Genomic DNA, 56,021 nt, shown 5'->3' on the forward strand with positions numbered 1-56,021 from the left:
CGCGGGATCGCTACCAGGTACGACAAGACCACTGAGTCTTACGAAGCAGCCGTCACCCTCGCCTCACTCCTGATGTGGGCGTGACATTTGACGACGGAACCTAGCTCCGCTCGACGATGACCAGCGTGCCCCGGCTGCCGGGCCGTACGGCGTGCTCCACGCCCGGCCCGACGACGTACATCTCCCCGGCCCGCACGTCGACGTCGGCGCCGTCGGCCACCAGCCGCAGCGTGCCCTCCAGCACCAGCAGCGCCTCCGCCGTGTCATGGGACTCCGGCGGCAGGGGCCGTCCGTCCATCCGCAGCACCTTCACCCCGCTGCTCCCGACCCGCGCGAGCAGCCGGGAGCTCCAGCCGTCGGGCTGCTCCGCCGCCGTGTGCCGCACGTCGACCAGGTTCATGGCATGCCTCCTTGCGGGCCCTCCCCGCAGGGGAGGCGTCCGCGATCGTGATCAAGGGATGCCGTGACGTTACGACACGGAGGCGTTCCGCCGGTCGACCGTCCGGCAAAGGATGCCCTCGCGGCCGGGGCCGGCGCCGGCGGGGTCGGTCAGGGGTTCATCGGGGGATGATCCGCCGGACCAGGTCCGGGGTCCACTCGACGTACTCGATCTCGGTTCCGTCGGCGTGGCGGGCGTAGAGGAAGCGTCCTGTGGGGCCCGCTGTCACCGGGGTGGTGATCGTGGCGCCGGCGGATTCCAGGGTGGTCACCAGGTCGTCGAGGTCCGCCACGACCACGGTGGCGGAGGCGTGCGCGTACGTGGCGCGCTCGTCGGCGGAGCCGGCGATGACCAGGAAGTCGCCGATGGCGGCCAGTTCGACCGCGTGGAAGCGCAGTCGCAGGTCCGGCTCGGCGCCGGTGAGCCGGCGGAGCAGCGAGAGCGCCCCGTCCAGGTCGTCGCTCCACAGGCGGGCGTACGTCTTGAGGATGGTCATGGGCCGCTCCACTGTTCTGGTCACCTTCGGTCACCAAAACCGTAGGCGAGCGTGGTCCGACCGGGAAGAAGGCACTTCTCGGTGACCGGGTAACCCCCGGGAAACCGCGGGGCGCGCGACGCCACGCTCCGCAGGCGGTGCCGCTGCCCGGTCTCCTGAAGGGGCGTCACGGCTTCCGGGCGAGACCTCCGTGCGCGGCGATGACCACGGATGCCGGCGCACCGGGCCCAGGGCGCCACTCGGCCACCGAGACGACGCCGGGCTCGATCAGTTCGAGGCCGTCGAAGAACGAGGTGATCGCCTCGACGGTGCGCAGGTTGTACGGGACGGCACCGCTGCTGTTGCAGGACTCCTGGGCCTGCTCGAAGACCGGGTCGATGCCGTACGACCCGTCGTCGACGGACAGGTGACTGCCCGACGGCAGGGCGGACATCAGCCGGTCGACGAGGGAGCGGGCCTGATCCGGGTCGGCGACGTGGCCGAGGATGCTGCTGAGGATGAGCCCCACCGGCCGGGTGAGGTCCAGCGTCTCGGCCGCCCCCGCGAGGATGCGGTCCGGGTCGGTCGCATCGCCGTCGATGCAGGCGGTCGCGCCCTCGGGCGAGGAGTACAGCGGCGCGCGGGCGTGGGCCAGGACCATGGGGTCGTTGTCGACGTGGACGATCCGTGCCTCGGGGGCGAGCCGCTGGGCGACCTCGTGGGTGTTCTCGGCCGTCGGCAGGCCGGTGCCGATGTCCAGGAACTGCCGGATGCCTGCCTGCCCTTCTTCGAGCCACAGCATGGATCGGCCACCGCACAACCTGCGTCCGGACTCCCCTGCTCCGCCTACTGGTTCGCGTTCCGGTCCGGGGCCGGCGGGAGAGCGGGGACCTGCGCGGACACCGCCGGGTGCGGCTTCACACGTCTCGCTCGCGTGTGTCGGACGGATAGGGAAAACCCTCGATTGACCCGCTGTGAGGTGACATGACTCGGTCAATGCTGTCATTCTCCCTCCGCACGCTGATCCGCCCCACCCGTGTACGGATCACGCTCCCGCACAGCTCAGCTCGCCCGGGCAGCAGACCCCTCTGCCCGTCTGTCAACGGCCGCGACCCGCGGTCGCAGCAGGAGGAGTACGAGTGAGACCCCACAGACCCCTTCCCCACAAGCGCGCCACGGTCGGAGCCGCCCTGGTCTCCACCGCGGCCTTCCTCGCCGTCGGTCTTCAGGCGGTTCCGGCGACCGCCACCCCGGCCGCCGCCCACCCCGGCCCGGTGCGCACCGGCGGCCTGGAGGCGAAGCTCAGCCCGGCCCAGCACCAGGCGCTGATCAAGAGCGCCCAGCAGAAGACCGCCGCGACGGCCCGTACGCTCGGCCTCGGCGCGCAGGAGAAGCTGGTCGTCAGGGACGTCGTCAAGGACAACGACGGCACCCTGCACACCCGGTACGAGCGCACGTACGCCGGTCTGCCGGTCCTCGGCGGCGACCTCGTCGTGCACACCCCGCCGGCCTCGCTGGCCAAGGGGACCGTGAGCACCACCTTCAACACCAAGCGCAAGATACAGGTGCGCTCCACGACCGCGACCTACACCAAGGCCGCGGCGGAGAGCAAGGCCCTGAAGGCCGCGAAGGCCCTGGACGCCGCGAAGCCCACCACCGACAGCGCTCGCAAGGTGATCTGGGCCGGCAACGGCACCCCGACCCTCGCCTGGGAGACGGTGATCGGCGGTTTCCAGGACGACGGCACCCCCAGCCAGCTGCACGTCGTCACCGACGCCACCACCGGCAAGGAGCTGTACCGCTACCAGGCGGTCAAGACCGGCGTCGGCAACACGCAGTACAGCGGCCAGGTGACGCTGACGACGACCCAGTCGGGGTCGAACTACACGCTGAACGACGGCGCGCGCGGCGGTCACAAGACGTACAACCTGAACCACGGCACCTCGGGCACCGGCACGCTGTTCTCCCAGACCAACGACACCTGGGGCAACGGCACCACGTCCAACGCCGCCACCGCGGGCGCGGACGCCCACTACGGCGCCCAGGAGACCTGGGACTTCTACAAGAACACCTTCGGCCGCAGCGGCATCCGCAACGACGGTGTCGCCGCCTACTCCCGTGCGCACTACGGCAACGCGTACGTCAACGCGTTCTGGGACGACAGCTGCTTCTGCATGACCTACGGCGACGGCTCCGGCAACGCCGACCCGCTGACCTCGCTGGACGTGGCCGGCCACGAGATGAGCCACGGTGTCACCTCCAACACCGCGGGCCTGGAGTACTCCGGCGAGTCGGGCGGCCTGAACGAGGCCACCTCCGACATCTTCGGCACCGGCGTGGAGTTCTACGCCAACAACAGCTCCGACCCCGGTGACTACCTCATCGGCGAGAAGATCGACATCAACGGCGACGGCACCCCGCTGCGCTACATGGACAAGCCCAGCAAGGACGGCGGCTCCGCCGACAGCTGGTACTCCGGTGTCGGCAACCTCGACGTGCACTACTCCTCGGGCCCCGCGAACCACATGTTCTACCTGCTGTCCGAGGGCAGCGGCACCAAGGTCATCAACGGGGTGACCTACAACAGCACGACCTCCGACGGCGTCGCCGTCACCGGCATCGGCCGGGCCGCCGCGCTGCAGATCTGGTACAAGGCGCTGACGTCGTACATGACGTCCAGCACCAACTACGCCGGCGCCCGCACCGCCGCCCTCAACGCCGCCGCCGCGCTGTACGGCACCAACTCCGCGCAGTACGCCGGAGTCGGCAACGCCTTCGCCGGCATCAACGTCGGCGGCCACATCAACCCGCCGAGCAGCGGGGTGACCGTCACCAACCCGGGCAGCCAGTCCGCCACCGTCGGCACCGCGGTGAACCTGCAGATCCAGGCCAGCAGCACCAACAGCGGCGCGCTGACCTACAGCGCCTCCGGGCTGCCGGCCGGTCTGTCGATCAACAGCTCGACCGGTCTGATCTCGGGCACGCCCACCGCGGCGGGCTCGTCCAGCACCACCGTCACGGTGACCGACTCCACCGGTGCGACCGGCACCGCCACCTTCTCCTGGACCGTCAGCACCACCGGCGGCGGTTGCAGTTCCACTCAGCTGCTGGCCAACCCCGGCTTCGAGTCGGGCAGCACGGGGTGGACGGCGACCAGCGGTGTCATCACGACGGACAGCGGTGAGGCGAGCCACGGCGGCTCGTACAAGGCGTGGCTGGACGGCTACGGCTCCTCGCACACCGACACGCTGTCCCAGTCGGTGACCATCCCGGCCGGCTGCAAGGCGAGCCTGACCTTCTACCTGCACATCGACAGCGCCGAGACCACCACCAGCTCCCAGTACGACAAGCTGACGGTGACCGCCGGCAGCAAGACGCTGGCGACCTACTCGAACCTGAACAAGGCCTCCGGCTACAGCCAGAAGACCTTCGACCTGTCCTCGCTGGCGGGCTCGACGGTCACCCTGAAGTTCAACGGCGTGGAGGACTCCTCCCTGCAGACCAGCTTCGTCGTGGACGACACCGCCCTGACGACCAGCTGACCCCGCACCGGTGAACAGCGGTCCCGCACCCGGCCTCCGGGTGCGGGACCGCTGCCGTGTCAGCTGAGCGGATCCAGGGTCAGATACGCCTGCTGCGGGCCGCCGTCGTGCACCAGCGACTCCTGGTTGCCGACGTCGTCGAAGGCGAACGCGTACGCCTTCCCGTCGGCCATCTGCGCGTGCACCGCGCGCGCGTACTGGTTGGTCACCGCGTCCTGGTAGAAGTTCGCCGTCGTGGTGTCCGGCTGGTTGGGGTTGACCAGCAGCGTCGACCGGTTGAAACCGGCGCACAGGGTGCGCGAGATGGGTCCGCGGACCTGGTCGTTGGGCGCGTCCAGCAGCTTGTGGCAGCCGAAGACGCTGGACGCGTCCGGCTTCTGGAAGCTGGTGACGACCGCGCCGGAGGAGTTGGTGAAGTTCATGACGTTCCCCGAGACACGGCCGAAGTACTTGGTGTTCGGCTGGTCGCCGAACGGTGTCACGGTCAGGGTCGCCGTCGTGTACTTCTGCCAGACCCGGTTGACGTAGTCGTCCATCGCGTTGGCCGGCAGGGCGCCGGTCTCCACGCCGTACAGCGGGGAGAGCGCGCGCAGCACGGTGCCGTCGGACCGGGTCTGGACCAGGCCCGCCCAGCCGCCCGGCCGGGCGCGCAGCGCGGAGAAGAAGCCGTTCCAGCCGCCGGACTTCAGATGCCCGGTGGTGCTCACCCCGCCGTCGGCCCGCTGGACTCCGACCGCGTACGGCGCCGAGAACATGTCCACCTGGGTGCTGTTGAGCCATAGGCCGGAGTCGTTGAGTGTGTATTCCGACCAGTTGAAGAGGATGTTCCGGTTGGGGTCGGAGGGGTTCTGCACGGCCGGCTGCACCAGTCCGCCGGTGGTGAGCCGGAAGTCCAGCTTCTGGCCGTACGAGAAGTAGAGGCGGCCGGAGAACTTCGGGATGCGGATGGTCTTGGACTGCCCGGCGGCCGGTCCCGGTATCGACGCGTCCGGCGCGGGAGTGGGCGGATTCCCGCCCGCCGGCCAGGCGTGGAAGCCGCCGTTCGCGTCGGCCCAGCCCTGCCGTCCCGAGGAGAGCTGGGTGCCGAGGTCGTAGAGGTACACCGGTTCGGAGCGGCCGGAATTGTTGGTGATCTTCAGCGGGATGGTGTCGGGAACGGCGGCATCGGCGCTCTGGGGTGCGCCGAGCGTGAGCAGTCCGCCGAGCAGGGCCGCGGCGCCGGCCAGCGGCAGCGCCCGGCGTGTGAGCCTGTGAGGCACTCTCCACCTCCGTGTGGGGTCGGGGTCGTACGGAATTGGTCCGTACCTGCTTGAGAGCGCTCTCAGACTCATGCTCACGTCGGGTGCATGTCAATGACATGGACAGGATTGGACCCGGCGCCCACCGTCGGACGGGCGCCGGGACCGGTGTCAGAAGGTGCGCTCGAGCAGGCCGAGCAGCGCGGCCCAGTGCCGCTCGGCGGCCTCCCGGTCGTAGGCGGGGGTGTCCGCCTGGGTGTAGCCGTGGTGGGCGCCGGCGTAGACCTCGCAGGTGTGCCGTACCCCGGCGGCGGTCAGCGCCTCCTCCAGGCGTGCCGCCTGCTCCGGCGGCAGCGACGCGTCCTCGTCGGCGTGCCCGAAATACAGCTCCGCGGTGATCCGCGGGGCCTCCAGGTGCGGGCTGTCGGGGTCGTCGGTGGCGAGGCGTCCACCGTGGAAGCCCGCGCCCGCCGCGACCCGGTCCGGGTGGGCGCCCGCGGTCCACAGCACGAGCCGGGCGCCCATGCAGTAGCCGGTCAGCGCGACCGGGCCGTCGGCCGCCTGCGGGCTGTCGGCCAGCCAGCGCAGATAGGCGCCGGCGTCCCGCTTGACCAGGTCCGGCGTCAGTGAGGCCAGGACCGGGCCGAGCCGCTCCCAGATGCTCGGGTCGGCACCCGGGTCGATGAACTCGGGCAGGTCCACCACGGGCGACCGGCCGAGGCGGTAGAACACGTTCGGCACCAGCACGGTGTATCCGGCGGCGGCGAGCCGGTCCGCCATCGCGCGCAACTGCGGGCGCAGCCCGTAGGCGTCCTGGAAGAAGAGGACGGCCGGACGGGGCCGCCCGTCGGCCGGGCGGACGAAGTAGGCGTCGGCGACGCCGTCCTCGGTCGGGATGTCGACGGCGGTCGCGTGGACATCGGTCATGGCGAGAAGGCCCTCCCTCGGGGATGGGCGGCGGGCGGCGGATGCCTGCCCGGCGCCGGCTACGGCCATGCTGTCACGCGCCGTGCGCGCCGCCGCGCCCGGAACCCCGTGTGTTCACTCGAAGCGACTGGTGTCCCCGGCGCCCCGCCGGACGATCTCCGGCTCGCCGCCGGAGAAGTCGACCACGGTCGTCGGCTCGGTGCCGCACTCACCCGAGTCGACGACCGCGTCCACGACGTGGTCGAGCCGGTCCTTGATCTCCCAGCCCTGCGTCAGCGGCTCCTCCTCGTCCGGCAGCAGCAGCGTGCTGGACAGCAGCGGTTCGCCCAGCTCCGCCAGCAGTGCCTGGGTGACCACGTGGTCGGGGATGCGCACGCCCACGGTCTTCTTCTTCGGGTGCTGCAGCATGCGCGGCACCTCGCGGGTGGCGGGCAGGATGAACGTGTAACTGCCCGGCGTCGACGCCTTCACGGCCCGGAACACATCGTTGTCCACCCGGACGAACTGGCCGAGCTGGGCGAAGTCCCGGCACATCAGGGTGAAGTGGTGCCGGTCGTCCAGCCGGCGGATGGAACGGATCCGGTCGATGCCGTCCCGGCTGCCCAGCCGGCAGCCGAGCGCGTAACAGGAGTCGGTCGGGTATGCGATGAGTGACCCCGAGCGGACCGCGTCGGCGATCTGTGTGATGCTGCGCGGCTGCGGGTTGTCGGGGTGCACGTCGAAGTACTTCGCCATCCGCCGAGCTTATGCCGTCCCGGGACGCGCGGCGCGCTGCCGCCGTCTCGGTGCCCGTGACGTCGTGACTGACGGACAGGGGAGAACCGCATGCGCCGCCGGGATCCAGGTGACGGTCACGCCCGTGTACCCGGCCCCGGGCCCGATCGCCGGCGGCGGCCCCCGGTCCGCCACGCAGCGGATCGGCGGCGGCCCCGGCGCCTGCGCACCGGTCCGCGCCGAGCGTGGCCGCCTCGGCGTCACGCAGCGCGGACCGAGCGGAACCCCGCGGACCGAGCGGAACCCCGCGGACCGGGCGGAACCCCGCGGACCGAGCGGAACCCCGCGGACCGGCGCGGACCCTGCGGGCCGGCGCCGCGGTGCTCCGGGGGGAGAGAGGGGGGCCGGTCCGCGGCGTCGGAGGCCAGGCGGGGGAGCGGCAGCTCTCCCCGGAGCCCTGGCCGATTCGCACACTCCGCGGATCGACCGGAATTCGCCGGCGTATCTTCCCGGCTCCAGGGCATGCGACCTTTGAGCCGCCCGGGCCATCCCCCCCGTCCCGGGCATGGCGTCTCCGCCGGCGGCCACCCCCCGGGCCGCCGGCGGAGCTTTCTCCTGGCGGCGGCGGGCAGGCACCCGCCGGGAGACACGGCCGGCTCCTCACCTGACCGTCGGTTCGGCCGGCAGGTCGAACACGTGCCGGGGGGAGATGATCTCGGTGACGGCCCGGCCGAACAGGGTGCTCGGTTCTTCACCGCGGTAGCCGATGTCGGTGTTGAGGAGCACCACGAGGGTCGTCCGGGTCGCCGGGAGGTAGACGGTCAGCGACTCGTATCCGGGCAGGGAGCCGTTGTGGCCGATCCACCCCTGCACATCGAAGATGCCCAGCCCGTAGCCCGCGCCCCGGATCGGCGTCGCCGGGGTGACGAGGCGCTGCCTCTGCGTGGCGGCGCTGATCATCCGTCTGCCGTCGGGCAGTTCACCGGTGGCCACCGTCGGCGCCCACACGCGCAGGTCGTCCAGTGTGGAGATCATCGCGCCCGCCGCCCAGCCCCAGGACGGGTTCCAGCCGGCCGTCTCGGCGATCTCGCCGTTCGCCGTCTGGTCGGTGTAGCCCTGCGCGTGCGGCGCGGGGAACTCGGCGCCCTTCGGGAAGAGCGTGTCCTTCATGCCGGCCGGATCGAGGATGTGCCGCTCGATGTACTCCCCGAGCGGCCGGCCGCTCTCCTTCTCCACGACCAGGCCGAGAAGGATCAGGTTGGTGTTGCTGTAGGAGAACTTCTGGCCCGGCTGGAACAGCACGGGATGCGTGAAGGAGTAGTCCAGCAACTGCTCGGGGGTGAAGGGGCGTTGCGGATCGGAGGTGAGCGCCTTGAAGAAGTGGTCGTCCTCGGAGTAGTTGAACAGCCCGCTGCGCATGCCGGCCAGCTGACGGAGGGTGATCCTGTCGCCGTTCGGTACGCCGCCGACGTACCGGTCGATCGTGTCGTCCAGGCCGACCTTGCCCTGGTCCACCAGTTGCAGCAGCGCCGTGACGGTGAACGTCTTCGTCTCGCTGCCGATCCGCAGATACAGGTCCGGTGCCATCCTGCGGCCGCTCGCCTTGTCGGCGACGCCGAACGAGCGTACGTAGTCGGGCTGTCCCGGCGTCCAGACGCCGACGGTGACACCCGGCACGTGCGCCTCACGCATCACCCGCTGTACGGACGCGTCGAGTCGGCGGGCCACGTCGGGGGAGAGGGGGCGGACGTCCGGACCCGAGGCCGACGGGCTCGGGGTGCCGGTGGCGGGCGCGGAGGGTGCGGTGGACGGTGTCGCCCCGGCGGTGAGCGGTACGAGGAACGCGGTGGTCAGCAGGGCGGCCATCGCCCCCCGGCGCAGGCGTAGGGACGTGGGCGACATGGGCTGACTCCAAGCACGCGAGAGCCGACCGTGCGATGAGCGGGACGTCGGGGCCCGGACCTTCCCAGGATAGGAGCGCCCGGACCACGGTGCGCGCCGGGCGGGTGGGGCACGGTGCGCACCGGGCAGGTGGGGCATGGTGCGCGCTGTGCGGGCGGGGCAGGGTGTGCGCCGGGCGGGCGGGCGGGCCGGGTGGCGGGATGTTTGTCCGATGGCGGAAGGACTCGTTCGGGCGATGGGCTCACCCGACCCGGTGAGCGGCCGCGGCGGGACGTACCGGTGGCGGACTCCGGGCGTTGCCCCGGCATGGACCGCTTGGACTGGATGGACCGGAGGGACAGGATGGACCGGATGCGCCGCCTGCGCCGGGTGGACCGCACCCGGGAGCCGATCTACGCCGTGCTGGTCGCGGAGTGGCGGGCGCGGGGGCGGACCGTCCCCGCCGAGCCCGAGGCGTTGTGGGCCGCACTCTGCGGACCCGGTCCGAGCGCACGGCCCGATCCCGAGTACCGCTGACCGCCCCCGGCCCCGCTATCCGCCTCCACCCGGACCTCTGCGGCCCCGCTGCCTGCTGTCTGCCTCTACCTGGACCTCTGCGGTCCCGCTGCCCGCCTCCACCCGGACCTCCGCGAACCCGCCGCCCGCGCCCTCCGGAACCCGCTCTGTCCGCCTCCGGGCGGCGCGGTCCGGGCTGCCGCCGCCCTGCTGCCGGCGCTACTGCCCGCGCAGCGGCGCGAGGACCGCCAGCGTGCCGTTGGCCTGCTGCAGCGCGTCCTCCAGACCGCCGGGCGTATGGAGTGTGCCGGTGCCGTCGGGCGGGACGAGCCACTCCAGGAAGCGGGCCGACCGGTACGGCGGCGGCACGGCGACCCACGATCCCTTGGTCGCGTACCGCAGACCGGCCCCCACCCAGCCGCCGGACGGATCCGGCGGCAGGAAGAAACCGACCCGTCCCGCCGCCGTGTCCACCAGCGTCGGCCCCGGTACGGGAAGCTCCGGCCGCCACAGCAGATCAAGGGTGAGCAGTCCCAGCCGCTCGGGGACGCTCAGCACATCCCAGAAGCGGCCCCCCTCCAGCAGCGCGATGCCCTCGCCGTGGTCCCACTCCCATTTGCAGGCGCGCGGGTCGGCCGACGCCGCCGCCAGCCACTCCACGCCCCGCATCCACATCGTGTTCGTCATGCACTGCTCCGGGTGTCCTCGCCCGCCTGCCGAGCGCAGGGAACGACCATGACCGGGCACTTCGTGCGTCCGCACGCCAACCCGGCATATGCATCGTTGTAGATATTTCTATTCGGCGGAAGGGGTGGCGCGGCCTGGCGTTTGTGGCGGGACGTTCGAACTCCGGCTGCCGGTTCGTCAGCCGAGGGGAGGGGGATGCGTCACCCGTCCGGTGATCGTCGGGTGATCCCCCGGCGGGATGCGCCGGAATCGATCGTCCTCGCGATCGAATCGCGCGCACGGCATTGAGGGAGTCTCCTTTTCCGTCGTACTCTCGCGACGTTCCGTCGCCTTCTCCGTCGAGGTGTCCATGGACCGCACGCGTCTGCACGCCCTTCTGACCCGCGAGAGCGCCGAGGCCGAACGCCGCAACCCGCGGTCCCGGGCGGCCTACGCGGACGCCGGCCACCTCTTCGGCCGGGTACCGATGACCTGGATGAACAAGAACGCCGGCGGCTTCCCGCGCTATCTGGCCGGCGCCCGCGGCGCCCGGGTCACCGATGCGGACGGGCACGAGTACATCGACTTCTGCCTGGGCGACACCGGCGCGATGGCCGGTCACTCGCCCGCGCCCGTGACCGAGGCGGTCCGGCGGCGGTTCGCCGAGCTGGGCGGGGCCACCGCCATGCTGCCCACCGAGGACGCCGAGTGGGTCGGCGCCGAGCTGACCCGGCGGTTCGGCCTGGCGCGCTGGAGCTTCTCGCTCACCGCGACCGACGCCAACCGCTGGGCGATCAGGCTCGCCCGGGCCCTCACCGGGCGCCCGAAGATCCTGGTCAACAGCTACTGCTACCACGGCAGCGTGGACGAGTCGCTGATCGTCACCGGCCCGGACGGCACCGGTACCGCCCGCCCCGGCAATGTCGGTGCGCCCTGCGACGTCACGCTGACCAGCAGGGTCGCCGAGTTCAACGACCTGGCCGGCCTCGAGCGCGAACTGGCCGAGGGCGACGTCGCCGCCGTCCTCATGGAGCCCGCCCTCACCAACATCGGCATCGTGCTGCCCGAACCCGGCTACCTCGCCGGGGTCCGTGACCTCACGAGGCGGTACGGCGCCCTGCTCGTCAACGACGAGACCCACACCTTCTCCGCCGGCCCCGGGGGCTGCACGGCCGCCTGGGACCTGTCACCCGACCTCCTCACCATCGGCAAGGCGATCGGCGGCGGCATCCCGGCCGGGGCCTACGGGCTCTCCGCCGAACTCGCCGACCGGCTGCTGTCCCGCACCGACCTGGACCTCGTGGACATGGGCGGTGTCGGCGGCACCCTCGCGGGCAACGCGCTGTCGGTCGCGGCCACCCGGGCCACCCTCGAACATGTGCTCACGGCCGAGGCGTTCGCCCGGATGAGCGGCCTCGCCGCACGGTTCGAGGCCGGTGTCCGGGCCGGCGTCGAAGCGCACCGGCTGCCCTGGTCGGTCAGTCGCCTCGGCGCCCGCACCGAGTACCGCTTCACCGCACGGGCCCCGCGCACCGGTACCGAGTCCGCCGCGGCCGCCGACCCGGATCTGGAGGACTTCCTGCACCTCTACCTCGCCAACCGGGGCATCCTGCTCACCCCGTTCCACAACATGGCGCTGATGTGCCCGGACACCACTGAGCGGGACGTCGACACCCACACCGAGGTCTTCGCCGCCGCGCTCGCCGAGCTGGCCGCCTGAGGAGACCTGAGGAGAGGGGACGGGACGCGTGAAGGACATGGACGACATCGACCGGGCCATCCTGCGGGAACTGCAGACCGACGGCCGTATCGCCTACGCCGACCTCGGACCCAGGGTCGGCCTGTCCGCCTCGGCGGCCCGCCAGCGCCTGCAGCGGTTGCTGGACGCCAAGGCGGTCCAGGTGGTCGGCGTCACCGACCCGATGGCCATGGGCGGGCAGGCCATGGCCCTGCTCGGCATCGGCGTCGACGGCGACCCCCGAAGCGTCGCCGACACCCTCGCCGAGCGCCCCGAGGTCGTGTACTCCGTGCTCACCTCGGGCGGTTTCGACCTCTTCGCCGAGGTGGTCGCGCCGGGCCCGAAGGCGCTGCTCGACTTCGTCAACGACGTGGTGCGCCCGGTCGAGGGCGTCCGCGAGATCCGCTCCTTCCCGTATTTCGGCATCCACACCCACCGGTTCCTGTGGGAGGTGGGCTGACCCGGTGGGGCACGGGGCGACCACGGCCGTGGAGCCGGTCCGCACGGCGGCCGGCGGCGCGGGTGCGGTCAGCCGTCCGGCGGGTCGGGCGACAGCACCATCATGGTGGCGTCGTCGCGGACCCGGTAGCGCAGCTGCGCCAGATCCGCCCACACCGCGGCGGGCAGCTCGGCGGACGCGGTGCCGGCCAGGGTGCCCAGCCGCTCCGGCAGCGGATAGAACGCACCCCCGGCGTCCCGGGCCTCCCACACGCCGTCGGAGGCGAGGAACAGCCGGTCGGCCGGACCCAGCGCCACAGTGACCTCCTTCGGCGGATCCACGCCGACGAGACCGATGCCGAGCGGCGGTCCGGGCGGGACGGTCACCTCCCGGGCCTGCCCCTCGCACAGCAGGACGGGCGCCGGATGACCGCAGGCCAGCACCCGCACCGCCGCCGAGTCCGCGGCGAACTCCAGCAGCAGGGCCGTCGCGAACAGCTCCGCGTGCCGTACGTCCGCCGAGTCCACCGTCAGCCGCCGGTCGAGGCGGGCCGCCACCGACTCCAGGTCCGGCTGGTCCAGAGCGGCCTCCCGGAACGCCCCGAGCAGTGACACCACCGTGGCGACCGCCGTCAGCCCGTGCCCCCGCACGTCCCCCATCACCGCGCGCACCCCGTACGGGCCCTCCCGTACGTCGAAGAAGTCGCCGCCCACCAGCGTCCCGTTCTGCGCGGCCCGGTAGAAGGTGGCGCATCCGACCCGCCCGACCCGCTCGGGCAGCGGCGGCTGCACGGCCCGCTGGACCGCCTCCCCGATCGTCCGCTCGACGTGCAGCTGGGCGTCCCGATGGCTGCGCACATAGGACACGAACACGCTCAGCGTGGCCACGAACACGATGGTGAGCAGATCGGTGTCGCCCGGACTGTTCAGCTGGGTGCCCGGCACGTTCAGCACCGCGACCACGCCGAGGCCGAGCAGGCCGGTCATCAGCGGGCCGTACGACAGGACCGCGAGCGGCGGGATGGCGCCCAGCACGAAACCGAGATCACGCGCATGGGGCGTGACCAGCGTGGCCGAGCCGACGGCCGCGAGCAGGAGTACGGGCAGCACCCGTATCCACCACGGCGGTGGCGCTCCCCGCAGCCAGCCGCGATTCTCCCGGTCACCGCGCGACGACCAGCCGCGCACCGCTCTCACATCCCCAAGCTACGCCGACGCCCCCGTACCGCGCCCCGTGGAAAAACGATGGACGCCCCCGCGGCCGCGCCCTACGCTGTGATCATCACGCCCGGAACGGACGGAAGAAGGAGGCGAGTGTCATGCGGTTCACCATCATCCAGCGCTCCCCCCTCCCCGTGCCGCGGGCGTGTCACGTCTGAGATCCGACCGGGAGCGCGGCACACCATTCGCATCCCGGAGGAATCCTTGACCGACCTGGTCATCCGCACGCTCGACGAGAGCAGTGCTCACCTTTTCCGCACCATGCCCGACCCGCTCGCCCTGGCCGACCGGCACCGCCTGGTCCGCTACCGCTCCGACTGGCAGCGCATCGCGCTGCGCGACGGCCGCACCGTGGCGCGCGCCGCTTGGTGGGCCCGGCCCGAGGACCCCGAGCCGCTGCTGATCAACTGGCTCGACGTCGCCGAGGGCGAGGAGGAAGCGGGCGCGGAGCTGCTGCGCTCGGCGCCCTGGCAGACCCCCGAACTCGAACTCGACCTGCCGCCCGGCTGGCGGGAGGATCCGCTGCTGCGCGCCGCGGTCGACAGCCGTGCCGCCGTCGCGCGCATGGCCGGCTACACCCCCCTGGTGGAGCGCTTCATCTACCGCTGGACCCCGGACTGCGGCCTGCCCGAGCGGCCCGGCCGGCTCGTCTTCACCGCCGAACCGGACGACGCCGTGTTCTACGGCCTCCTGCGCCGCATCAACTCCGCCACCCTCGACGCCCATGCCCGCCGGGCCGTGGCGGAGGGCGGCGTGGATCACGCGGCCCAGGAGGACCTGGACGTCTTCCACTGGTTCCCGTCACCGAGGTCCTGGTGGCAGATCGCCCGCACGCCGGCGGGCGATCCGGTCGGCATCCACATCCCGGCACGCAACCCGTCCGGGCCGTGCGTCGGCTTCATCGGCGTGGTGCCGGAACACCGCGGCCACGGCTACGCCTACGACCTGCTCGTCGAGTGCACCCACTTCCTGGCCGGACAGGACGCCGAGTTCATCGGGGCCGCCACCGACCAGGACAACTTCCCGATGGCCGCGCACTTCGCCAGGGCCGGCTATCCCGTCACCCGGGAACGGGTCAACTACCGGCTGGACGGGACCGGGACCGCCTAGTCCGTACCGCTCGCCAGCCGGGCCTCCGCCGTCGCGAGGATCTCGGTGACGCGGAGGCCGAACGCGGCGTCGCAGGGGTGCGGGCGCCCGGTCCGGGCCGCCCGCACCAGCGCGCCGGCGGCCCGGCCGAGCGCGGGGACCGCCCCCTCGGAACTCCCCGGCAGCACCGACACGCCGGCCTCGCCCCGCAGCTCCACACCGGCCCCGGCCGCCGCCGGCGGAGCCGTCAGACTCAGCGTGAGCGTGCTCGACGCACCGGTGGCATGGTCGAGCACCAGATGGACGGTGTCCGCCGGACCGGGTGCCGCCGCCGCGACCCGCCGTACGTCGCCGAGCACCGGCAGCAGGACCGACAGGGCGTGCGGGCCGACGTCCCACAGCGCGCCCTTCTCCCGCCGCCAGGGCGAGGCCGCGAACGGGCTGTCGGTCGTGAACACCGCTCCCAGCCACTGCGCCCGTGCCGTGAACCAGCCCGGGACGGCGGCCTGTTCCTCGATCCAGGCGTCCGGCTCCTTCTGGAAGCGTGTGGTGAAGAACACCACCGACGCCACCCCGGCCCGCTCCACCGCTTCCGTGACGGCCCGGGCCTCGGCGACCGACACCGCCAGCGGCTTGTCCAGCAGCAGATGGCGCCCCGCGCGGGCCGCCCGCACCGCCAACTCGGCCTGCACGGACGGCGGCAGGGCCACCGCGACCGCGTCCACGTCGGCCAGCAGGGCGTCCACGTCGGCGTAGGCGGCGACGTCGTACTCCCGCGCCAGCTCCGTGGCCGCCTCCGGGCGGCGCCCCCACACCCCGGCGAACTCCAGGTCCGGGTGTCCGGCGAGGGCGGGGGCGTAAGCCGCCCGGGCCCACGGGCCCGTCCCCAGCAGTCCGATGCGCATGTCGCGTTCCTCTCTCCGGTCCGTTCCCCGCCTGTTCAGGATGGTGTGCTCCGGTCGCCCTGCGCACACCCGCTGCCCGGATCCCCGTGCCCGGCCAGCCACTGGGCGATGGCGGCGGCGATCGGCTGGCCGGTGTCCATCTCGACGAACCCGAACTGGCCGGACTGGTTGCACTCCAGGAACCACCAGATCCCGTCGCCGTCCTCCGCGAAGTCGAAGGCACCGTACGCCAGCTCGGCGCCCGCCATGTAGCGCAGCACACCCTCGGCGACGCGCGGCGGCACCTCGACGGGCAGCCAGGGAGAGACCGACGGGGCGAAGCGCACGTCCACGTCGTCCGGGTGGGCGTCCGGGGCGGTCGGCTTGCGAGCGGCCAGCAGCGTGCCGCCGACGACGGTGAGCCGGATGTCGGCGCGTTTGGGGATCCGCCGCTGCAGCAGGGTCGGGCCGAACGCGACCGCGGTGAAGTCGGCGTCCGGCGCGACCCGGCTGGTGGGCACCGCCCGGGGCGGCTCCTGCGGATGCGCCCCGGAGACCGGTTTGACCACCAGTTCCGGGAAGCGCTCCGCGAACTCCCGCGCCGCCTGCGGGAACGTGGTGATGAGGGTGGCCGGCACCGCGAGGCCGCTGCGCTGGGCCAGATGCAGCTGCCAGGGCTTGTGCCGGGCGCGACGGGCGGCGTCCGGATGGTTCATCCAGCGCGCGTCGGTACAGCGGAGCATGCCGTACAGCGCCTGCGAGGACTCCTCCGTCAGCCAGGCGGACGGCTGGGCGGCGCGGGCGGCCGGGTCTCCGGGTCTGCGCACCCAGACGGAGCGCAGCCCGTTCACGCTCACCAGGCGTCCGCCGACGGACAGATGTCCCCGGCTGACGCCCTGGACGTACTCGCCCGACAGCGCCACCCCGTTGGTCAGATCGGCGGGGTCGAGCCGGACGACGGGCACGCCGGCCTCGCCGAGCCGGAGGACCACCATGTCCGCCGTCACGTCTTCTTCACTTGTCAGGATGAGCACGGTCATCGTGGACAGTCCGCGGTTCAGTCGTCGAAGTGCGTCTTGGAGCCCGCGGTCGAGGTGGTCGTGCCCAGGGCTCTCAGGGTCGCGTGGTCGGTGGCGGCGATCGTTCCGTCCGGGAGGACGTTCAACTGCAGTCCGGAGTCGTACGCGTACGGAGCGGTGACGTCCAACTGCACTGCGGGCCGCGCGTAGTTGAGCGTGAACGGTTGCATGGTCTCTCCCTGATTCGGCTTTCACGTCCTTATACGAATCGAACGGGTGATTGGTTTCCTTACGCAGCGTAACCGCAGCTCGGAAGGGGTGTTGGAAAAGTCTCACTCGGTGAGCGCGGTCCGTGCCGCCGCCAGTGCCTGCTCGGCGTACCCGCGCCCGAACAGCACCACATGCACCAGCAGCGGGAAGAGCTGGTGCAGCGCCACCCGGTCGCGCCAGCCGTCGGCAAGGGGCGCCGCGTCCTGGTAGCCGACTAATACCCGGTCCAGGTGCGGACAGCCGAACAACCTGAGCATGGCCAGATCGGTCTCCCGGTGCCCGCCGTGCGCGGCCGGGTCGATGAGCCGGACCTCGCCGTCGGCGCCCCACAGCACGTTCCCGTTCCACAGGTCGCCGTGCAGCCGGGCGGGCGGCTCGGCGGGGCCCGCCAGTTCCGGCAGCCGCGCACAGACCCGCTCGAACACGGCCGCCTCGGCCGGGCCCAGCGTGCCGCCGTCGACCGCCGCCCGCACATAGGGCAGCACCCGGTGTTCGGCGTACCAGCGCGGCCAGTCGGCGCCCGGCACGTTCCGCATGGGCGCGAGGCCGATGTACGCGTCCTCCGGTCCGCCGGGCGGCGGCGCCCCGAAGTGGGGTGCGCCGGCCCTGTGCAATGCGGCCAAGGACTGGCCGAAACGCAGCGCTGCCGCGGGGTCGGGCGATCCGGTCGGCACGCGCTCGGTCACCATCCAGCGCTCGTCGCTCCCCAGTACCACCGGCACCCGCACCGCGTCCGCCGCGGCCAGCCAGCGCAGCCCCGCCACCTCCGCGCGCACCGCCCCCGGGCCGTCGGCGCGCTTGACCATCACCGGCGTTCCGCCGTCCAGCAGCACCTCGGTCGGTGAGCCGGACGATCGTGCGGCGCCGGCCGCCCGGCGCCCGGTGAGCCGGGACGCCACCTGTTCCGGAGTCTCTCCTCGGTTGACCACGGCCTCAGGGTACGGCCCCCAACCCCCCTCTTCCGCTGGGCATTTCAACGGTTGATACGACTGATTTCGGCCAAACCCAGGCAGTTACTACCCGTGGTGATCCCGTACGGCTAGCGTGATGGCGCCGCATCGCCACACCAGGGGCACCGGGCCCCGCAGGGACTAGCGCGCGGCGGAGGATTTCCCCCGTGACCACAGCATCCGTGCTGATGGCCGACGTCTTCGAAGTCCAGCCGTACACCTCCCACTGCGAGGTCATCCTCAGCGAGGGAGCGCACGCCGTGATCGGTGTCTCCCCGGGCAACAGCTACTTCTCGGCCCGGCGCCTGCACGACCTCGCCCGCTGGGGACTGGACCACTTCGACCGGGTCGACTTCGTCTACACCGACCTGTACGTCGCCGAGATGTACGAGGCCTCCGGCTACCCGCCGGACGAGGCCCGCCGCAAGGCCGTGAAGAACCTGCGTGGAGTGCGCGCCAAGGTGCGCGACGCGGTGTCGGCGGCCGATTCCGACGGCGGCCGGCTGGACTGGCATCCGATGTCGGAGTTCCGCACCAACCCCGCCTACCAGGAGATCCATCGCCAGCTGAAGGCGCGGCTGGTGTCCGACGGTGCGTTCCGGACTGTCTGCGAGACGCTGGTGAACCGTTTCCTCTCGGCGCGCGGCGAGACCCCGTCCGAGCGGCAGCGCGCCGTGTGCCTGGAGTACGTGTGCGCCGAGGCGCCGCTGTTCCTGGACACCCCGGCCATCCTCAAGGTGCCCTCCTCGCTCAACTGCTACCACCAGCTCCTGCCGATGGCCGAGCTGCTGTACTCCCGCGGCGCCGGCCTGCGCGCGTCCCGCAACCAGGGCCACGCCGTCGTCACCCCCGCCGCCCTGGAAGGAGCCGCGGTATGACCACCGCCCCGGACACCCGCGCCGACCACCCTCCCTTGCCCCGCTTCCCGTTCTCCTGGGACGGCACCCGGGTGCCCGCCGAGGTCGGGGAACTGCGCGCGACCGCCCCCGTGCGGCGGGTGCGGACCATCGCCGGCGACGAGGCCTGGCTGGTGTCGTCGTACGAGCTGTGCGCGCAGGTGCTCAAGGACGACCGGTTCTCCCTCAAGGACACCTCCGCGCCCGGCGCCCCCCGGCAGTACGCGCTCACGATCCCGCCGGAGGTCGTGAACAACATGGGCAACATCACCGGCGCCGGACTGCGCCGCGCGGTGATGAAGGCGCTGAACCCCAAAGCGCCGGGCCTGGCCGAGTGGCTGCGTGCCGAGGCCCACCGGCTGGTGGATCGGATCGTCGCCGACGGGCCGACGGCCGATCTGCGCGGGGCGTTCTGCGAGCCGTACTCGGCCGGGACGCACTGCCGCATCCTCGGCATCCCGCAGCGGGAGGCCCCGGGCTTCCTGCGCAGCCTGGACATCGCCTTCATGAACGCGCCGTGCCCCGTCACCGGCGCGCGGCTCAACTGGGACCGGGACATCGCCCGGATGGCCGCCCTGCTCGACGACCCCGCGACCCACGGCCTGCTGGGCGAACTCGCCGCCCTGCGCGACGACCCCGGCCACACCCACCTCACCGACGAGATGCTGGCCACCGTCGGCGTCACCCTGTTCGGCGCCGGCACCGTCTCCACCTCGGGCTTCCTCACCATGGCCCTCGTCTACCTGCTCACCCACCCCATCGCCCGTGACCTGCTGCGCGACCGCCCCGACCTGATCGGCCCGGGAGTCGAGGAACTGCTGCGGGTGAACCTCTCCATCGGCGACGCCCTGCCCCGCCTCGCCCTGGAGGACGTCCGGCTCGGCGACGCCGACATCCGCACGGGCGAACTCGTCCTCGTCCTGGTCGAGGGCGCCAACCTCGACCCGGAGAAGTTCCCCGACCCGCACCGCTTCGACGTCCACCGCGACAACACCGCCGACCACCTCTCCTTCGGCGGCGGCGCGCACTACTGCCCGGCGACCGCGCTCGGCCGGGTCCACGCCCGCACCGCCCTTGAGGTGCTGCTCGACCGCCTGCCGGACCTCGCGCTCGCCGTCCCGCCCGGCCAACTGGTCTGGCGCACCGGCTTCATGAAGCGGATACCCGAGCGGCTCCCGGTGACCTGGTAGCCCGCCGTATCCGTCGCCCCTGCGGGCGTCCCCGGCCCGGCACCCCGGGCGGGGGCGCCGGCGCCCGCCGGGCCCGCACCGGCCGGCCGGTCGTCACTCCCGGGTCACCCCTACGGGATTCCCCGGCGGCAGCAGTCCCGCCTTCTCGACGGACCCGGCCAGGGGCTCCAGCCATGCGGCCAGGCGTTCGCTCCGCTCCGCGCCCAGGCGGGCCCACGGTCCTTCGGCCGCCGCGTCGGTGCGCGCCTCGACCTCCGCGCGCAGTGCCGTCCCGGCCGGTGTGAGCGAGCTGTCCGCGGCGAGCAGGCCGTCCGCCCGCAGTCGGGCCTCGGCCGCCGCCCAGTCCGCCTCCGGCCACTTCCGGGTCTCCCGCAGGGACACGCCGTCGGACTCGCCCGACGCCGCCTTCAGCAGCATGGCCTCGACCGGCCCGAGCCCCAGGCTCACCAGCACCGCCACATGCGAGTCGCCCCGGTGCTCGCGCAGGGTCGTCAGGGCCTGCCACAGACGCGCGGCGGCCCCGTCCGGGCGATCCAGCGCCTGGTTGGCGGCGGCCAGCACCCGGCCCGTGGTGTCCGCGACCGCCGCGGCCTCCCAGGCGAGGTCGGCGGCCCGCGCGAAATCGGTGGAGCCGACGGTGTCCGCCCCGAACAGCCGGGTCATCGCCGTGTCCATCGCCTCCCGGCGGGCCGCGAGGACCTCCGCCGGAGTCGCGTACCCCCAGGCGTCGGGCAGCGCACGGTTCACCCGCGAGGGGTGGAAGACGTAGAAACAGCTCGTCACCACGGACGGCGGTGCCGCGCCGAGCGGGGCGGCGCGCAGCGCGAAATAGCCCATCCAGTAACCGCGCATGCCGAGCCCGTCCGCCGCCCGCCGGGCCTCCGGCGCGAAGTAGACGAGATCGTGCACCGGTTCGTACAGCCCCCACAGGGCTCGTGCCCTCGCGTCCGCCACCGCTTCCTCCCACCGCCTCGGCCTGCCTCCGTACCAGACTGGGTTATGACAGCGGTCATAACAAGAGGGCTGGGCATCACCCGGCGCGGACCCGGACGCGGCCGACCGCGTTGCCGAGCAGCTCCGTGAACCACACGGCCCGGCCGGGCCCGGAGGCCAGGCCGAGCGGGAGCTTCTCGCCGCCGTCGGGCACGGGGAAGGTGGTGACCGCGCCCGTCGCGGTGATCCGGCCGATCCGGCCGGTCTGGTCGGCGTACCAGACGAGGCCGTCGGGCCCGCGGGTGATGCCGCCCGGCAGGCCGTCCTGACCGGGCAGCGGGAACCGGGTGAGACGTCCGGTGTAGTCGATCCGGACGGCCGCGCCCAGACCGGACGCGGTGAGCCACATGCCGCCGGGACCCGCGACGATGCCGCCCGGGAAACTGGCCCCGCCGGGCAGCGGGAACTCGCTGACGCGCCCGCCGGTGGTGATCCGGCCGACCTTGCCGCCGCTCAGCTCGGTGAACCACAGGGCGCCGTCCCCGCCGGCCGCGATGGAGTGCGGGGAGGCGTCCGGGGTGGGCACCGGATACTCGGTGATGCCGCCGGAGGCGGTGATGCGGCCGATCCGGTTCCCGCTCGCCTCGGTGAACCACAGGGCCAGGTCCGGGCCGAGCGTGATCCCGGTCGGCCCGCCGCCGGCCCTCGGCAGCGGGAACTCGGTGAGGCGCCCGCCGGTGGTGATCCGGCCGATCCGGCCGGCGGCGGTCTCGGTGAACCACAGCGCCCGGTCCGGGCCCTGGACGATCTCGGCAGGACCGGTGTCCGGTCCCGAGGTGGGGAAGTCGGTGACCGTGCCGTCGGCGGCCATCCGCCCGATCCGTCCGGCGCCGTGCTCCGCGAACCACAGCGCGCCGTCCGGACCGCCGGTGATACCGGCCGGAGCGGCACCGGCCGTCGTGGTGACCGGATACTCCGTCACCGTCTCCGTCCCGGCGCGGGCCGGAACCGCGGTGACGGCGACGGCGACCAGCGCGCCGGCCCACGCGGCGGCGGCCCGCCGGGTCCTGGTGCGGCGGCGGGGGTTCACGGGCATGGGGCACCTCCATGGCGGCGCGGCGGCACCGTCGGACACGAGCGCCGGACGCCGGACGCGGGAACGGGGGCCGGGTCCGCGCCCCGGATGCCGTACGGCCCGATCACTCCCGCAGGCGTACGGCCGCCCCGGCGATTGACCCGGACGAGGGGTCGCGCGGCCGGAACGCTGGGGCAGACGGGTGGCATGGTGACACGGCTGGACGGCCCGGATGGTGGGAGCCGGGGGCCTCGCTGACGGTGGTTCATGTCGAGGCCGGGCCATCCAGCTGATGAGGTATCCGCTGCCCGGTCACGGCGGAAGGACATCACTATGCGCTCTGCCCGCATGCTCCTGGCGACGGCGGCAGCCACAGCCGCCCTCGCCTTCGCGACGCCCGGCGCCGCGTTCGCCGTCCCGGCCGAGCACGACAGCGGCCAGGACGACTCTTCCTACAGCAAGGAGAAGGACAGCGACTCCGGCAGTGACCGTGACAAGGGATCCGACAGCGGCCGTGACAAGGGCTCCGACGAGGAACAGGACAAGGACTACGGCAACGAGCGCGGCGGCGGCGGGGAACACGACGGGCCGCGCGGCGGAATGCACACGGGTGGCGGAGCGCTCGCCTCGGTGCGCAGCGGCGGCTGGGGCTCGGAGAACGACGACAGCCGGTTCGACCCCGAGAGCTACCGCGACAAGGGCGGGGACAGCGAGGACGAGGACGAGGGCGGCGGGGGCGGCGGGGGCGGCGGCGGGGGCGGCAAGGGAGACAAGGGAGGCAAGAGCGGCAAGGGCGACTGGGGTGACGAGGAGGGCGGCAAGCCGCGCGGTGGAATGCACACCGGCGGCGGCGGGCTCGCCACGCCCGGTGTCACCGCGGGCGGCCTCGCCGTGCTGGCCGTAGGCGCCACCGGTGCGTACGCGCTGCGCCGCAAGAAGGCCGCCGGCCCGGTGTCCTGACGGACCGGCAGGTCCCAGGGGCTGCGGACACCGCCGACGCGCCGCTCGTGTCGGCGGCCCGCGCCCCCTGCGCCCGCCCCCGGGCGCGGTGGCCCGTGCCCCTCGGCGCCGGCCCCGGCGCCGTCCCGTCCCTGCTCCGATCCCCGTGCTGCCGTGCCCGAGTGAGGTGGTGTCCGATGGCAGCAGATTCCCCCTCGACCCCTGCCTCGACCCCAGCGGCACCGGACGACCGCCGTTCCGGCCGCGGCGGCCGGATGATGCTCTGGGGCGCGGCGGCCGTGTTCCTCGCCGTCAGCCTGTTCGGCGGCCATCAGGGCCCGGATGACAAACCGGAGGCGCAGCGGGCCTCGGGCGCCGGCTCCGTCACCGGCCCGCGGCACGACGGCGACGCGATGTCCCGGGCCACACCGACCCGGCTGCGCATCCCGAAGATCTCCGTCGACGCCCCCTTCACCACCCTGACCATCGGTGCCTCGGGCCAGCTCCAGCCGCCGCCGGCGGGCGACACCAATCTCGTCGGCTGGTACGCCGCGGGCGTCTCGCCCGGGGAGGACGGCACCGCGATCATCGCCGGGCACGTCGACACGGTGACCTCGCCGGCCGTCTTCGCCGACCTCGGCGAACTGGAGCCCGGCGACCGGTTCGCCGTGGAGCGGTCCGACGGGAGCACCGCGGACTTCGTCGTGGACGACTCCGAGACCTTCGCGAAGGACGATTTCCCGAGCGATCTGGTGTACGCGGACGCCGACCGTCCCGAGGTCCGGCTCATCACCTGCGCCGGGGACTACGACCGCACGGTGCGGGACTACACGGACAACCTGGTCGTCTTCGCCCATCTGGAGTGAGCCGGCGGGGCGCGGTCAGGCGGCGCGGTGCGCGAAGGGGCCGTCGGCGGCGAACGCCAGGGCCGCGAACCGCTCGCCGATCCGGCGGTGGCCGGCGGCGTCCGGGTGCAGGGCGTCGGGCAGCGGCAGCTCGGCGAAGTCGGCCTCGCCGTACAGTTCCCGGCCGTCCAGGTAGTGCAGCGCCGGGTCCTCGGCCGAGCGTTCGCGCACGATCCGGGCCAGCTCCTCGCGGATGACCCGCAGGGTGAGCTTCCCGGCGGCCCGCTCGGCCGGATCCCCGGCGGCCCGGTACCCCACCCGGCCCTCGCCCAGCGCCGCCATGTCCATGGCGGTGGGGCCGGGCGTGTCCTCGTGCAGCGGGCACAGCACCGGCGAGACGACGAGCAGCGGGACGTCGGGATGGCCCTCGCGCACGGTGTCCAGGAAGCCGTGCACGGCGGGACCGAAGGCGCGCAGCCGCATCAGGTCGGCGTTCACCACGTTGATGCCGAGCTTGACGCTGATCAGGTCGGCGGGCGTGTCGCGCAGCGCGCGTGCGGTGAACGGGTCGAGCAGCGCGCTGCCGCCGAGGCCGAGGTTGATCAGCTCCGCTCCGCCGAGGGACGCGGCGAGCGCCGGCCAGGTGGTGGTGGGGCTGGCCGCGTCGGAGCCGTGGCTGATCGAACTGCCATGGTGCAGCCACACCCTGCGGCCCCGGTCCGGTACGGGCTCGACGGGGGCGTCGGCGCGCAGTGCGACGAGTTCGGTCGTCTCGTTGTGCGGCAGCCAGATCTCCACGTCCTTGACCCTGTCCGGCAGACCGGTGAAGCGCACGGTGCCCACCGGGCCGGGCCGGTGCTCGGCCGAGCCGGTGGCCAGATCGATGGTGAGGGTGCTGCCGTCGGCGAGGGCGGCGCTGCCGGCCGGGCGGCCGTCGACCAGCAGGTCGTACAGGCCGTCCGGGCGGGGCGGTAGGCCGGGGTAGACCCGCTTGGTCGGCAGGGTGTCCAGCTCGACGGTGGTCGCGCGGGTGCGCAGGACCAGCCGCACGCCGGAGGGCTGGGACTCCACCAGGGCCAGCTGCGGGTCGGCGCACTGGGCGCGGGCCCGGGCCGGGAGCCGGTGCGGCAGCAGGCCGTGCGCGGTGCGCTCCAGTTCGAGGGCGCCGCGGATCAGGTCGGGGGTGAGGGGGACGGTGTGCATCGTGTCTGCCTGTGTTTCCGGGGTCGTTCAGGGGCGGGCGGGCCAGTTGCGGAGCAGCGAGTCCAGGGCGTCCAGGATCCGCGTCCACGACTCCTGCGAGTCGGGCGCGCTGTGGCTGAAGCCGCCGGCCGTCTCCAGGCTGACGTAACCGTGGAAGACGCTGCCGAGGAGGCGGACCGCATGGGTCTGGTCGGGCTCGGTGAGGTCGTAGCCGCGCAGGATCGCCCGGGTGAGCTGGGAGATGCGGACGCCCGCGCTGCCGGCCGCCGTCTCGGTGTCCAGCGGGTGGCGGGCCGCCGTGTAGCGGCCGGGGTGGGCGCGGGCGTAGTCGCGGTAGACGTTCGCGAAGGCGCCGAGGGCGTCCTTCCCGGACCGCCCTGCCAGCGCCTCGGCGGCACGGTCGGCCAGCTCCTCCAGGGCGAGCAGCGCGATCCGTGTCTTCAGGTCCTGGGAGTTCTTCAGATGCGAGTACAGGCTCGCGACCTTGACGTCGAACCGCCGGGCCACGGCGGACGCCGTCACCTGCTCGAAGCCGACCTCGTCGGCCAGCTCCGCACCGGCCTGGACCAGGCGTTCGGTGGTCAGACCCGCACGCGTCATCGATCTCTCCCCTCTGCCGTAACCGATTATGAAGCTTCCTAATAGCTTTAGGCAAACAGGAAGGGTCATTCGGGTCGGCTCGGTCGCCGCCGGCGCGCGGATCACCAGGGAGCCCCGGAGCCGGGCCGCACACCCACCTTTTTGTGCGTACTTGGCAGCGCCCGGTCGGCGAGAGAGGCTGTTCTCCGAGGTCAGGGGCTGTCGGAGACAGGAGGGGAGGTGACAGCGACCGTGCGGCGGGACACCGTGGCGCGAGCCGTCCGGCGCTCGCGGAGACGCTCCAGACGGCGATGGCCCCAGTCGGTCAACGGGCCCAGCGCCCCGGCCAGATCGCGGCCGAAGGCGGTGAGCGAGTACTCCGTCTTCAGCGGCAGCACATCGTGCACCTCGCGGTGGACCAGACCGTCCTCCTCCATCTCGCGCAGCGCCTGAGTCAGCACCTTCTCGCTCAGCCCCGGCAGCCGGCGGCGCAGTTCGGCGGGCCGGTGCGTGCCCGACTCCAGCAGCCACAGCAGCGACGTCTTCCACTTGCCGTCGATCACGGCGATCGCGGCGGTCACTCCGCAGACGTCCGGGTCCTGGGCGCGGCTGCGCGTCATCGGCGGCCTCTCCGTTCTCACACCGGCCCTAGCGGCCGTTCTTCCTTCACCTGTACAGGAGTTCAAACATGTCCATGTCCGTGAATCTTCCTGCCGTCACCGTGCTCGGTCTCGGTCCGATGGGCCGCTCCCTCGCGGGCGCCTTCCTCCGGGCGGGCCTGCGGACCACGGTCTGGAACCGCACGCCCGGCAAGGACGGTGAGCTGACCGAGCGGGGGGCGGCCGGCGCCGAATCGGCCGAGGAAGCCGTCGCCGCCGGCGAGGTGGTCGTCGTCTGCGTGGTGAACTACGACGCCTGTGACGCGGTCCTGCGCCGCGACGAGGTCGCCCGCGCGCTGAAGGGCCGTACCGTCGTGAACCTGACCGCCGACACCCCGTCCCGCGCCCGGGACACCGCGCGGTGGGCGGCGGCCCACGGCATCGGGTACCTGGACGGCGCGATCATGACACCAGCCCCCAGTATCGGCACCCCGGAGGCGGTCTTCCTGCACAGCGGACCGCGTGACCTCTACGAGACGTACCGGCCCGTGCTGGACGTGCTCGGCGGCACGCACACCCACCTGAGCGAGGAGATCGGGCGCGCGGCCGCCTACGACATCGCCCTGCTCGACATCTTCTGGACCGCGATGGCGGGTTACGCGCACGCGGTGGCGATCGCCCGGGCGGAGGGTGTCACCGCGCGGGAACTGGCTCCCTTCGCCCAGGGCATCGGCGCGATTCTGCCGCCGCTGTTCGAGGAGTTCGCGCGGGACGCCGACAGCGGCACCTACTCCGGCGGGATCAACCCCGTCTCCTCGGCCGTCTCCACGATGGCCCACGTGGTCGAGGTCTCCGAGTCGCACGGCATCGACGCCGGCGTGATGCGCGCGGTGGAGGGCATGGCCCGCCGGGTCATCGGCCTCGGCCACGGCACGGACGGGATCATCCGGGTGGCGGAGATGCTGGGCCGCCACTGAACCCGATCCGGGCGGCTCGGCGACCGCTGCTCCAGGTGCGGGAGCCGCCCAGCTCGTCCGCACCGGCGCTGCGCCCGGCCTCTCCGTGCGGCGGAGTCAGCCGGAGCCGCGGTCAGCGGCCTGCGCGGCGGCCGAGGTGGCCGGCGTGACGCCGGCGCGTGGCGGCGTCGTGGTGAGGAGAGCGGTGAGGCGCTGCACGGCCACGGGTCTCCCCTCAGGTGTTCGGGTCGAGGACGGCGGCGGCCTGGGTGAGGGCGTGCGCGCGCAGCCGCTGCCAGTCGGTGATCTCGGCGCGGTGCCGGGCGCGCACCTGGGCCAGGCTGCGGTGGGCGTGGTCGGCCTCGGGCCGGAGGTTGTCGACGATCACGGACACCTGGAACCAGCGGCGCTGATCGCCGTAGAGCCGCTGCTGTGCCGCCGCAAGACACCCGTCGGTATGGGCCCGCACCACATATCCGGTCGGCAGGGCAAGGCTCAGCTCCGCCGGTCCCGTGCCGAAGAGCGCGGCGGAGACACGCTGTTGCTCGGCGTCGGAGGTCCGTTGCCCCGGGCGGGGCGGGGTGAGGCCCTGGCGGGTCAGGCAGGAGTCGGTCAGCCGCTGGGTGGCGGCCTTGATGACCTCGTCCGGGGCCAGGCGGTGCGGGGCGGTCCGGGCGCCGCACCCCGACACGGCGAGGGCCAGGAACAGGCCGCTGACGAGGAGCCGGGAAACGGGCGGGCTGGTGACGCGTGGGGGAGGCGGCATCGGCGGATCAGGCGTGCTCTCGGTCATAGGGGCAGCGCATACGGGTGGCTGAGCAACCCGTACGGACCAACCTCACCACCTGGCACCTGCCCGCTGTATCCGCCATCGGAGTGATGAGCGGGGGCGAGGGGCGGGCCTGCTCCCGGTACGGGCGCGCGTGCCGCTGTCCGTACGGGCCGGCGGACGGAGCGGCGGGTCCCGGCGGACCCGTCGGCCCCGTCGGCCCCGGCGGACCTGGCGGACCTGCGCCTTGTGCCCCGGAGGGCACAATGGAACGCTGCGGTCGGCCGGTCGTGGCCAGGACGGGCGCGGTGAGCGGACGGTGCGCGGGACAGGGCGCGACCTGCCGGGACGGAACGGGGAGTGGACGGATGGAGCTGGAGCTGCGGCATCTGCGGGTGCTGTGCGCGATCGCCGACGCGGGCAGCGTCGGCCGCGCCGCCACGCAGCTGGGCTACTCGCAGCCCGCCGTCAGCACCCAGCTCCGGCGCATCGAACGCCATCTGGGCGAGCCGCTCTTCGAGCGCGGCCCGAGCGGCGTCCGGCCGACCCGCTACGGCGCCGAGGTGGTCGAGCAGGCCCGGGACGTCCTCGCGCGGGCCGCGGCGATCGGTCACCGCCCGGCCGCGGCCCGCCCCGGCCGGACCCTGCGCGTGGCCGCGACCAACTCGCCCATGCTGTCCGGCACGGTGTCCCGCATCCGCGCCCGGCTGCCGGAGCTGACCCTCGCCGTCACCAGCGTCTACGCGTCCTCCCGGATCGTGGAGCTGCTGGAGGAGGGCGCGGTGGACGCCGCCATCGCCGCCGACTACCCGGGCATGGAACTGCGGCACTCGGCGGCCGTACGCCACCGCGGCATCGTCACCGAGCCCACCTTCGTCGCCCTGCCGTCCCGGCACCGGCTGCGCCGCAGCGCCCAGGTGCAGCTCGCCGACCTCGCCGAGGACGCCTGGTTCGTCACCCCGGACGACGGCGCCGGCTGGCCGGGGGTGTTCTACGACGCCTGCGCGGCGGCCGGGTTCACGCCGGTGACCGTGCACGAGTGGCTCGGCGACCAGACCCAGCTGCAGAGCATGATCGCCGACGGGGTCGGGGTGTCCCTCGTGCAGCCGACGCTGCGGCCGATCCCGCACGTGCTGGTCAAGCCGCTCGTCGGCACTCCGCTGTGGTGCCGCTATGTGCTGGCCTGGCGGCCGGACCGCGTCACCGACGACGTCGTCGAGACGCTGGCCCAGTCCGCCATGGCCGCGTACCGCGATCTCGTCGCCCAGGCCCCGCATCTGCGTACGTGGGCCTCGCGCACCTGGAGCGTCGCCGGAGCCTAGGAGTCCGTCGCGAAGCCCGTAACGGGCTGCCCGCGATGTTATGAGCGGCCAGTGCCATGTGCTATGTCACACGCCATTGTTGGGCGGGTGGCGCGCTGAGACAGTGCCTCACACGCCTCAACACCCCACAGAGGCGCACCCCTTCGTGGAGGAATCCCGATGCGCTATCGCTTCGCGCTGCCCGGACGCGCGCCGAGAGGCACGCTCGGCCGCATCGCCGGTGCAGCCGCCGTCTGCGTCACCCTCACCGGCCTGCTGTCCACCCCGGCCCTGGCGGCACCCCCGTCGCACCCCGGCACGGCCACCGCACCCCGAGCACACCTCCCCGTGCCCTCGCCCGAGGCCGCGCGGCCGGCCGTCACCGAGCACCCCGCGATCCGGCCCCAGCGGCTCGCCGCGGTCCAACTGCCCCCGCAGCAGCCGGCGTTCACCCGTCCGGCCGCCCGCCCGGCGCGAGCGGCCTCCTGCACCCCGGCCGACTTCGGCAGCCGTACCGGATCCACCCTCGTCTCCTACCTCAAGGCGGCGACCCCGGACTGCGTCAACACCCTCTTCTCGGTCACCGGCACGGACGCCCGCGCCATCTTCCGCGAGGCCCAGATGCTGACCGTCGCCAACGCCTACACCCGCGCCGCCGGGCAGTACCAGGGCGACAACCGCGGCAGCCAGCTCCAGCTGGTCCTCTTCCTGCGCGCCGGCTACTACGTGCAGTTCAACCACCCCGGGGACACGGGCGCGTACACCACCCGCCTCGCCACGGCGGTCACGAGCGGCCTGGACGCCTTCTTCGCCCGCTCCCACTCCCGGGACGTCACGGCGGCCAACGGCGACATCCTCGGCGAGACCGTGATCCTCACCGACAGCGCCGACCAGCAGGGCCGCTACCTCTACGTCTACCGCCGGCTGCTCAACGCCTACGACAGCTCCTACGACGCGGTGGACAGCATGATCAGGGCCGTCAACGACGTCTACACGCCGCTGTGGCGCGGCAACTGGAACCCGCGGTACGTGCAGGCGGTGGCCGCCGACCCGCGCGTCATCGACACCCTCTACGACTTCGCGCTGGCCAACACCGACCAGCTCGGCACCGACCTGGCCTTCCTGGACTCCAACGCCGGCATGAACGTCGCCCGTTACGTCGAGCACCCCGAACTGCGCGACACAGCCAAGCCGTTGGCGAAGGACCTGCTGGACCGGACCGCGATGACCGGCCCCACGGCCGGACTGTGGGTGGCCGTGGCCACACAGGCCGGCTACTACGACAGCGCCGGCTGCGCCTACTACGACGTCTGCGACCTGCCGGCCAAGCTCGACAGGGCCGTCCTGCCCGTCACCCACCCCTGCGACGCCGCCGTCACGATCCGCGCCCAGGCACTGACCGCCGCCGACCTCGACGCCGCCTGCGCCAGTGTGCTCCGCCAGGACGCCTACTTCCGCTCCGTCGTACGGGCCGGCGGCCCGATACCCGGGCAGTACGCCTCCACGCTCCGGCTCGTCGTCTTCGCCAGCCGCGCCGACTACCAGACGTACGCGGGGGCGATGTACGGGATCAGCACCGACAACGGCGGGATGACGCTGGGCGGCGATCCGTCGGACCCCACCAACCAGCCGATGTCGGTCATGTACCAGCGGGACGACGACAACGGCTTCCCGGCCCGCATCTGGAACCTCAACCACGAGTACACGCACTTCCTGGACGCCCGTGACGACATGAAGGGCGACTTCGGCCGGCAGATATCCGTGCCGGACGTGTGGTGGATCGAGGGCCTCGCCGAGTACGTCTCCTACAGCTACCGCGGCCTCGCCGACGAGCAGGCCGTCCAGGAGGCCGGCAGGCACACGTACCGGCTCAGCACCCTGTTCGAGAGCACCTACGACAACAGCGACGTGACCCGCACCTACCCGTGGGGCTACCTCGCCGTGCGCTACATGATCGAGCGGCACCCCGACGACGTCCAGCGCATGCTCGACCGCTTCCGCGTCGGTGACTACACCGGCGGATACGCCGTCTACCACGACGGCATCGGCACCCGCTACGACGCGGACTTCGACCAGTGGCTCACGGCGTGCGCCGCCGGCGCCTGCGCCCGGCCCGCCGCGGCCTGACCACGCGCGCAGCGGCAGAACGGCCGCCGACCGGAACACCGGTCGGCGGCCGTACGCGTACGCGGAGCCGCGGGGATCAGACCGCCGTCGCCGGGTACGTCGGGTACTCCACGCCCGACACGTGCTGGACGACCCGGACGACCTGGCAGGAGTAGCCGAACTCGTTGTCGTACCAGAGGTAGAGGATCGCGTTGTCGCCGTCGACCTTCAGGGCGCCGGCGTCCACGATCGAGGCGTGGCGCGAGCCGATGAAGTCGCTGGAGACCGCGTCGGGCGCCATGGTGAAGTCGATCTGGCGCTTGAGCGGCGAGGTCAGCGAGACCTCGCGCAGGTAGTCGTGGACCTCCTCGCGGGTGGCCTCGCGGGCCAGCTGGAGGTTGAGGATCGCGATCGACACGTCCGGCACCGGGACCCGGATCGAGCTGCCGCTGATCTTCGCCTTGAGCTCGGGCAGCGCCTTGGCGACGGCGGAGGCGGCGCCGGTCTCGGTGATGACCATGTTGAGCGGCGCGGAGCGGCCGCGGCGCTCGGACTTGTGGTAATTGTCCAGCAGGTTCTGGTCGTTGGTGAACGAGTGGACGGTCTCCACATGGCCGCGCAGCACACCGTACTCGTCGTCCATCGCCTTCAGCGGCGGGACGATCGCGTTGGTGGTGCAGGAGGCGCAGGACAGGATCTGCTCGTCCGGCTTGATGGTGTCGTGGTTGACGCCGTGCACGATGTTCGGGACGTCGCCCTTGCCCGGAGCGGTCAGCACGACCTTCTCGATACCGGGGCGCAGGTGCTTGGACAGGCCCTCGCGGTCGCGCCACTTGCCGGTGTTGTCGATCAGGATGGCGTCCCGGATGCCGTACTCCGTGTAGTCAAGGGACGTCGGGTCGTCGGCGTAGATCACCTTGATCGCGTTGCCGTTGGCGACGATCGTGCTGCTGTCCTCGTCCACGGTGATCGTGCCCTGGAACTGCCCGTGGATGGAGTCGCGGCGCAGCAGCGAGGCGCGCTTGACGATGTCCTGGGCGCCGCCGCCGCGCACGACGATGGCGCGCAGCCGCAGGCCGTTGCCGGAGCCGGCCTTCTCGATGAGCAGCCGGGCGACGAGGCGGCCGATGCGGCCGAAGCCGTAGAGGACGACGTCGCGGGGCTCGCGGCGCTCGATCTTGCCGGCGCCCGTGGCACCGGCGACCGCCTCGGCGGTGAACTCCGCCACGCTCAGCCCGCGCTCGTCGGCCTTGTACATCGTGGCCAGCATGCCGAGGTCGATCTGGGACGGACCGAGGTCGAGCGCGGTCAGGGCCTCCAGGAACGGCATGGTCTCGGTGACCGACAGCTCGGCACCGGCGATCTGCCGGGCGAAGCGGTGCGTCTTCAGGAGGCTGACCACCGACTTGTTCACCAGGGAGCGGCTGTGCAGCAGGACGGTCACGTCCCGCTCGCGGTGCAGCTTCCCGATGAGCGGGATCATCGACTCCGCGATCTCCTCGCGGATCTTCCAGTTGGTGAACGAGTCGTCGTTGACAGTCACAGATCCATCTTTCGAGCTAGGCAGCGCTCATATGATAACCACACGTCGGGAAGGCGCTCGGAGGGGGTGCCCCCGGCTCGTGCGGGCCGCTCCCGGTGCCGCGCCCCGCAGCGGTCGAGCGGACCCGAAAGGGCCATGAGCAGGGCACTGAGCGCGGGAGGGCGGACGTTTCCGCGGGAGGGCGGACGTCCGCCGTCCCGAGGGAGTGGTACCGGCACCGGCCGCGATGACATGATCGGACCGATTCTGACGGGGGGAGGAGCCGCCGATGAGGCTGCACACGCACGAGTGGGGGACCGGCGACCGGATCGCCGTCCTCGTGCACGGGATCATGTCCGACCACCGCACCTGGCGCCGGGTCGCACCCGTGCTCGCGGACAAGGGATACCGGGTCATCGGTGTCGACCTGCGCGGACACGGCGCGAGCGGCCGGGGCGAGTACAGCCCCGAGAGCTGGGCGGCCGACCTCGTCGAAACCCTCCCGGAGCGGCCGGAGTTGGCGATCGGGCACTCGCTCGGAGCGCTGGCGCTGGCCCGCGCCGTCGAACGGCTGGCGCCCGCCCGCGCCGTCTACTGCGATCCGGCCTGGGACATGCGGGAGAAGCTGGTCCAGGCGTCCGCGTACTTCGCCGCCTTCAAGACCGCGAACCGCGTGATGATCAGCAGCCTCAATCCCCGCTGGGACGAGGCCGACGTGGACATCGAGCTGGCCACGCTCGCGGCCTGGGACCCCGCGTCGGCCGCCGTCCTCCCGGGCATCTACGCGGTCAGCCAGACTCCGGCCCGCCCGCTGGTGCCGTCGCTGGTGGTGCTGGCCGGCACCGGCGAGCTGATGCGCCCCGGTCTCGGCGAGATGCTGGTCCGGCGGGGCTTCGAGGTCCGTACGGTCGACGGCGCGGGGCACAGCCTCTACCGGGACGACTTCGACGGCTTCATGGGCGCACTGGACGGCTGGATCTGAGGGATCCGAGAGACCGAGGGATCCGAGAGACCGCGAGGTCCGAGGGGCATGGCGGGCCTGGGGGAGGGGGGCTCACGCCCCCCTGGGAAGGACCGTGCCCGTCCCGTCAGCGCGGGTTGAAGATCACGCTGGCGAAGCGGGCGTCCGCGGGCGCCGACTTGCCGGGAGCGAGGCGCCGCTGCGACCCCTTGCACTTCTTCTGGCTGTAGACGACGAGCGTCTTCTTCGTCGCGTTGCGGGCACCGCGGGCCTCCTGGGCCATGTCGAGGCACCTGTTGTCCGGCGGGCTGTCGATGGCGTACGCCTTGCCCTTGGGGCCGACCCAGAGGAACGAGCCGTCGACGGCCAGCGCGGAGCCCGCGACGGTCAGGGTGAGGGCGAGACCGCCGAGCACGGCGGCGAGCGGACGACACAGGCGCATAGGGGTGTCCTTAGTGAGCACAGACGGGGGAGACGCGGAACGGGGCCGCACCCGTAATCTCCCACCCTGCGCCCGCCAGGCCCCGGCGCCGACACGGGCAGGTCAACCGTCCGGGTGACGGCGGCGCGGGGGAAGGAGCCCGTCCCCGGGCCCGGCCACCGGCCCGCTGGGCGCGGCCCGTGACGGCCCGCTCGGACCGGGCCGTCCCCGGTCACCCCTGGGGCGTAATACTCCTATATAGGTAAAATCTAGGCGTTTGCCAAAGATTCAGGCGATCGGGCCGCCGCGCGCCACCACCCCGCCGGAAGTGATCGATGCCCCGCAAGCGCCCCCCGGACGAAGGCGACGAGCTGCTGGTCAGACTCGGTTCGCTCACCGCCCAGGCGCGTCAGCGCGCGGAGGCGCAGCGCACCCAGGTCGAACTGGCCATCGCCCTGCAGCGCGGCATGCTCCCCCGGGACCTGCCCGCCGCTCCCGGCCTGCACCTGGCCGTGCGGTACGCGCCCGCCAACCTCGGTCTCAACGTCGGCGGCGACTGGTACGACGCCTTCGTCATGCCGGACGGCCGGATCGGACTGTCCATCGGGGATGTGCAGGGCCACAACATCGAGGCCACGGCCTTCATGGGCCAGGTCAGGGCCGGGCTGCGGGCGCTCGCCTCGGTCACCGGCGAACCCGGCGAACTCCTGGCCCGCACCAACGACCTGCTGATCTCCCTGGGCAGCGATCTCTTCGCCACCTGCACCTTCATGCGGCTCGACACGGCCACCGGGGTGCTGGAGAGCGCCCGGGCCGGCCACATCCCCTCCATCTGGGCCACCGCGGACGGCAAATCCGGCATCGTCGACGACGAAGGAGGCCCGCCGCTCGGCATCGAGAAAGGCATCGAGTACGAGGTGACCCGGCACCGGCTCACCACCGGCGGAGTGTTCGTCCTGCTCACCGACGGTGTCGTGGAGGGGCCCTCGCTGTACGTCGAGGACGGCCTCGACCAGGTGGCGCGGCTCGCCGGCATCGCCGCCGTCGCCGGCCTGGAGGCCCACGCGCTCGCCTCGGCCGTGATCAAGGGGGCGGAGAGCGTGGGACACGAGGACGACGCCGCCGTCCTGGTCGTGGGTGTCGACGGGCCGTGCGCCGCGACCTGAGCCGCCCGCCCCGCCCCCGGCTCCGGGCCGACCCGTGTCCGGCCCCGCCCGGCCCGCGCGGAAGGCCGCCGGAGCGCTCCGGCATTCAGCCATAGGGCCGGACCGGAGGCCGCCTCGCCTCGCCGACCCGCGGCCATCGGTGTGAGATGGCTGCTGTGGTGGGTATCGAGCAGCTGCGCCGGCCGGGCGGCCTCATCGTCCAGGTGCTGCTCGTCACGGCCTGCTACTACGGGGCGGCCCGGCTCGGCCTGCTGCGCCGGCTGACCGTCGAGGGCGCCGTGGTCACCCCCATCTGGCCGGCGAGCGGTGTCGCCCTCGCCGCGCTGCTGGTCTTCGGCCTGCGGTGCTGGCCCGGCATCTCGCTCGGCGCCTTCTGCGCCGTCCTGTACCTCACCAGTCCCGACATCTGGGTGCTCGGCATCCTCTTCGGCAACACCGCCGCGCCCGTGTGCGCCGCGCTCCTGCTGCGCCGGGCCGGATTCCGTACCGACCTCGCCCGGCTGCGCGACGGCCTCGCCCTGGTGTTCCTGGCCGCGCTGACCGCCACCCTGATCAGCGCCACCGTAGGCGTCGGCATGCTCGTCGTCACGGACAACCTGGCCGGGCACAGCCTCTGGCCCGTCTGGCTCGCCTGGTGGGTGGGCGACGCGATGGGCGTCCTGATCGTCACGCCGCTGCTGCTCATGCTGGCCGGGGCCCGCCGGCCGCTGCCCCTCGGCCGCTGGAAGGAGGCCACCGCGCTCGCCGTCATCGCCTGCGCTCTCGTACCGCTGGCCATCCTCAGCTCGATCAGCCTGCTCTTCCTGGTCTACCCGCTCATCATCTGGGCCGCCCTGCGGTTCCAGCTGCTCGGGAGTGTGCTGTGCGCGCTGTTCACCTCCGTGGTGGCCACCGTCGCCGCCACGGAGGGCATCGGCGCGTTCGCGGAGCTGGGCCGGATCGCGGTGATGCTGAAGCTCCAGGCGTTCAACGGCACGATGGCGCTGACCGCGCTGCTGCTGTCCGCCGTGATCACCGAGCAGCGCAACACCCGGCGCTCGGTGGAGAAGGCATGCCAGGAGCTGGTCGAGGTGCTGGAACACCTCACGGCGGGCGAGGCACCGCCCCGCCCGCAGGCCGCCCGCGACCAGCCCGGCCCGGTCGACGACCGGTCCCGGCCGACCGGGGCCCCGTGAGCGGGCCGCGGCGTGCGGGCGCCGCGGGTCCGGTGCCGCGCGGCGGTGTCAGTGCTCCCGCCTGTCCTCCGGTCCCTCGTCCGCACCGGTGCCCTCCGGGCCCGGCGGGGTGCCGCGGCCACCGTCGGCGGTGCGGTAGACCCCGAGGAGCCCCGGCGGCATGTCCGCGACGGCCGCCGCCTCGTTGAGCCGGCGTCGGTGTGCGGCCCGCCCCGTCGCCGTCGTGTCCTTGTGCTGTCGGTCGTGGTCGTGATCGCTCATGCGGCGCCGGGTACCCGGGCGGGGGCCGCCCCCCACCTCCGCCCGGCGGATCGGCGGCGGCGACCACGCCCGAGCAGGGCCGTCATGGCCGTCTGATCGTCGTGGGCGCTGCCGGACCGCCGCCGGCTCGTGGGCGCTGCCGGACCGCTGCCCGGCCGCACCGCTCCCGCCGGCGGCGCCGGTCCGCGTGACCGTACGCCCCGGCCCGGCCGTCACGTCCCGCCGGCCGCCGCGGCGAGGGGCACGGTCGCGCTGACCCGCTTGCCGTGGGCCAGCGGGGTCACCTCGGGGCCGTGGGCGAGCATCGCCACCAGTTGCAGGCCGTGCCCGCCGATCCGCCGGGGATCGGGCCGGCGGCGGCGCGGGGGTGTCCGGGAGGTGTCCGTGACGGTGATGCGCAGCGCGGTGGCGCCGGGCAGCAGCTCCAGGAGCAGTGCGCACGGGCCGGGCGCGTGCTTCGCCGCGTTGGTGACGAGCTCGCTGACGACGAGCTGGGCGTCCTGCACCGGGACCCGCCCGGGCGCGGGTCGCACGCGGGCGAGCAGGGCGGTGACCGCGTCTCTCGCCTCGGCGATGCTCGTCACACCGGTCTCCCAGGTGCGGCTGTAGCGCAGCGGCGCCGGGTGGTCGGGCGTTTTCGCGCGTGTCCTCAGCGGGGTTTCCATACCTCGTGGCCCGTTTCCTCCGGGGTCAGGGGTTGTCTCCCCTCGGCTACCCACTGGACCACAGGACAAGGGGGACGTTCCGCGAGGAATCCGCCGGACGCACCCGCATGCCTGGTGGGAGGCGGCGCGACCGCGCGGGAACAGCGGAGCGGGCCCGGACGATCCGCTTCCGCCGGATCTCCGGGCCCGCTGGGCAGGCGGTAGGCGGCTACTGCGCGAACGCCCGCAACGGATAGTGGTCCGAGAGGTTCGTGTACGTGTACGACGTCCCCCAGCTCGACACCGTCCAGGGCGCCGACTGCTCCTTGACGACCTCGTTGCGCCAGCCGGCCGGGCGGGCGTGGCCGGCGCGGGCGAGGACGTAGTCGAGGTCCTCGCGCGGATCGGTCGGGTAGCGGTCGTGGGCGATGGAGTTCTCCTGCGTGTCGAAGGAGTACGGGTGCCCGGTGCGGGCGTCGGCCCCGGCGAGGTCCGCGTCGGCGAGCATGCTTCCGTACTCGGCACTGCGCGAGTCGACGTTCAGATCACCCGCGATCAGCACCTCTTCGCCGGCGGGGATGTTCTTGGCGTCCAGGAAGGCGTCGATGGCCCGGAACTGGCGGGACCGCGTCCGCGCCGCCTCGCCCGCGCCGCACCCCGGGTCCGTGGACTGCGTGTGCGTGCCGACGACGTGCACCTTGGTGCCGTTGACGTTCAGCACCACGTACGCGAAGCCCTTGTCGGACCACCAGTCGGATCCGCAGGCGTCCTGGTAGACGTACTGCTCCTTGCGCAGGATCGGCCACTTGCTCAGCACGGTGACGCCGCCGTCCTCGGGCGTGGTGGCGGAGTAGGCCCCGCCGGTCGCGTCCCAGCCGTCGCGGCCGCGCCCGACCACCGGGGTCTGGTACGGGTACGAGGCCGCCGCCGTACGCCGCAGCGCGTCCGACGCGGAGTTGTCGAACGCCTCCTCCAGCACGACGACGTCGTTGCCCTGGAAGAACGACGCCTTCGGTATCGCGGCGGCCCGGTGGTCCTGTCCCCAGTTCGGGTACAGGTTCTTGCTCATCAGAAAGACGTTGTACGTCAGGACCCGCAGCGCCGGCGCCGGTTCGGCGGCGGCGGCCGGCGCGGGCCCGGCGAGCGCCGCCGCGGGCAGGGCGAGGGCGAGTACGGCCGCGGCGAGGGCGCGGCGCGGGGCGAAGGGCGTCACTGGATCTCCCTGGTGCTGAAGGGGCTGAGTGGCGCCGCACATCCAACCATCCGGGATTACTCATAGGTAACACTCAGGGACGCATCAGATGGCGCCCGGTGGAGCACGAAGAACCGGCGCCCGGAGGAGCACGAGGAACCGCGGGGCCGGACGCCGCGACGCGGTCGGCCCGCGCGGCGCCGGCGTACCCCCCCGGAGAGGCTCAGTGAGCGGCGCCGGCGGTGCCGGGAGGGGCGCGGACTTCCTGCACCGGCCGCGGGCGCCCCCGCCGTACGGCCGGCGCCGCGGGGGCCCCGGTCAGGGGCGGGCGGCCGTGGCCTGGTCGTGCGCCACGGTGTCCGCTCCCGTCTCGGCCTCGGGTGCCGTGGGCCGGTCCCGGCGGCCGGTCAGCCGGCGGGCGAGCGGCTCGGTGTAGCGGGCGGTCAGCGGGCCGAGGACGACCAGGATCAGCACGTAGGCCGTGGCCAGCGGGCCGAGGTCGGAGTCGATGCCCGAGGTGACGGCGAGACCCGCGATTACGATGGAGAACTCGCCGCGGGCCACCAGGGTGCCGCCGGCCCGCCAGCGGCCCTTGGCCGAGATCCCGGCACGGCGTGCCGCCCAGTAGCCGGTCGCGATCTTCGTGAGGGTGGTGACGAAGGCCAGGGCGAGCGCGGGCAGCAGCACCGGCGGGATGCTCGCCGGGTCGGTGTGCAGGCCGAAGAAGACGAAGAACACCGCGGCGAACAGGTCCCGCAGCGGGGCCAGCAGATTGTGGGCGCCCTCGGCGACCTCCCCGGACAGGGCTATGCCCACCAGGAACGCGCCGACCGCCGCCGAGACCTGCAGCTGCTGGGCGACCCCGGCGACCAGCAGTGTCAGCCCGAGCACCACCAGCAGCAGCTTCTCGGGATCGTCCGAGGAGACGAAACGGGAGATGTGCCGGCCGTAGCGCACCGCCACCAGCAGGACCAGGCCCGCCACCCCGAGCGCGATGCCCAGGGTGAGACTGCCCGCCGCGAAGCCGGTGCCGGCCAGCAGGGCCGTGACCACGGGCAGGTAGACGGCCATGGACAGGTCCTCCAGCACCAGGATGCTGAGGATCACCGGAGTCTCCCGGTTGCCGATCCGGCCCAGGTCGCCGAGGACCTTGGCGATGACGCCGGAGGAGGAGATCCAGGTGATGCCGGCCAGGACGACGGCGGCGATCGGGCCCCAGCCGAGGAGCAGGGCCATGGCCGCGCCGGGCAGCGCGTTGAGGGTGGCGTCGACGATCCCGGCCGGGTACTGGGTCTTGAGGTTGGAGACCAGGTCGGCGGCCGTGTATTCGAGGCCCAGCATGAGCAGCAGCAGGATCACGCCGATCTCGGCGCCGATCGCCACGAACTCCTCGCTGGTGCCGAGCGGCAGCAGCCCGCCCTCGCCGAAGGCGAGGCCGGCCAGCAGGTACAGCGGTATCGGTGAGAACCGCAGGCGGGCGGCGAGCCGGCCGAGCAGCCCGAGGCCCAGGATGATCGCGCCGAACTCGATCAGGAAGACCGCGGAGGAGTGCACCCCGCTCACTCCCGTCCGAGTATCGAGGCGGCCGCGTCGACGCCCTCACGGGTGCCGATGACGATCAGCGTGTCGCCGCCGGCCAGCCGGAAGGCGGGGCCGGGGGAGGGGATCGCCTCGGCGAGGCGCAGCACGGCCACGATCGACACGCCGGTCTCGGTGCGCATCCGGGTGTCGCCGAGCAGCCGTCCGTTCCAGTACGAGGCCGCGGACAGCTCGATCCGCTCGGCCACCAGGCCCAGCTCCGTCGTGGACAGCAGGGTGGCGCTGTGATGGGTCGGCTTCAGCGCGTCCACCAGGGCCTCCGCCTCCTGGCCGGTGAGGCGGACCGACAGCCCGCAGGCGTCGGGATCGTCGCGCCGGTAGGCGTTCAGCGTGCGCGCACCGTCCCGGTGGGCCACCACCGACAGATGCTGGTGTTCGCGGGTCGTCAGGTCGTACCGGACACCGATGCCCGGCAACGGCGTCCTGCTGGTGCGTGCGGCGCTCATGGCGGCCCCCCTGTCCATTTGAATGTTTCTTGGGGAAACTATTACCCAGAGCTTATCCGGACCGTGATCGGCCGCACGAAGGGCCCCGGGTGGGCAGGGGGGCGGGCAGCCCTATGAACGGGGGAGCTGCGAACCGGGGGCGCCGGCGTCGCCCTCGTCGTCGCCGGGCTCGGGCTGGCACGCGTGGCACAGCTCGTGATCCCCGTCGCGGGTGACGACGGTGCCCCAGCCGAGGCACAACTCGCAGTCGCGCGCGAGGCTCAGGTCGGGGTGGGGAGGCAGGAGGGGGCTGCGGTGGGCTCCGTACGCCATACGGTGAGCGGCTCCTTGTGATCGGGGAGAAGCGCGGGAAGCGCGACCCGTCTTCCGACCATTATGTCCGCTTTATCCTCCATGTCAGTGACGGGTGTCACTGAGTGCCATATCGGACGGGCACCGCGGCCCCTGCCCGGACGGACTCCCTCAGCCGAGGTTGCCCAGCCGGGCGTCCTGCCACAGGTCCACGCCGCCGTCGGTCGCGTACTTGTCGATCTCGGCCAGCTCCTCGTCGCTGAAGCCGAGGTTCTCCAGCGCGGCGACGTTCTGCTCCAGCTGCTCGACCCGGGAGGCGCCGATCACCAGGGAGGTCACCCGCTCGTCCCGCAGGGCCCAGGCGAGCGCCAGCTGGGCCAGGGTCTGCCCGCGCCGGGCCGCGATGTCGTTCAGGGCGCGCAGCCGGTCCCGCATGTCGTCCGTCAGCCAGCCGGAGTCGAGGGACGTGCCCTGCGCGGCCCGCGAGTCCTGCGGGATGCCGTCCAGGTAGCGGCCGGTGAGCAGCCCCTGGGCGAGCGCCGTGAAGCCGATGACCCCGAAGCCCTCGTCCCGCGCCGTGTCCAGCAGGCCGTCGGTCTCGATCCAGCGGTTGAGCATGCTGTACGACGGCTGGTGGATCAGCAGCGGGGTGCCGAGGTCGCGCAGGATCGCGGCGGCCTGCCGGGTGCGCTCGGCGTCGTAGGAGGAGATGCCCACGTAGAGGGCCTTGCCCTGGCGGACGGCGGTGTCCAGCGCGCCCATGGTCTCCTCCAGCGGCGTGCTCGCGTCCAGCCGGTGGGAGTAGAAGATGTCCACGTAGTCGAGGCCCATCCGGCCGAGCGACTGGTCCAGCGAGGCCAGCAGGTACTTGCGGGAGCCGCCGCCCTGCCCGTAGGGGCCGGGCCACATGTCCCAGCCGGCCTTGGTGGAGACCACCAGCTCGTCCCGGTACGGCGCCAGGTCGCGCTTGAGCAGCTGCCCGAAGTTGCTCTCGGCGGCGCCGTAGGGCGGGCCGTAGTTGTTCGCCAGGTCGTGATGGGTGATCCCGAGGTCGAAGGCGCGCAGCGCGATCTCGCGCTGGGTCTCGAACGGGCGGTCGCCGCCGAAGTTGTGCCAGTAGCCGAGGGACAGGACCGGCAGGTCCAGTCCGGAACGGCCGGTGCGCCGGTAGCGCATGGTGCCGTCGTAACGAGCGGGGTCCGCGACGTACGTCATCGGGTCCTCTCCGGGTCGTGCGGTGGATGTGCCCTGCGTGTGCGCACGGGCTCGTCCACCCTGCTCCCTGGCGTCACGCAAGTCCAACCGCCGTCCCGGATGGGATTGAGCGGTTCCGTTTCTGAATCGGCGGGAGGGGCAGACGGTGATCAAGGGCGTGTGACGAAGGAGGCGCTCGTGGACGGTGTGACGTCAGGCGGGGAAAAGGACACCCGGAGCGGGGCGCGGGTACCGGGAGCCGTGGCACGGCTGCCGCGCCAGGTCCGAGCGGAGCTGACCCGCAGACTCCGCCGCAACCGAGGGGCCTTCCGCGCCGACGACGTCCAGGTCGTCGAGCGCCCGCTGCTCCGCCGTGCCGTCGGCGCCTCCGCGCTCGGCAACTGCATGGAGTGGTTCGACTTCGGCGTCTACAGCTACCTCGCCGCCACCATCGGCAAGGTGTTCTTCCCGGGCGCCTCCCCGGCCGCCCAGGTCATCTCCTCCTTCGCGACCTTCGCCGCTGCCTTCGTCGTACGACCCCTCGGCGGGCTGGTCTTCGGGCCGCTCGGCGACCGGATCGGCCGGCAGAAGGTGCTCGCCACCACCATGATCATGATGGCGGCGGGAACCTTCGCCATCGGTGTCATCCCCGGGTACGCCACCATCGGCATCGCCGCGCCCGTGCTGCTCCTGCTGGCCCGCATGGTCCAGGGCTTCTCCACCGGCGGAGAGTACGGCGGGGCCACCACCTTCGTCGCCGAGTACTCCCCCGACCGCAGGCGCGGATTCCTCTCCAGCTGGCTCGACTTCGGCACCTTCGTCGGCTACGCCCTGGGCTCGGCGCTGGTCACCGGCCTCAATCTGGCCCTGACGGAGTCCCAGATGCTCTCCTGGGGCTGGCGCGTCCCCTTCCTGATCGCCGGACCGCTCGGCGCGATCGGCCTCTACATGCGGCTGAAGCTGGAGGAGTCCCCGGCTTTCCAGCAGCAACTGGACGAGCACGAGAAGTCCCTGGCCCAGGAGTCGGCGGGCAGCGAGCTGAAGGGCATCGTCCGCGACCACTGGCGGCCCCTGCTCGTCTGCATGGGCCTGGTGCTGCTCTACAACGTCACCAATTACATGGTCACCGGCTATCTGCCGACCTATCAGACCGAGACCCTGCACCGCTCCAGCGCCTCGGCGGACGTCCTGGTGCTCATCGGCATGGTGTGGATCGTCGTACTGATCACCTTCCTCGGCCGGCTCAGCGACCGCGTCGGACGGCGGCCGCTCTACGCCGTGGGCGCCGCGGCGATGATCGTGCTCGCCGTACCCGCCTTCCTGCTGATCAAGGCCCACGGCACCTGGCCGCCGGTCCTCGGGGTGCTGCTCCTGGCCACCCTGCTCGCCTGCTTCGCCGCGCCCAGTGCGGCCACCCTGCCCGCCCTGTTCCCGACCGCCGTCCGCTACGCGGCCATGGGCATCGGCTTCAACTTCGCCGTCGCCGCGTTCGGCGGCACCACACCGCTGGTCACCGCGGCGCTGGTCGAGCTGACCGGCGACGACCTCATGCCCGCCTACTACCTGATGCTGGCCGGCGCCATCGGGCTGCTGACCGTCAGGTTCCTGCCCGAGACCGCCCAGGTCCCGCTCCGGGGCTCGCAGCCGATGGTCGGTTCGCGGGAGGAGATGCGCGAACTCATCACCACCTCGCGGGAGCTGTACGCCTTCACGCACGAGCGCGAGCGGGGCAAGGCGCGGCGCGGCTGAGGCTGCCGGAGGCGCCGCGGGGGAGTGGCGGGGGCGCCGAGGGGGGCGCGCGCCCGAGGGTGCCGGGGATGGTGCGATCCTACGAATTTCGTGCGAGCCGGGTTACCGGTCCCCACCGCATTTGATAGGAAACTTTCCTACCAGTATCCGGTACGGACCAACTCACCACCCCCCACTCGCCTTTGGAGCCCCTGTGGTGCACACAGACCGCGAAACAGCTTCCGCCGCCCGCCTCTCCCGCCGGGCCGTCGTGGCCGCGCTGGGCGCCGTCGCCTCCGGCGCCCTGCTCGGTGCCCTGCCCGCCGGCACGGCCCGCGCCGCCGCGCCGGGCCTGGACGACCCGGCGAAGAAGGAGATCGCCATGAAGCTGGTGTCGAGCGCGGAGAACTCCTCGCTCGACTGGAAGGCCCAGTACCAGTACATCGAGGACATCGACGACGGCCGCGGCTACACCGCCGGCATCATCGGCTTCTGCTCGGGCACCGGCGACATGCTGGACCTCGTCCAGCTGTACACCGACCGCAAGCCCGGCAACGTCCTCGCCAAGTACCTGTCCGCCCTGCGCAAGGTCAACGGCACCGACTCGCACTCCGGCCTCGACCCCAACTATCCCAAGGACTGGCGCAAGGCCGCCCAGGACACCGCCTTCCAGCAGGCCCAGAACGACGAACGCGACCGCGTCTACTTCAACCCCGCGGTCGCCCAGGGCAAGACCGACCAGCTGCGCGCCCTCGGCCAGTTCATCTACTACGACGCCATCGTCATGCACGGCGACGGCGACGACGCCACCAGCTTCCGCAACATCCGCAACCGCGCCCTGCGCACCGCCAAGCCGCCGGCCCAGGGCGGCAACGAGACGACGTACCTCAACGCCTTCCTCGACGCCCGGGTGTGGGCCATGAAGCAGGAGGAGGCGCACAGCGACACCAGCAGGGTCGACACCGAGCAGCGGGTCTTCCTGCGCAACGGCAACCTCGACCTGAACACCCCGCTCGACTGGAAGGTGTACGGGGACAGCTACCACATCGGCTGACCCCCGGCCGGGCGAAGCCGTGCGGGCGGGGCCGGCGGGCGTGGCCACCGCAAGCGGCGCGCCGCCCCGCGCGGGGCGGCCGGCCCCGGGGCGTCCCACCTGGTGGGGCGCACTCGCACGGCACGCCCCTGACGAGGAAAGATGGGGGGTGAGCGAACAACCCCACCGATGCGGAGGAACGGACTCATGCCGCACGAGCGAGCCGGCCGGCCGGCCGGTCCCGAGGACCTTGTCGACGTGGCCCGGCTGGTCACGGCGTACTACACGCTCCACCCCGACCCGGCCGACCCGGGACAGCGCGTGGCGTTCGGCACCTCGGGGCACCGCGGTTCGTCCCTGGCGAGCGCCTTCAACGAGGACCACATCGCCGCCACCAGCCAGGCCATCTGCGAATACCGCGCGGCCCAGGGCACGGACGGACCGCTCTTCCTCGGCGCCGACACGCACGCCCTCTCGGAGCCCGCCAAGGCCACCGCGCTGGAGGTGTTCGCCGCCAACGAGGTGACCGTGCTCATCGACAGCGCGGACGGCTACACCCCCACCCCCGCCGTCTCGCACGCGATCCTGACGCACAACCGGGGCCGCACCACCGGCCTCGCCGACGGCGTGGTCGTCACCCCTTCGCACAACCCGCCCGCCGACGGCGGCTTCAAGTACAACCCGCCGAGCGGCGGCCCCGCGGCATCCGACGCCACCTCCTGGATCCAGGACCGCGCCAACCAGATCATCACGGGCGGACTGAAGGACGTACGCCGGCTGCCCTACGCCCGCGCGCTCGCCGCGGACACCACCGGGCGGTACGACTTCCTCGGCACCTACGTCGGCGACCTGCCGAGCGTGCTGGACCTGGACGCGGTCCGCGCGGCCGGCGTGCGCATCGGCGCCGACCCGCTCGGCGGCGCCTCCGTCGGCTACTGGGGACGGATCGCCGAGCAGCACGGCATCGACCTGACGGTGGTCAACCCGCACACCGACCCCACGTGGCGGTTCATGACGCTGGACTGGGACGGCCAGATCCGCATGGACTGCTCCTCGCCGTACGCGATGGCCTCCCTCATCGAGCAGCGCGACCGCTTCCGCATCGCCACCGGCAACGACGCCGACGCCGACCGGCACGGCATCGTCACCCCGGACGCGGGCCTGATGAACCCCAACCACTACCTCGCGGTCGCCATCTCCTACCTCTACCGGCACCGCGACCGGTGGCCGGCCGGCGCGGGCATCGGCAAGACGCTCGTGTCCTCCACGATGATCGACCGGGTCGCCGCCGACCTCGGCCGCCGGCTGGTCGAGGTGCCGGTCGGGTTCAAGTGGTTCGTGGACGGACTGATCGGCGGCGACCTCGGGTTCGGCGGCGAGGAGTCGGCCGGCGCCTCCTTCCTGCGCCGGGACGGCTCGGTGTGGACCACCGACAAGGACGGCATCCTCCTCGCCCTGCTCGCCTCCGAGATCACGGCCGTCACGGACAGGACCCCCTCGGAGCACTACACCGGGCTGACGGAACGCTTCGGCGCCCCCGCCTACGCCCGCGTCGACGCCCCCGCGACCCGCGAACAGAAGGCGCTGCTCGCCAAGTTGTCGCCGGCCCAGGTCACCGCGGACACGCTGGCCGGGGAGGCGGTCACGGCCGTGCTCACCGAGGCGCCCGGCAACGGCGCCGCGATCGGCGGCATCAAGGTCACCACCGAGAACGCCTGGTTCGCCGCCCGGCCGTCCGGCACCGAGGACGTCTACAAGGTGTACGCCGAGTCCTTCCTCGGCGCCGACCACCTCGCCCGGGTGCAGGAGGAGGCCAAGACCGTGGTGCTGGCGGCGCTGGGCGCCTGACCGGTCCGGACGGCGGGGCGGCCGCGGCTCCGCGCGCCGCCCCGAGGTCCGGCCCGGAGCGCGCTCCGGCCGCCCTCAGGGGGCCTCAGCCGCGTCCGTGCCCTCGCTGGATCCGGGCCAGCACGGCCCGAGCCATGGCCTCCTCGCCCTTGGCGTTGGGGTGGGCCGGGGCCGCGGGCGAGGCCGGCCGCAGCGGCTCGATCCAGCGGTCCGCCGGTGCCTTGCACATGTCGTGGCCGACCGTGGGGCGGTAGGTGTCCACGTACTCGGCCCGGTTCACCCCCGCCACCAGCCGCAGCATCAGATTCAGCCGCTTCTCCGTGTCCCGCAGGTAGGGGAAGTCCTTCTGGGCGAACGGGACCTGCGGGAAGCAGCCGCCGCCGTCGTCGGGCAGCAGGTCCGGGTAGCCGACGACGACCACCCGGGCGTGCGGCGCCCGGGCGTGCACCGCACGCAGCACCCGGTCGACCTTCGGCGCGGTGCGCACGACGGCCAGGGCCAACTGGTCGTACCCTGCGGCCTTGTAGGAGCGCTCGCAGGGGTTGCCCGCCGGGTCCTGGGCGGCGAGGCGGGCGCAGGTGCCGATGACGGTGCCGAAGCCGACGTCGTTGCCGCCGATCTGCACGGTCACCAGGTCCGTGTGCCGGTCCAGCGCGTCGAGCTGGGGCGGGTTGCCGCCCTGTGCCTGCCACATCTCGGCGGTCGTGGCCCCGCCGCAGCTCACGTCCGTGAACGCGGCCGTGCTGCGCCGGGCGGCCACGAGCGAGGGGTAGTTGTGGTCCGAGCGCCCGCAGGCGGCGTCCACCTGCCGGGGGATGCCGGGGCCCGAGGTGTAGGAGTCGCCGAGCGCCGCGTAGGCGCTCGCGCCGCCGTGCCCGGCCGGGTGCGCCGCCGCCGGTGCCGTACCGGCGGCGACGAGGGCGCCGGCGCCCAGTGCCGCCCCGAGCACGGCGGTCCACCGCCTGGTCCCCGTCCCGCCCGCCGGACGCGTGCCGTTCGCCATAGGTCCTCCCCCTCAGCCACTGGAGCGCGCGGTCGCGGCTCTCCGAGCGGCCTCGCGCGTTCGACCGGGTCTGTATACCGCCCGGTAGGTCTCCCGGGCCAGAAGCGGGATGCCATCAGTTCGGCGGGAGCGCACGCTTCTCGGCGTGCTGCCCCGGGCCGCCGGCCCGCGGCCGGCACCCGCTCGTCCGGCCGCCGTGCCGAGAGCGCCCGCGCGGCTCCGCGACCGGTGGAACTTCCGGGCGGGGCGTCCCTGGCGGACTTCCGCGCGGGGCGTCGCCTGGCGGGCTTCCGCACGAGGCGTCGCCTGGCGGGCTTCCGCACGAGGCGTCGCCCATCGGATGGTGCGACGGGCGTGCCCGGCGAGGGGAGCAGGGGGGTGCCCGGCGGCCGGCGCACGAGGGCACGAGGGCACGAGGGGGGGCACGGTGGTGCGGCGGGTTCCGCTCTGGGCGGGTGTCTGGCCCGGGCGGGTGCTCTTGGCCGGGATGCGCCGGATCGGAGCCCGGTGCCGTGATCCTTCCGTGATCATTCCCCTGTGACTCCGCTTCGTCGAAGTGCCCTGAGCCGCAGGATCGTTCCGGCTGTGCTCGGCACCCTCAGTGTCCTGACCCTGCTGTCCGCCCCGCCCGCCGCCGCCCGGACGGCGCACCGGGACGCCCCGCCCGCCGCGCCGCCCCGGCCGGTCACCGCGGCGGAGGCACACACGGACGCCTACCTCCGTTCCCTGCGCGACCGCCCCGCCGCCCTGCGCGCCTTCTTCCGGCGGCTGCCCAAGGGGGGAGACCTGCACAACCACCTCCCCGGCGCGGTGACCACCGAGTACCTCATCGAACTGGCGGCCGAGGACGGGCTGTGCGTCGACACCGACACCCTGACCGCGGCCGTCCCGCCCTGCGGCCCCGGCACCCGTCCCGCCGCTGACGCCCGCACCGACCGCGCCTTCCGGGACGCGGTCGTCCGCGCCTGGTCCATGCAGGACTTCCCGCCGGACCGGAACGGCCACGACCACTTCTTCGCCACGTTCGACAAGTTCGGCGAGGTCGCCTGGCGGCACCGGGGCAAGCAGCTCGCCGAGGTCGCCGACACCCTCGTCCGCGACAACCAGTTCTACCTGGAGACGATGGTCACCCCCGCCGCCGACGGCGCGGCGGACCTTGCCGCCCGGGTCGGCTGGGACCGCGACCTCGCCGCGCTGCACCGCAAGCTGCTCGCGGACGACGGGCTCGGCCGGCTGGTCGCCGAGGCCCGTGCGGAGGCCGACGACGGCGACGCCGAGTTCCGCGCCGCCGAACACTGCGGCACCCCGCGGGCCCGGCCCGCCTGTGGCCTGACCGTCCGCTGGATCTCGCAGGCGTACCGCGGCGGTTCACCCGAAGCCGTCTTCACCCAGCTCGCCCTCGGCATGCGGCTGGCCGAGGCCGACCCGCGGTTCGTCGCCGTCAACCTCGTCCAGCCCGAGGACGGGGCCGTCTCGCTGCGCGACTACGGCTTGCAGATGCGCATGGTCCGCTATCTGCGCACCCAGTACCCGAAGGCGCATGTCACCCTGCACGCGGGCGAGTTGTGGCCCGGACTGGTCGGACCCGAGGACCTGAGGTCCCACATCGGGCAGGCCGTGGACGTCGCCGGCGCCGAGCGCGTCGGACACGGCGTCGACCTCGTCCACGAGGACGACTGGCAGCGCACCGCCCGCACCATGGCGGCCCGCCGGGTGGCCGTGGAGGTGCCCTTCACCAGCAACGCCCAGATCCTCGGTGTCAGGGGCGCCGACCACCCGTTCAGCACCTACCGCCGCTACGGCGTCCCGGTCGTCCTCGCCACCGACGACCCCGGGGTGTCCCGGACCGACATCGGCCACGAGTACCGGTACGCGTCCGCTGCCTACGGCCTCGGCTATCCCGAGCTGAAGGACCTGGCCCGGGCCTCCCTGGAGTACGCCTTCCTGCCCGGCGCGAGCCTGTGGCAGGGCAACCCCGCCGCCACCGGCTACCGTCCGGTCCCGGCCTGCCGCGCCGAACGCCCCGGCCTGCCCGTGCGCGGCGCGGCCTGCCGGCGGCTGCTCACGGAGAGCGCCAAGGCCCGGGTCGAATGGCGCGAGGAGGCCGCCTTCGCCGCCTTCGAGCGGACACACGCCCGGGTGCCGCGCTGACGGCATCGGCCCGGCGCCGCAGGGACGCCGGTTCCTGAGCCTGCCGAGACGCGCCGCGAGCCCGCCGAGGCCGAGCCCGAAACCCGCCATGGCCGAACCGGGGGCCTGCCGTGGCCGATCCGGAGCCTGCCGAGACAGAGCCATGGGCTCGCCGAGGCCGGGCCCGGAGCCCGTTGCCGCCGGGCCCGGAGCCCGCCGAGGCCGGGCCCGGAGCCCGCCATGGCCGAGCCGGGACCTGGCGAGGGCGACCCGGGGTCGGCGCCGGCCGTTCGGGCGTTCTCTCGGCCGGAAAGCGTTCTTTGGCCGGGAACAAGGCGCGGTCACAACCGGTCCACCTCATTCCGCCGCTCACCGGGCGTCGCGTCCGAGCCAATACCGTCTCCCGCACCACGGTGCCGGAGGGCCCCGCCGCCCCCTCCCGTCACCCGCCCCCGGAGTGCGCGTATACGGCGAGTGACACGCCGTCACGTGATCCCCGCAAGTTCTTCACAGGGCGATCACTTTCGGCCGATGCGGGTGCGGGCCGGGTGCGGTGGGGCAGACGCCGCGTCACGCGCCTGCCTAGCCTCCCGGGCCATGCGATCACCTCTGCTGAGACGCCTCGGTCTCACCGCCGTCCTCGCTTTCCTGCTCGCCGTCTTCGGCCTCGCCCCGAGCGCGAGCGCCGACCCCGCGCCGGCCGGCCTGACCTTCGCCACCGACTCCGCCACCACCACCCCCGGCGGTTCGGTGAAGCTGTCGATGACGATCACCAACAACAAGACCTACGACATCCTGTTCGTCTACCAGACCATCGACCCGACCTGGCTGACGACCCAGCGCCCGGACCTGAAGTACAGCTTCACCGGCTGCAGCCTGGCCACCGCGGCCGGCAGCACCCCGTGTTCCGGCACCGGCCCGAGCAACCTCGGCGGCAACTACGGCGCCACCATCCCGCCCGGCCAGAGCCGCACCGTCACGCTCACCCTCCAGGTCGCCGCCGACTCCGGCTGCAACGGCAACATCGGCTTCTACTCGTACTACTACGCCGAGTTCAGCGACAGCACCAACAACAGCGGCGGGCCCGTCTACACGCCCGAGACGCGGGTGCTCTGCGCCTGACGGACACTCCGGTTCCCGGCGCGGGTGACTTGAATCGGCCTCCGGCCGAAGGCCCCCGCGCGGAACGGACCATGACACGTCGCCCGGCGGACCGCCACGGTCCGCCGGTGCGCCGTTCACCGGCCGGACCTGCCGAGCGGGGCCGGCCGTCCGCTGTGATCCCCAAGCGGCGACGACGGAGAAAAAACCTGTCGGGTTGCCTCACGGTCCCGTTGGACACCTGCACTTTTCCGTCAGGTTTCGTAAGTCGACCACAAAAGCTACACAGAGCCATCACCATGTGACGCGACGGAAGCGTTGACGACCGGCTTCTGAGGGGGACGCCGGCGTCGCGCGAGGGGGTGCGTCCGCTCCTTGGGAGCCGTGCTCGCCCCTGCCCGGGGAGGGGACTTCACCGCATGAAGCGGACCATACGCACCACCGCGCTGTCGGTGGGCGCGCTCGTCGCCGCGCTCGGCCTCCAGGCCGGCCCGGCGGAGGCCGACACCAGTACACCGCGTATCGACCTCAGAGTCCTGGTGGTGAGCGACGGCGGTCCGGCCACCGACGCCATCGCCGCCGAACTCGACACCGCCGGAACGCCGTACACCGAGGTCGACCTCACGCGCTCCGACCGGCCCGCCATCGACGCGGGATTCCTCGCCGACACCGTCGACGGCCGGCCGCGCGCCAAGTTCCAGGCCGTCGTCCTGCCCAACGACAACCCGTTCGCGGCCGGCAGCGCCGAGATGACCGCGCTCGCCGCCTACGAACGGACGTACGCCGTTCCGCAGGTCGACGCCTACACCTACGCCCGCCCCCAGGCCGGCCTGCAGGTCCCCGCCGCAGGCGGCTACTCGGGCAGCGTCGACGGAGTCCAGGCGCAGGTCACCGCCGCCGGCAGGGCCGGAGCCTTCGGCTACCTGGACGGCGCCGTCCCGTTCGAGGACAACTCGCCCACGGTCGGCGAGAGTTACGCCTACCTGTCGACCCCGGCCCCCGGCGCCGACTTCACCCCGTACGTGCAGGCGCCCATCCCCGGCACCACCAAGCAGGGCTCCCTGGTCGGCGAGTACCGGCACGACGGCCGGCGCGAACTGGTCGTCACCTTCGTCTACAACCAGTACCAGCAGCAGTTCCGGCTGCTGGCCCGCGGCATCGTGGAGTGGATGACCGGCGGGGTGCACCTCGGCGCCTCCCGCAACTACTTCGCCGTCCACGTGGACGACGTCTTCGCCGCCGACGACCGCTGGGACACCCAGCTCAACTGCACGCCCGGCGACGTCGACTGCGCCAACGGCGCGGGCACGCCCAACCCGATCCGGATGACCCCGGCGGACGTCGACCACGCCGTCGCCTGGGAGAACAGCCACGACTTCACCCTGGACCTGGTCTACAACGGCGCAGGCAGCGTCGACCAGCGCGAGGACAACAACGGCGTCGACCAGCTCGCCGACAAGCTCGTCGCGGACCGGAACCAGTTCCGCTGGGTCAACCACACCTACACGCACGCCTTCCTCGGCTGCGAACAGAACGTCACCGTCGTGCCGTGGACCTGCCAGACCAACGCCGACGGCAGCACCAAGTGGGTCAGCCGCGCCACGATCGACTACGAGATCGCCACCAACCGCGCCTGGGGCCAGGCCAACGGGCTCCCGCTGCAGACCGACGAACTGGTCACCGGCGAGCACTCCGGGCTGAAGATCCTTCCGCAGCAGCCGCAGGACAACCCCAACCTGCCGCTCTCCCTCGCCGACGACGGCGTCAAGTGGCTCGCCTCCGACAATTCCCGCGACCCCGTGCAGCGCCAGGTCGGCCCGGCCACCACGGTCTCCCGCTACCCGATGAACGTCTTCTACAACGCGGGCCGGGCCGCCGAGCAGGTCGACGAGTACAACTGGCTCTACACCAGCCGCGCCCAGGGCGGCAGCGGCATCTGCGAGGACAACCCGGCGACCACCACCTGCCTGTCCGCACCGCTGGACACCAGCACCGGCTACAGCGGCTACATCGTGCCGCTGGAGACCCGGATCGCCCTCGGCCATGTGCTGTCCAACGACCCCAAGCCGCACTTCATCCACCAGTCCAACCTCGCCGAGGACCGCATCGCCTACCCGGTCCTCGACGGCGTACTGGACGGCTACGCCGCCCTGTTCGCGGACGACACCCCGGTGGTGAACCTGCGGATGAAGGACATCGGCGTCGAGCTCCAGCGCCGCGCCGCCTGGAAGACCGCCGTACAGGCCGGCCAGGTGACCGCCTACCGCATCGGCGACACCGTCACCGTGCAGGGTCCGAACGGCACCGCCGTCCCGGCGACCCTGCCCGCCGGCAGCACCGCAGGCGGCTCCGCCTTCGGCAGCGCCTACGCGGGCGCGCTGTCCGGCTGGACCGCCTCCTCCGGCAGCGCGCTCACCTTCACCCTGCCGGCCACCGCCGCACCGGCCGTGACCGCCGGCGGCACCGCCGCGGCCACCGCCCCGGCCCCGCGCACCAAGGTCCCGGCGGGCGTGACCGAACAGGTCCCGCACACCCCCGACAGCTGAGCGGCGCACCCAACCGAGGTCCCGGCCGTCCGACGGCGGCCGGGGCCGGCACGACCACCCCACACCTCGGCCGTGGAGCCCCATCGATGCACGTTCAGCACGGCGCGCGCCGCCCCGGCGCGGCGCACGTCACCCTGCTCACCGAAGGCACCTACCCGCACAGCCATGGCGGCGTCAGCGTCTGGTGCGACCAACTCGTCCAGGGCATGCCCGACCTCGACTTCGACGTCATCGCCGTCACCGGCACCGGACGCGAACCCGTCGTATGGGACCTGCCCGCCCATGTCCGCGGCGTGCTCTCCGTACCCATGTGGGGAGCCCCGCCCGAAGGCCGCGTGCCCCGGGGCCGGGCCCTGAACCGGCTCGCCGGCGCGTACGAGCGGTTCCTGACCGCGCTGCTCGACCCGCACGCCGAGGAGCACTTCCCGGCCGCGCTGTACACGATGGCCCGGGCCGCCGCCGACGGCGCGCTGAGCCCGTTCCTGCGCGGCGACCGCGCCATCGCCATCCTCGCCGCGGTGTGGAACCGGCCCGGCCTCGCCGTCCGGGAGGCCCGGCCCACCCTGCACGACGCGGTCACCGCGACCGCCCTGCTGGAACACGCCCTGCGTCCGCTCGCCGCACCCCTGCCCCGGCACGGCGTGGCCCACGCGGTCAGCGGCGGGGTGGCCGCACTGCCCGGACTCGCCGGGCTCGAGCGGTACGGGGTCCCGCTGTTGCTCACCGAGCACGGTGTGTACCTGCGGGAACGTTACCTCGGCTACCGCACCGCCCCCTACCGCTGGCCGGTGAAGGCCGTCGTGCTCGGCTTCTTCCGGCTGCTGGCCGAGGAGAGCTACCGCAGGGCGGCCCTGATCACCCCCGGCAACCGCTACAACCGGCTCTGGGAGGAGCAGGGCGGCGCCGACCCGGCCGCCATCCGCACCGTCTACAACGGCGTCGACCCGGCGGCCTTCCCGCACGCCGGGCCCGAACCCGACACGCCCACGCTGAGCTGGGCCGGACGCGTCGACCCCATCAAGGACCTGGAGACCCTCATCCGCGCCTTCGCCCTGGTCCGCAAGGAGATACCCGAGGCCAGGCTGCGGCTCTTCGGCGGCACACCGCGCGGCGGCGAGGCGTACCGGGAACGCTGCGAGGCGCTCGCCGCCGAACTCGGGCACGCGGACGCCGTCACCTTCGAGGGCCGCGTCGACGACATCAAGGACGCCTATGCGGCCGGGAACGTGGTGATGCTCTCCAGCATCAGCGAGGGCTTCCCGTTCACCCTCATCGAGGCCATGTCCTGCGGCCGGGCCACCGTCTCCACCGACGTGGGCGGGGTGCGGGAGGCCGTCGGCGACACCGGAATCGTCGTCCCGCCACGCGATCCGGCCCGGATGGCGGCGGCGGCGCTGGAGCTGCTCGGCGACACGGCCCGGCGCAAAAGCATGGGCGAGGGTGCCCGGCTGCGCGTCATCGAGCAGTTCACCCTGCGCCAGACCATCGACACCTTCCGCTCGATATACCTCGAACTGCCCAGCCACGCACGGCCGTTCACCGCTCCGGCCGCATCGGGGCAGGATCTCCGGATCGCCGCCGGGAGCCTGGCCGGATGAGCGGGCCCATGGCGCTCGAACCGGGCGGCGCCGAACAGGACACCCTCGCCCTGCGGCTCGCCGGGACGTCCGCTCTCGGCGACGACCGCACCCTGGCCCTGCGGCTGCCCGGCAGCCGCCCCGACCCGGCGGCGGTGAGCCGGCTCGCCGCCGACCTCGCCGACCGCATCGGCCCCGCCGTCCACCCCTACGAGGTCGCCGCCCTGCTGGAGGCGGAGGGCCTGACGGCCGAACAGATCACGGAGCGCTACGGCCACCCCAACCTCTTCTCACTGGCCACCGCCCTCTACGAGCAGGTGCCCCGGACCTTCCCGGAGCCCGCGCCCGCGGCCGACCCCTGGCGCCCGGACACCGTCCGCTGCCTGCTGCGCGGGGTGCTGTTCGCCCTGCCGGGCCTCGCCTATCTGCTCACCGCACCGCTGTGGCACCCCGGCCGGCACGCCGCCGCGCTGATCGTCGCCGGCCTCGTCTCCTGGGCCTGGGGCCAGGGGCTCGGCCACCGCGCCCATCTGCGGATGGTGGCCGGCCGCCGGGAGGCCGCCAACACGCTGCTGACCGGCGCACCGCTGGGCGCGGCCCTCGCCACGGCCGCGGCGGCCCCGCTCGCCGGCACCGGCCCGGTGCTCCTGACGGCGGCGGCCCAGTCGCTGTACCTGGCGGCGGCCGGCGTCCTGCTCGTGCTGGCCCGCGAGCGGCTGCTGCTCGCCGCGCTCACCCCGCTGATCGCGGGCGCCGCCGTACTGCCCTGGTGGGAGCCGGGGACC

General features: G+C 73.0%; 51 protein-coding genes and 1 pseudogene (1 of these 52 running past the window's edge). 23 read left to right on the plus strand and 29 right to left on the minus strand.

Annotated features, from left to right (window positions below):
* Positions 1 to 100: 100 nt before the first annotated feature.
* From ACF073_RS35865 to ACF073_RS35875, 3 genes and pseudogenes are all read right to left on the minus strand, one after another.
* A complete protein-coding gene (locus ACF073_RS35865; RefSeq protein WP_392075671.1) occupies positions 101 to 400 on the minus strand; it encodes a cupin domain-containing protein in 300 nt (99 codons plus the stop codon).
* Between the two features lie 157 nt (positions 401 to 557).
* Positions 558 to 935, minus strand: coding sequence for a VOC family protein (locus ACF073_RS35870; RefSeq protein ID WP_392075672.1), 378 nt, complete (start codon positions 933 to 935; stop codon positions 558 to 560).
* A 166-nt stretch (positions 936 to 1,101) separates the two neighbouring features.
* Positions 1,102 to 1,695, minus strand: a pseudogene (locus ACF073_RS35875) (SAM-dependent methyltransferase); the annotation flags it as partial.
* Positions 1,696 to 2,053: 358 nt separating this feature from the next.
* Here ACF073_RS35875 and ACF073_RS35880 point away from each other — a divergent pair.
* Entirely contained in the window at positions 2,054 to 4,456 is a 2,403-nt protein-coding gene (locus ACF073_RS35880; protein WP_392075673.1) for a M4 family metallopeptidase, read from the plus strand.
* Positions 4,457 to 4,515: 59 nt separating this feature from the next.
* Here ACF073_RS35880 and ACF073_RS35885 read toward each other — a convergent pair whose 3' ends face one another.
* The 4 genes from ACF073_RS35885 to ACF073_RS35900 all read right to left on the minus strand — a co-directional run bounded on the left by ACF073_RS35885 (position 4,516) and on the right by ACF073_RS35900 (position 9,237).
* Positions 4,516 to 5,715, minus strand: a complete 1,200-nt coding sequence (locus tag ACF073_RS35885; RefSeq protein ID WP_392075674.1) for a glycoside hydrolase family 64 protein — start codon at positions 5,713 to 5,715, stop codon at positions 4,516 to 4,518.
* A 150-nt stretch (positions 5,716 to 5,865) separates the two neighbouring features.
* On the minus strand, positions 5,866 to 6,621 hold the full coding sequence (locus ACF073_RS35890) for a dienelactone hydrolase family protein (protein WP_392075675.1): 756 nt from the start codon (positions 6,619 to 6,621) through the stop codon (positions 5,866 to 5,868).
* A gap of 114 nt (positions 6,622 to 6,735) precedes the next feature.
* A complete protein-coding gene (locus ACF073_RS35895; RefSeq protein WP_392075676.1) occupies positions 6,736 to 7,356 on the minus strand; it encodes an L-threonylcarbamoyladenylate synthase in 621 nt (206 codons plus the stop codon).
* A gap of 639 nt (positions 7,357 to 7,995) precedes the next feature.
* A complete protein-coding gene (locus ACF073_RS35900; protein ID WP_392075677.1) occupies positions 7,996 to 9,237 on the minus strand; it encodes a serine hydrolase domain-containing protein in 1,242 nt (413 codons plus the stop codon).
* 342 nt (positions 9,238 to 9,579) lie between these two features.
* Here ACF073_RS35900 and ACF073_RS35905 point away from each other — a divergent pair, with 342 nt between their 5' ends.
* Positions 9,580 to 9,753 carry a hypothetical protein gene (locus ACF073_RS35905; RefSeq protein ID WP_392075678.1) on the plus strand — a complete coding sequence of 58 codons (174 nt, stop codon included), beginning with the start codon at positions 9,580 to 9,582 and terminating at the stop codon, positions 9,751 to 9,753.
* A gap of 198 nt (positions 9,754 to 9,951) precedes the next feature.
* Here the strand turns inward: ACF073_RS35905 and ACF073_RS35910 are convergent, their stop codons facing one another.
* Complete coding sequence (locus ACF073_RS35910) at positions 9,952 to 10,419, minus strand: hypothetical protein (protein ID WP_392075679.1); 468 nt, start codon at positions 10,417 to 10,419, stop codon at positions 9,952 to 9,954.
* Between the two features lie 349 nt (positions 10,420 to 10,768).
* Here ACF073_RS35910 and ACF073_RS35915 point away from each other — a divergent pair, with 349 nt between their 5' ends.
* Together ACF073_RS35915 and ACF073_RS35920 are read left to right on the plus strand one after the other, a co-directional pair.
* On the plus strand, positions 10,769 to 12,118 hold the full coding sequence (locus ACF073_RS35915) for a transaminase (protein ID WP_392075680.1): 1,350 nt from the start codon (positions 10,769 to 10,771) through the stop codon (positions 12,116 to 12,118).
* Positions 12,119 to 12,155: 37 nt separating this feature from the next.
* Positions 12,156 to 12,596, plus strand: a complete 441-nt coding sequence (locus ACF073_RS35920) for an Lrp/AsnC family transcriptional regulator (protein WP_392075765.1) — start codon at positions 12,156 to 12,158, stop codon at positions 12,594 to 12,596.
* 68 nt (positions 12,597 to 12,664) lie between these two features.
* Here ACF073_RS35920 and ACF073_RS35925 read toward each other — a convergent pair whose 3' ends face one another.
* On the minus strand, positions 12,665 to 13,771 hold the full coding sequence (locus tag ACF073_RS35925) for a PP2C family protein-serine/threonine phosphatase (RefSeq protein WP_392075681.1): 1,107 nt from the start codon (positions 13,769 to 13,771) through the stop codon (positions 12,665 to 12,667).
* Between the two features lie 228 nt (positions 13,772 to 13,999).
* On the opposite strand from ACF073_RS35925, the gene ACF073_RS35930 reads away from it, so the two are divergent.
* Positions 14,000 to 14,905: a GNAT family N-acetyltransferase gene (locus tag ACF073_RS35930; RefSeq protein ID WP_392075682.1), complete on the plus strand. Its 906-nt coding sequence runs from the start codon at positions 14,000 to 14,002 to the stop codon at positions 14,903 to 14,905.
* Here the strand turns inward: ACF073_RS35930 and ACF073_RS35935 are convergent.
* The 4 genes from ACF073_RS35935 to ACF073_RS35950 form a co-directional block, all read right to left on the minus strand.
* On the minus strand, positions 14,902 to 15,789 hold the full coding sequence (locus ACF073_RS35935; RefSeq protein WP_392075683.1) for a Gfo/Idh/MocA family protein: 888 nt from the start codon (positions 15,787 to 15,789) through the stop codon (positions 14,902 to 14,904). The genes ACF073_RS35930 and ACF073_RS35935 overlap by 4 nt on opposite strands.
* A gap of 35 nt (positions 15,790 to 15,824) precedes the next feature.
* Complete coding sequence (gene tgmB, locus ACF073_RS35940) at positions 15,825 to 16,808, minus strand: ATP-grasp ribosomal peptide maturase (RefSeq protein WP_392075684.1); 984 nt, start codon at positions 16,806 to 16,808, stop codon at positions 15,825 to 15,827.
* A gap of 17 nt (positions 16,809 to 16,825) precedes the next feature.
* Entirely contained in the window at positions 16,826 to 17,017 is a 192-nt protein-coding gene (gene tgmA, locus ACF073_RS35945) for a putative ATP-grasp-modified RiPP (RefSeq protein ID WP_392075685.1), read from the minus strand.
* 102 nt (positions 17,018 to 17,119) lie between these two features.
* Positions 17,120 to 17,956 (minus strand): fructosamine kinase family protein, encoded by an 837-nt coding sequence (locus tag ACF073_RS35950; RefSeq protein WP_392075766.1) that lies wholly within the window; start codon positions 17,954 to 17,956, stop codon positions 17,120 to 17,122.
* Positions 17,957 to 18,174: 218 nt separating this feature from the next.
* Here ACF073_RS35950 and ACF073_RS35955 point away from each other — a divergent pair, with 218 nt between their 5' ends.
* Positions 18,175 to 18,885, plus strand: a complete 711-nt coding sequence (locus ACF073_RS35955) for a tRNA-dependent cyclodipeptide synthase (RefSeq protein ID WP_392075686.1) — start codon at positions 18,175 to 18,177, stop codon at positions 18,883 to 18,885.
* Complete coding sequence (locus ACF073_RS35960; RefSeq protein ID WP_392075687.1) at positions 18,882 to 20,093, plus strand: cytochrome P450; 1,212 nt, start codon at positions 18,882 to 18,884, stop codon at positions 20,091 to 20,093. The genes ACF073_RS35955 and ACF073_RS35960 overlap by 4 nt, the downstream gene beginning before the upstream one ends.
* A gap of 93 nt (positions 20,094 to 20,186) precedes the next feature.
* Here ACF073_RS35960 and ACF073_RS35965 read toward each other — a convergent pair whose 3' ends face one another.
* Together ACF073_RS35965 and ACF073_RS35970 are read right to left on the minus strand one after the other, a co-directional pair.
* On the minus strand, positions 20,187 to 21,047 hold the full coding sequence (locus ACF073_RS35965; protein ID WP_392075688.1) for a hypothetical protein: 861 nt from the start codon (positions 21,045 to 21,047) through the stop codon (positions 20,187 to 20,189).
* A gap of 76 nt (positions 21,048 to 21,123) precedes the next feature.
* Positions 21,124 to 22,122: a hypothetical protein gene (locus ACF073_RS35970; protein ID WP_392075689.1), complete on the minus strand. Its 999-nt coding sequence runs from the start codon at positions 22,120 to 22,122 to the stop codon at positions 21,124 to 21,126.
* 312 nt (positions 22,123 to 22,434) lie between these two features.
* Here ACF073_RS35970 and ACF073_RS35975 point away from each other — a divergent pair, with 312 nt between their 5' ends.
* Both ACF073_RS35975 and ACF073_RS35980 read left to right on the plus strand, forming a co-directional pair.
* Positions 22,435 to 23,061, plus strand: a complete 627-nt coding sequence (locus tag ACF073_RS35975; RefSeq protein WP_392075690.1) for a hypothetical protein — start codon at positions 22,435 to 22,437, stop codon at positions 23,059 to 23,061.
* Positions 23,062 to 23,237: 176 nt separating this feature from the next.
* On the plus strand, positions 23,238 to 23,906 hold the full coding sequence (locus ACF073_RS35980; protein WP_392075691.1) for a class F sortase: 669 nt from the start codon (positions 23,238 to 23,240) through the stop codon (positions 23,904 to 23,906).
* Positions 23,907 to 23,921: 15 nt separating this feature from the next.
* Here the strand turns inward: ACF073_RS35980 and ACF073_RS35985 are convergent, their stop codons facing one another.
* The 3 genes from ACF073_RS35985 to ACF073_RS35995 all read right to left on the minus strand — a co-directional run bounded on the left by ACF073_RS35985 (position 23,922) and on the right by ACF073_RS35995 (position 26,287).
* The gene (locus ACF073_RS35985) at positions 23,922 to 25,088 is read right to left on the minus strand and encodes a GDSL-type esterase/lipase family protein (RefSeq protein ID WP_392075692.1); all 1,167 of its coding nucleotides are present in this window, start codon (positions 25,086 to 25,088) and stop codon (positions 23,922 to 23,924) included.
* A 27-nt stretch (positions 25,089 to 25,115) separates the two neighbouring features.
* A complete protein-coding gene (locus tag ACF073_RS35990) occupies positions 25,116 to 25,688 on the minus strand; it encodes a TetR/AcrR family transcriptional regulator (RefSeq protein ID WP_392075693.1) in 573 nt (190 codons plus the stop codon).
* A gap of 191 nt (positions 25,689 to 25,879) precedes the next feature.
* Positions 25,880 to 26,287, minus strand: coding sequence for a winged helix-turn-helix transcriptional regulator (locus tag ACF073_RS35995; RefSeq protein WP_392075694.1), 408 nt, complete (start codon positions 26,285 to 26,287; stop codon positions 25,880 to 25,882).
* A gap of 68 nt (positions 26,288 to 26,355) precedes the next feature.
* Here ACF073_RS35995 and ACF073_RS36000 point away from each other — a divergent pair, with 68 nt between their 5' ends.
* Positions 26,356 to 27,243 carry an NAD(P)-dependent oxidoreductase gene (locus tag ACF073_RS36000; protein ID WP_392075695.1) on the plus strand — a complete coding sequence of 296 codons (888 nt, stop codon included), beginning with the start codon at positions 26,356 to 26,358 and terminating at the stop codon, positions 27,241 to 27,243.
* A gap of 214 nt (positions 27,244 to 27,457) precedes the next feature.
* Here ACF073_RS36000 and ACF073_RS36005 read toward each other — a convergent pair whose 3' ends face one another.
* On the minus strand, positions 27,458 to 28,015 hold the full coding sequence (locus ACF073_RS36005; RefSeq protein WP_392075696.1) for a hypothetical protein: 558 nt from the start codon (positions 28,013 to 28,015) through the stop codon (positions 27,458 to 27,460).
* 344 nt (positions 28,016 to 28,359) lie between these two features.
* On the opposite strand from ACF073_RS36005, the gene ACF073_RS36010 reads away from it, so the two are divergent.
* Both ACF073_RS36010 and ACF073_RS36015 read left to right on the plus strand, forming a co-directional pair.
* Complete coding sequence (locus ACF073_RS36010) at positions 28,360 to 29,313, plus strand: LysR family transcriptional regulator (protein WP_392075697.1); 954 nt, start codon at positions 28,360 to 28,362, stop codon at positions 29,311 to 29,313.
* 159 nt (positions 29,314 to 29,472) lie between these two features.
* Positions 29,473 to 31,419 (plus strand): collagenase, encoded by a 1,947-nt coding sequence (locus tag ACF073_RS36015; RefSeq protein WP_392075698.1) that lies wholly within the window; start codon positions 29,473 to 29,475, stop codon positions 31,417 to 31,419.
* A 76-nt stretch (positions 31,420 to 31,495) separates the two neighbouring features.
* Here the strand turns inward: ACF073_RS36015 and ACF073_RS36020 are convergent, their stop codons facing one another.
* Entirely contained in the window at positions 31,496 to 32,941 is a 1,446-nt protein-coding gene (locus ACF073_RS36020) for a glyceraldehyde-3-phosphate dehydrogenase (protein WP_392075699.1), read from the minus strand.
* 268 nt (positions 32,942 to 33,209) lie between these two features.
* On the opposite strand from ACF073_RS36020, the gene ACF073_RS36025 reads away from it, so the two are divergent.
* Positions 33,210 to 33,902, plus strand: a complete 693-nt coding sequence (locus ACF073_RS36025; protein WP_392075700.1) for an alpha/beta fold hydrolase — start codon at positions 33,210 to 33,212, stop codon at positions 33,900 to 33,902.
* Positions 33,903 to 34,008: 106 nt separating this feature from the next.
* Here ACF073_RS36025 and ACF073_RS36030 read toward each other — a convergent pair whose 3' ends face one another.
* Positions 34,009 to 34,323, minus strand: a complete 315-nt coding sequence (locus ACF073_RS36030; protein WP_392075701.1) for a hypothetical protein — start codon at positions 34,321 to 34,323, stop codon at positions 34,009 to 34,011.
* 314 nt (positions 34,324 to 34,637) lie between these two features.
* Here ACF073_RS36030 and ACF073_RS36035 point away from each other — a divergent pair, with 314 nt between their 5' ends.
* Both ACF073_RS36035 and ACF073_RS36040 read left to right on the plus strand, forming a co-directional pair.
* The gene (locus tag ACF073_RS36035) at positions 34,638 to 35,468 is read left to right on the plus strand and encodes a PP2C family protein-serine/threonine phosphatase (protein ID WP_392075702.1); all 831 of its coding nucleotides are present in this window, start codon (positions 34,638 to 34,640) and stop codon (positions 35,466 to 35,468) included.
* A 146-nt stretch (positions 35,469 to 35,614) separates the two neighbouring features.
* The gene (locus tag ACF073_RS36040) at positions 35,615 to 36,643 is read left to right on the plus strand and encodes an MASE1 domain-containing protein (protein WP_392075703.1); all 1,029 of its coding nucleotides are present in this window, start codon (positions 35,615 to 35,617) and stop codon (positions 36,641 to 36,643) included.
* 48 nt (positions 36,644 to 36,691) lie between these two features.
* Here ACF073_RS36040 and ACF073_RS36045 read toward each other — a convergent pair whose 3' ends face one another.
* The 7 genes from ACF073_RS36045 to mgrA form a co-directional block, all read right to left on the minus strand.
* Positions 36,692 to 36,904 carry a hypothetical protein gene (locus ACF073_RS36045; RefSeq protein ID WP_392075704.1) on the minus strand — a complete coding sequence of 71 codons (213 nt, stop codon included), beginning with the start codon at positions 36,902 to 36,904 and terminating at the stop codon, positions 36,692 to 36,694.
* Positions 36,905 to 37,116: 212 nt separating this feature from the next.
* Entirely contained in the window at positions 37,117 to 37,569 is a 453-nt protein-coding gene (locus ACF073_RS36050; protein WP_392075705.1) for an ATP-binding protein, read from the minus strand.
* A gap of 208 nt (positions 37,570 to 37,777) precedes the next feature.
* Positions 37,778 to 38,803, minus strand: a complete 1,026-nt coding sequence (gene sph / locus ACF073_RS36055; RefSeq protein WP_392075706.1) for a sphingomyelin phosphodiesterase — start codon at positions 38,801 to 38,803, stop codon at positions 37,778 to 37,780.
* Between the two features lie 255 nt (positions 38,804 to 39,058).
* A complete protein-coding gene (locus ACF073_RS36060) occupies positions 39,059 to 40,294 on the minus strand; it encodes a cation:proton antiporter (RefSeq protein WP_392075707.1) in 1,236 nt (411 codons plus the stop codon).
* A 5-nt stretch (positions 40,295 to 40,299) separates the two neighbouring features.
* Entirely contained in the window at positions 40,300 to 40,785 is a 486-nt protein-coding gene (locus ACF073_RS36065) for a cation:proton antiporter regulatory subunit (protein ID WP_392075708.1), read from the minus strand.
* A 111-nt stretch (positions 40,786 to 40,896) separates the two neighbouring features.
* Entirely contained in the window at positions 40,897 to 41,097 is a 201-nt protein-coding gene (locus ACF073_RS36070) for a hypothetical protein (protein WP_392075709.1), read from the minus strand.
* Between the two features lie 150 nt (positions 41,098 to 41,247).
* Positions 41,248 to 42,291, minus strand: a complete 1,044-nt coding sequence (gene mgrA, locus ACF073_RS36075; RefSeq protein ID WP_392075711.1) for an L-glyceraldehyde 3-phosphate reductase — start codon at positions 42,289 to 42,291, stop codon at positions 41,248 to 41,250.
* A gap of 186 nt (positions 42,292 to 42,477) precedes the next feature.
* Between mgrA and ACF073_RS36080 the strand changes: the two genes are divergently transcribed.
* The 3 genes from ACF073_RS36080 (at position 42,478) to pgm (ending at position 46,879) form a co-directional block, all read left to right on the plus strand.
* Positions 42,478 to 44,019: an MFS transporter gene (locus tag ACF073_RS36080; RefSeq protein ID WP_392075767.1), complete on the plus strand. Its 1,542-nt coding sequence runs from the start codon at positions 42,478 to 42,480 to the stop codon at positions 44,017 to 44,019.
* Positions 44,020 to 44,212: 193 nt separating this feature from the next.
* Positions 44,213 to 45,052 carry a chitosanase gene (locus ACF073_RS36085; protein ID WP_392075712.1) on the plus strand — a complete coding sequence of 280 codons (840 nt, stop codon included), beginning with the start codon at positions 44,213 to 44,215 and terminating at the stop codon, positions 45,050 to 45,052.
* Positions 45,053 to 45,238: 186 nt separating this feature from the next.
* Positions 45,239 to 46,879 carry a phosphoglucomutase (alpha-D-glucose-1,6-bisphosphate-dependent) gene (gene pgm, locus ACF073_RS36090; RefSeq protein WP_392075713.1) on the plus strand — a complete coding sequence of 547 codons (1,641 nt, stop codon included), beginning with the start codon at positions 45,239 to 45,241 and terminating at the stop codon, positions 46,877 to 46,879.
* 85 nt (positions 46,880 to 46,964) lie between these two features.
* On the opposite strand, the gene ACF073_RS36095 is transcribed toward pgm, so the two are convergent.
* Positions 46,965 to 47,882, minus strand: a complete 918-nt coding sequence (locus tag ACF073_RS36095; protein WP_392075714.1) for an SGNH/GDSL hydrolase family protein — start codon at positions 47,880 to 47,882, stop codon at positions 46,965 to 46,967.
* A gap of 585 nt (positions 47,883 to 48,467) precedes the next feature.
* Between ACF073_RS36095 and ACF073_RS36100 the strand changes: the two genes are divergently transcribed.
* From ACF073_RS36100 to ACF073_RS36120, 5 genes are all read left to right on the plus strand, one after another.
* A complete protein-coding gene (locus tag ACF073_RS36100) occupies positions 48,468 to 50,033 on the plus strand; it encodes an adenosine deaminase (protein WP_392075715.1) in 1,566 nt (521 codons plus the stop codon).
* A gap of 576 nt (positions 50,034 to 50,609) precedes the next feature.
* A complete protein-coding gene (locus tag ACF073_RS36105) occupies positions 50,610 to 51,134 on the plus strand; it encodes a hypothetical protein (protein ID WP_392075716.1) in 525 nt (174 codons plus the stop codon).
* A 398-nt stretch (positions 51,135 to 51,532) separates the two neighbouring features.
* Positions 51,533 to 53,659, plus strand: a complete 2,127-nt coding sequence (locus ACF073_RS36110) for a hypothetical protein (protein ID WP_392075717.1) — start codon at positions 51,533 to 51,535, stop codon at positions 53,657 to 53,659.
* An 86-nt stretch (positions 53,660 to 53,745) separates the two neighbouring features.
* Positions 53,746 to 55,257, plus strand: coding sequence for a GT4 family glycosyltransferase PelF (gene pelF / locus ACF073_RS36115; RefSeq protein ID WP_392075719.1), 1,512 nt, complete (start codon positions 53,746 to 53,748; stop codon positions 55,255 to 55,257).
* Positions 55,254 to 56,021 carry the 5' portion of a hypothetical protein gene (locus ACF073_RS36120; RefSeq protein WP_392075720.1) on the plus strand. It continues 627 nt past the right edge of the window, so 768 of the gene's 1,395 nt are visible here — the first part of the coding sequence; the start codon lies at positions 55,254 to 55,256; its stop codon lies off the right edge, out of view. Before pelF ends, ACF073_RS36120 begins: the two co-directional genes overlap by 4 nt.

Source organism: Streptomyces sp. NPDC015171 (assembly GCF_043079545.1).
In the GTDB taxonomy this organism is placed as follows: domain Bacteria; phylum Actinomycetota; class Actinomycetes; order Streptomycetales; family Streptomycetaceae; genus Streptomyces.

What these genes read in the sequence shown, in the direction of transcription:
- ACF073_RS35995 (WP_392075694.1), bottom strand. Translation starts at nt 26,287, where the DNA reads ATGACGCGCAGCCGCGCCCAGGACCCGGACGTCTGCGGAGTGACCGCC.
- ACF073_RS36070 (WP_392075709.1), bottom strand. Translation starts at nt 41,097, where the DNA reads ATGGCGTACGGAGCCCACCGCAGCCCCCTCCTGCCTCCCCACCCCGAC.
- ACF073_RS35975 (WP_392075690.1), top strand. Translation starts at nt 22,435, where the DNA reads ATGCGCTCTGCCCGCATGCTCCTGGCGACGGCGGCAGCCACAGCCGCC.
- ACF073_RS36015 (WP_392075698.1), top strand. Translation starts at nt 29,473, where the DNA reads ATGCGCTATCGCTTCGCGCTGCCCGGACGCGCGCCGAGAGGCACGCTC.
- ACF073_RS35915 (WP_392075680.1), top strand. Translation starts at nt 10,769, where the DNA reads ATGGACCGCACGCGTCTGCACGCCCTTCTGACCCGCGAGAGCGCCGAG.
- ACF073_RS35920 (WP_392075765.1), top strand. Translation starts at nt 12,156, where the DNA reads ATGGACGACATCGACCGGGCCATCCTGCGGGAACTGCAGACCGACGGC.
- ACF073_RS35890 (WP_392075675.1), bottom strand. Translation starts at nt 6,621, where the DNA reads ATGACCGATGTCCACGCGACCGCCGTCGACATCCCGACCGAGGACGGC.
- ACF073_RS36025 (WP_392075700.1), top strand. Translation starts at nt 33,210, where the DNA reads ATGAGGCTGCACACGCACGAGTGGGGGACCGGCGACCGGATCGCCGTC.
- ACF073_RS35990 (WP_392075693.1), bottom strand. Translation starts at nt 25,688, where the DNA reads ATGACGCGTGCGGGTCTGACCACCGAACGCCTGGTCCAGGCCGGTGCG.
- ACF073_RS36105 (WP_392075716.1), top strand. Translation starts at nt 50,610, where the DNA reads ATGCGATCACCTCTGCTGAGACGCCTCGGTCTCACCGCCGTCCTCGCT.
- ACF073_RS36110 (WP_392075717.1), top strand. Translation starts at nt 51,533, where the DNA reads ATGAAGCGGACCATACGCACCACCGCGCTGTCGGTGGGCGCGCTCGTC.
- tgmB (WP_392075684.1), bottom strand. Translation starts at nt 16,808, where the DNA reads ATGACCGTGCTCATCCTGACAAGTGAAGAAGACGTGACGGCGGACATG.
- pelF (WP_392075719.1), top strand. Translation starts at nt 53,746, where the DNA reads ATGCACGTTCAGCACGGCGCGCGCCGCCCCGGCGCGGCGCACGTCACC.
- ACF073_RS36065 (WP_392075708.1), bottom strand. Translation starts at nt 40,785, where the DNA reads ATGAGCGCCGCACGCACCAGCAGGACGCCGTTGCCGGGCATCGGTGTC.
- ACF073_RS36010 (WP_392075697.1), top strand. Translation starts at nt 28,360, where the DNA reads ATGGAGCTGGAGCTGCGGCATCTGCGGGTGCTGTGCGCGATCGCCGAC.
- ACF073_RS35935 (WP_392075683.1), bottom strand. Translation starts at nt 15,789, where the DNA reads ATGCGCATCGGACTGCTGGGGACGGGCCCGTGGGCCCGGGCGGCTTAC.
- ACF073_RS36040 (WP_392075703.1), top strand. Translation starts at nt 35,615, where the DNA reads ATGGCTGCTGTGGTGGGTATCGAGCAGCTGCGCCGGCCGGGCGGCCTC.
- ACF073_RS36050 (WP_392075705.1), bottom strand. Translation starts at nt 37,569, where the DNA reads ATGGAAACCCCGCTGAGGACACGCGCGAAAACGCCCGACCACCCGGCG.
- ACF073_RS36045 (WP_392075704.1), bottom strand. Translation starts at nt 36,904, where the DNA reads ATGAGCGATCACGACCACGACCGACAGCACAAGGACACGACGGCGACG.
- pgm (WP_392075713.1), top strand. Translation starts at nt 45,239, where the DNA reads ATGCCGCACGAGCGAGCCGGCCGGCCGGCCGGTCCCGAGGACCTTGTC.
- ACF073_RS35905 (WP_392075678.1), top strand. Translation starts at nt 9,580, where the DNA reads ATGGACCGGATGCGCCGCCTGCGCCGGGTGGACCGCACCCGGGAGCCG.
- ACF073_RS35960 (WP_392075687.1), top strand. Translation starts at nt 18,882, where the DNA reads ATGACCACCGCCCCGGACACCCGCGCCGACCACCCTCCCTTGCCCCGC.
- ACF073_RS35985 (WP_392075692.1), bottom strand. Translation starts at nt 25,088, where the DNA reads ATGCACACCGTCCCCCTCACCCCCGACCTGATCCGCGGCGCCCTCGAA.
- ACF073_RS36030 (WP_392075701.1), bottom strand. Translation starts at nt 34,323, where the DNA reads ATGCGCCTGTGTCGTCCGCTCGCCGCCGTGCTCGGCGGTCTCGCCCTC.
- ACF073_RS36000 (WP_392075695.1), top strand. Translation starts at nt 26,356, where the DNA reads ATGTCCATGTCCGTGAATCTTCCTGCCGTCACCGTGCTCGGTCTCGGT.
- ACF073_RS35870 (WP_392075672.1), bottom strand. Translation starts at nt 935, where the DNA reads ATGACCATCCTCAAGACGTACGCCCGCCTGTGGAGCGACGACCTGGAC.
- mgrA (WP_392075711.1), bottom strand. Translation starts at nt 42,291, where the DNA reads ATGACGTACGTCGCGGACCCCGCTCGTTACGACGGCACCATGCGCTAC.
- ACF073_RS35900 (WP_392075677.1), bottom strand. Translation starts at nt 9,237, where the DNA reads ATGTCGCCCACGTCCCTACGCCTGCGCCGGGGGGCGATGGCCGCCCTG.
- sph (WP_392075706.1), bottom strand. Translation starts at nt 38,803, where the DNA reads ATGTGCGGCGCCACTCAGCCCCTTCAGCACCAGGGAGATCCAGTGACG.
- tgmA (WP_392075685.1), bottom strand. Translation starts at nt 17,017, where the DNA reads ATGCAACCGTTCACGCTCAACTACGCGCGGCCCGCAGTGCAGTTGGAC.
- ACF073_RS35895 (WP_392075676.1), bottom strand. Translation starts at nt 7,356, where the DNA reads ATGGCGAAGTACTTCGACGTGCACCCCGACAACCCGCAGCCGCGCAGC.
- ACF073_RS36035 (WP_392075702.1), top strand. Translation starts at nt 34,638, where the DNA reads ATGCCCCGCAAGCGCCCCCCGGACGAAGGCGACGAGCTGCTGGTCAGA.
- ACF073_RS35865 (WP_392075671.1), bottom strand. Translation starts at nt 400, where the DNA reads ATGAACCTGGTCGACGTGCGGCACACGGCGGCGGAGCAGCCCGACGGC.
- ACF073_RS36095 (WP_392075714.1), bottom strand. Translation starts at nt 47,882, where the DNA reads ATGGCGAACGGCACGCGTCCGGCGGGCGGGACGGGGACCAGGCGGTGG.
- ACF073_RS35980 (WP_392075691.1), top strand. Translation starts at nt 23,238, where the DNA reads ATGGCAGCAGATTCCCCCTCGACCCCTGCCTCGACCCCAGCGGCACCG.
- ACF073_RS35910 (WP_392075679.1), bottom strand. Translation starts at nt 10,419, where the DNA reads ATGACGAACACGATGTGGATGCGGGGCGTGGAGTGGCTGGCGGCGGCG.
- ACF073_RS35970 (WP_392075689.1), bottom strand. Translation starts at nt 22,122, where the DNA reads ATGCCCGTGAACCCCCGCCGCCGCACCAGGACCCGGCGGGCCGCCGCC.
- ACF073_RS36005 (WP_392075696.1), bottom strand. Translation starts at nt 28,015, where the DNA reads ATGACCGAGAGCACGCCTGATCCGCCGATGCCGCCTCCCCCACGCGTC.